At 50.8% G+C, this 57,671-nt stretch carries 48 protein-coding genes (1 of these 48 cut by a window edge); 15 read left to right on the forward strand and 33 right to left on the reverse strand.

All coding sequences use genetic code 11. The annotated features are described in order from the left end of the window. Position 1: 1 nt before the first annotated feature. On the reverse strand, positions 2-1,546 hold the full coding sequence (locus tag SYN9616_RS15175; RefSeq protein ID WP_037991276.1) for a DUF3370 family protein: 1,545 nt from the start codon (positions 1,544-1,546) through the stop codon (positions 2-4). A gap of 145 nt (positions 1,547-1,691) precedes the next feature. On the opposite strand from SYN9616_RS15175, the gene SYN9616_RS0104300 reads away from it, so the two are divergent. After that, positions 1,692-1,877, forward strand: a complete 186-nt coding sequence (locus SYN9616_RS0104300) for a hypothetical protein (protein WP_028952020.1) — start codon at positions 1,692-1,694, stop codon at positions 1,875-1,877. On the opposite strand, the gene SYN9616_RS0104305 is transcribed toward SYN9616_RS0104300, so the two are convergent. From SYN9616_RS0104305 to SYN9616_RS0104320, 3 genes are all read right to left on the reverse strand, one after another. Then, complete coding sequence (locus tag SYN9616_RS0104305) at positions 1,862-2,494, reverse strand: sigma-70 family RNA polymerase sigma factor (RefSeq protein ID WP_037990665.1); 633 nt, start codon at positions 2,492-2,494, stop codon at positions 1,862-1,864. The genes SYN9616_RS0104300 and SYN9616_RS0104305 overlap by 16 nt on opposite strands. 78 nt (positions 2,495-2,572) lie before the next feature. Continuing rightward, complete coding sequence (locus SYN9616_RS0104315) at positions 2,573-3,436, reverse strand: ATP adenylyltransferase (protein WP_028952022.1); 864 nt, start codon at positions 3,434-3,436, stop codon at positions 2,573-2,575. Next, positions 3,426-4,376: a SpoIID/LytB domain-containing protein gene (locus SYN9616_RS0104320; protein WP_028952023.1), complete on the reverse strand. Its 951-nt coding sequence runs from the start codon at positions 4,374-4,376 to the stop codon at positions 3,426-3,428. The genes SYN9616_RS0104315 and SYN9616_RS0104320 overlap by 11 nt, the downstream gene beginning before the upstream one ends. A gap of 50 nt (positions 4,377-4,426) precedes the next feature. Between SYN9616_RS0104320 and SYN9616_RS0104325 the strand changes: the two genes are divergently transcribed. Beyond that, positions 4,427-5,185, forward strand: coding sequence for an SDR family NAD(P)-dependent oxidoreductase (locus SYN9616_RS0104325; protein ID WP_051411077.1), 759 nt, complete (start codon positions 4,427-4,429; stop codon positions 5,183-5,185). Here SYN9616_RS0104325 and SYN9616_RS0104330 read toward each other — a convergent pair. Continuing rightward, entirely contained in the window at positions 5,167-5,562 is a 396-nt protein-coding gene (locus tag SYN9616_RS0104330) for a DUF2237 family protein (protein WP_028952025.1), read from the reverse strand. The two genes, SYN9616_RS0104325 and SYN9616_RS0104330, sit on opposite strands and share 19 nt — an antisense overlap. Positions 5,563-5,673: 111 nt before the next feature. Here SYN9616_RS0104330 and SYN9616_RS0104335 point away from each other — a divergent pair, with 111 nt between their 5' ends. Beyond that, entirely contained in the window at positions 5,674-5,904 is a 231-nt protein-coding gene (locus SYN9616_RS0104335; RefSeq protein ID WP_028952026.1) for a hypothetical protein, read from the forward strand. Positions 5,905-5,960: 56 nt separating this feature from the next. Here SYN9616_RS0104335 and SYN9616_RS0104340 read toward each other — a convergent pair whose 3' ends face one another. From SYN9616_RS0104340 to SYN9616_RS0104350, 3 genes are read right to left on the reverse strand one after another with little or no spacing between them, the layout of a single operon-like run. Continuing rightward, complete coding sequence (locus SYN9616_RS0104340; protein WP_028952027.1) at positions 5,961-6,233, reverse strand: DUF4090 family protein; 273 nt, start codon at positions 6,231-6,233, stop codon at positions 5,961-5,963. A 30-nt stretch (positions 6,234-6,263) separates the two neighbouring features. Next, positions 6,264-9,851: a methionine synthase gene (gene metH / locus SYN9616_RS0104345; RefSeq protein WP_028952028.1), complete on the reverse strand. Its 3,588-nt coding sequence runs from the start codon at positions 9,849-9,851 to the stop codon at positions 6,264-6,266. 58 nt (positions 9,852-9,909) lie between these two features. Continuing rightward, complete coding sequence (locus SYN9616_RS0104350; RefSeq protein ID WP_028952029.1) at positions 9,910-10,821, reverse strand: branched-chain amino acid transaminase; 912 nt, start codon at positions 10,819-10,821, stop codon at positions 9,910-9,912. Positions 10,822-10,888: 67 nt separating this feature from the next. Here SYN9616_RS0104350 and cobN point away from each other — a divergent pair, with 67 nt between their 5' ends. Next, entirely contained in the window at positions 10,889-14,632 is a 3,744-nt protein-coding gene (gene cobN / locus SYN9616_RS0104355; RefSeq protein WP_028952030.1) for a cobaltochelatase subunit CobN, read from the forward strand. Here the strand turns inward: cobN and SYN9616_RS0104360 are convergent. Genes SYN9616_RS0104360 through SYN9616_RS0104390 form a run of 7 tightly spaced genes read right to left on the reverse strand, consistent with a single transcriptional unit; the run spans position 14,622 to position 20,764 of the window. Continuing rightward, positions 14,622-15,179: a hypothetical protein gene (locus SYN9616_RS0104360; RefSeq protein WP_028952031.1), complete on the reverse strand. Its 558-nt coding sequence runs from the start codon at positions 15,177-15,179 to the stop codon at positions 14,622-14,624. The genes cobN and SYN9616_RS0104360 overlap by 11 nt on opposite strands. Before the next feature lie 27 nt (positions 15,180-15,206). After that, positions 15,207-15,863 (reverse strand): PHP domain-containing protein, encoded by a 657-nt coding sequence (locus SYN9616_RS0104365; protein WP_028952032.1) that lies wholly within the window; start codon positions 15,861-15,863, stop codon positions 15,207-15,209. A 1-nt stretch (position 15,864) separates the two neighbouring features. Further along, the gene (gene hemJ, locus SYN9616_RS0104370) at positions 15,865-16,437 is read right to left on the reverse strand and encodes a protoporphyrinogen oxidase HemJ (RefSeq protein WP_028952033.1); all 573 of its coding nucleotides are present in this window, start codon (positions 16,435-16,437) and stop codon (positions 15,865-15,867) included. Between the two features lie 35 nt (positions 16,438-16,472). Further along, a complete protein-coding gene (locus tag SYN9616_RS0104375) occupies positions 16,473-17,960 on the reverse strand; it encodes a cryptochrome/photolyase family protein (protein WP_028952034.1) in 1,488 nt (495 codons plus the stop codon). A gap of 4 nt (positions 17,961-17,964) precedes the next feature. Continuing rightward, positions 17,965-18,228, reverse strand: coding sequence for a hypothetical protein (locus tag SYN9616_RS0104380; protein WP_051411078.1), 264 nt, complete (start codon positions 18,226-18,228; stop codon positions 17,965-17,967). Between the two features lie 60 nt (positions 18,229-18,288). Beyond that, a complete protein-coding gene (gene uvrC, locus SYN9616_RS0104385) occupies positions 18,289-20,241 on the reverse strand; it encodes an excinuclease ABC subunit UvrC (protein WP_037991280.1) in 1,953 nt (650 codons plus the stop codon). A 40-nt stretch (positions 20,242-20,281) separates the two neighbouring features. Beyond that, a complete protein-coding gene (locus SYN9616_RS0104390) occupies positions 20,282-20,764 on the reverse strand; it encodes a flavin reductase family protein (protein ID WP_028952037.1) in 483 nt (160 codons plus the stop codon). A 73-nt stretch (positions 20,765-20,837) separates the two neighbouring features. On the opposite strand from SYN9616_RS0104390, the gene coaD reads away from it, so the two are divergent. Both coaD and SYN9616_RS0104400 read left to right on the forward strand, forming a co-directional pair. Then, positions 20,838-21,326 carry a pantetheine-phosphate adenylyltransferase gene (gene coaD / locus SYN9616_RS0104395; RefSeq protein ID WP_028952038.1) on the forward strand — a complete coding sequence of 163 codons (489 nt, stop codon included), beginning with the start codon at positions 20,838-20,840 and terminating at the stop codon, positions 21,324-21,326. Between the two features lie 5 nt (positions 21,327-21,331). Continuing rightward, complete coding sequence (locus tag SYN9616_RS0104400; protein ID WP_028952039.1) at positions 21,332-22,261, forward strand: hypothetical protein; 930 nt, start codon at positions 21,332-21,334, stop codon at positions 22,259-22,261. Here the strand turns inward: SYN9616_RS0104400 and dacB are convergent. The 6 genes from dacB to SYN9616_RS15180 all read right to left on the reverse strand — a co-directional run bounded on the left by dacB (position 22,206) and on the right by SYN9616_RS15180 (position 39,790). Further along, the gene (dacB, locus tag SYN9616_RS0104405; protein WP_028952040.1) at positions 22,206-23,513 is read right to left on the reverse strand and encodes a D-alanyl-D-alanine carboxypeptidase/D-alanyl-D-alanine-endopeptidase; all 1,308 of its coding nucleotides are present in this window, start codon (positions 23,511-23,513) and stop codon (positions 22,206-22,208) included. The genes SYN9616_RS0104400 and dacB overlap by 56 nt on opposite strands. Further along, positions 23,510-24,019 (reverse strand): DUF4330 domain-containing protein, encoded by a 510-nt coding sequence (locus tag SYN9616_RS0104410; RefSeq protein ID WP_028952041.1) that lies wholly within the window; start codon positions 24,017-24,019, stop codon positions 23,510-23,512. Before SYN9616_RS0104410 ends, dacB begins: the two co-directional genes overlap by 4 nt. Before the next feature lie 60 nt (positions 24,020-24,079). Continuing rightward, the gene (locus SYN9616_RS0104415) at positions 24,080-24,796 is read right to left on the reverse strand and encodes a DUF1995 family protein (protein ID WP_028952042.1); all 717 of its coding nucleotides are present in this window, start codon (positions 24,794-24,796) and stop codon (positions 24,080-24,082) included. 10 nt (positions 24,797-24,806) lie between these two features. Further along, on the reverse strand, positions 24,807-25,988 hold the full coding sequence (locus SYN9616_RS0104420; RefSeq protein ID WP_028952043.1) for a cysteine desulfurase family protein: 1,182 nt from the start codon (positions 25,986-25,988) through the stop codon (positions 24,807-24,809). After that, positions 25,975-27,075: a diaminopimelate epimerase gene (dapF, locus tag SYN9616_RS0104425; RefSeq protein ID WP_028952044.1), complete on the reverse strand. Its 1,101-nt coding sequence runs from the start codon at positions 27,073-27,075 to the stop codon at positions 25,975-25,977. Before dapF ends, SYN9616_RS0104420 begins: the two co-directional genes overlap by 14 nt. Before the next feature lie 1,096 nt (positions 27,076-28,171). Then, the gene (locus tag SYN9616_RS15180) at positions 28,172-39,790 is read right to left on the reverse strand and encodes a PA14 domain-containing protein (protein WP_037990670.1); all 11,619 of its coding nucleotides are present in this window, start codon (positions 39,788-39,790) and stop codon (positions 28,172-28,174) included. Positions 39,791-40,386: 596 nt separating this feature from the next. On the opposite strand from SYN9616_RS15180, the gene leuS reads away from it, so the two are divergent. Then, a complete protein-coding gene (gene leuS, locus SYN9616_RS0104435; protein ID WP_028952045.1) occupies positions 40,387-42,960 on the forward strand; it encodes a leucine--tRNA ligase in 2,574 nt (857 codons plus the stop codon). Here leuS and SYN9616_RS0104440 read toward each other — a convergent pair. Next, positions 42,957-43,340 carry a hypothetical protein gene (locus SYN9616_RS0104440; RefSeq protein WP_028952046.1) on the reverse strand — a complete coding sequence of 128 codons (384 nt, stop codon included), beginning with the start codon at positions 43,338-43,340 and terminating at the stop codon, positions 42,957-42,959. The two genes, leuS and SYN9616_RS0104440, sit on opposite strands and share 4 nt — an antisense overlap. Positions 43,341-43,402: 62 nt before the next feature. Further along, a complete protein-coding gene (locus tag SYN9616_RS0104445; RefSeq protein WP_028952047.1) occupies positions 43,403-45,001 on the reverse strand; it encodes a glucose-6-phosphate isomerase in 1,599 nt (532 codons plus the stop codon). 113 nt (positions 45,002-45,114) lie between these two features. Between SYN9616_RS0104445 and SYN9616_RS0104450 the strand changes: the two genes are divergently transcribed. Continuing rightward, the gene (locus tag SYN9616_RS0104450) at positions 45,115-45,915 is read left to right on the forward strand and encodes a helicase DnaB (RefSeq protein ID WP_232200008.1); all 801 of its coding nucleotides are present in this window, start codon (positions 45,115-45,117) and stop codon (positions 45,913-45,915) included. 366 nt (positions 45,916-46,281) lie between these two features. Here SYN9616_RS0104450 and SYN9616_RS0104455 read toward each other — a convergent pair whose 3' ends face one another. From SYN9616_RS0104455 to SYN9616_RS0104465, 4 genes are all read right to left on the reverse strand, one after another. After that, a complete protein-coding gene (locus SYN9616_RS0104455) occupies positions 46,282-46,593 on the reverse strand; it encodes a hypothetical protein (protein WP_028952049.1) in 312 nt (103 codons plus the stop codon). A gap of 61 nt (positions 46,594-46,654) precedes the next feature. After that, positions 46,655-46,957, reverse strand: a complete 303-nt coding sequence (locus tag SYN9616_RS0104460) for a hypothetical protein (RefSeq protein ID WP_028952050.1) — start codon at positions 46,955-46,957, stop codon at positions 46,655-46,657. A gap of 358 nt (positions 46,958-47,315) precedes the next feature. Next, positions 47,316-47,633 (reverse strand): hypothetical protein, encoded by a 318-nt coding sequence (locus SYN9616_RS17070; RefSeq protein WP_156918663.1) that lies wholly within the window; start codon positions 47,631-47,633, stop codon positions 47,316-47,318. 68 nt (positions 47,634-47,701) lie between these two features. Then, positions 47,702-48,130, reverse strand: a complete 429-nt coding sequence (locus SYN9616_RS0104465) for a hypothetical protein (protein WP_156918664.1) — start codon at positions 48,128-48,130, stop codon at positions 47,702-47,704. Positions 48,131-49,538: 1,408 nt separating this feature from the next. On the opposite strand from SYN9616_RS0104465, the gene SYN9616_RS0104475 reads away from it, so the two are divergent. Then, positions 49,539-49,829 (forward strand): tetratricopeptide repeat protein, encoded by a 291-nt coding sequence (locus SYN9616_RS0104475; RefSeq protein WP_028952052.1) that lies wholly within the window; start codon positions 49,539-49,541, stop codon positions 49,827-49,829. 30 nt (positions 49,830-49,859) lie between these two features. Continuing rightward, entirely contained in the window at positions 49,860-50,012 is a 153-nt protein-coding gene (locus SYN9616_RS18200) for a hypothetical protein (RefSeq protein WP_369791936.1), read from the forward strand. Between the two features lie 147 nt (positions 50,013-50,159). Here the strand turns inward: SYN9616_RS18200 and SYN9616_RS17080 are convergent, their stop codons facing one another. Then, positions 50,160-50,501 carry a hypothetical protein gene (locus tag SYN9616_RS17080; protein ID WP_156918665.1) on the reverse strand — a complete coding sequence of 114 codons (342 nt, stop codon included), beginning with the start codon at positions 50,499-50,501 and terminating at the stop codon, positions 50,160-50,162. 159 nt (positions 50,502-50,660) lie between these two features. Between SYN9616_RS17080 and SYN9616_RS15190 the strand changes: the two genes are divergently transcribed. After that, positions 50,661-51,260 carry a tetratricopeptide repeat protein gene (locus SYN9616_RS15190; protein WP_051410943.1) on the forward strand — a complete coding sequence of 200 codons (600 nt, stop codon included), beginning with the start codon at positions 50,661-50,663 and terminating at the stop codon, positions 51,258-51,260. A 198-nt stretch (positions 51,261-51,458) separates the two neighbouring features. On the opposite strand, the gene SYN9616_RS0104485 is transcribed toward SYN9616_RS15190, so the two are convergent. Then, on the reverse strand, positions 51,459-52,280 hold the full coding sequence (locus tag SYN9616_RS0104485; protein WP_156918666.1) for a hypothetical protein: 822 nt from the start codon (positions 52,278-52,280) through the stop codon (positions 51,459-51,461). Between the two features lie 96 nt (positions 52,281-52,376). On the opposite strand from SYN9616_RS0104485, the gene SYN9616_RS0104495 reads away from it, so the two are divergent. From SYN9616_RS0104495 to SYN9616_RS0104505, 3 genes are all read left to right on the forward strand, one after another. Beyond that, on the forward strand, positions 52,377-53,117 hold the full coding sequence (locus SYN9616_RS0104495) for a hypothetical protein (protein WP_028952054.1): 741 nt from the start codon (positions 52,377-52,379) through the stop codon (positions 53,115-53,117). A gap of 465 nt (positions 53,118-53,582) precedes the next feature. Then, positions 53,583-53,909: a hypothetical protein gene (locus SYN9616_RS17085; RefSeq protein ID WP_156918667.1), complete on the forward strand. Its 327-nt coding sequence runs from the start codon at positions 53,583-53,585 to the stop codon at positions 53,907-53,909. Positions 53,910-54,116: 207 nt separating this feature from the next. Continuing rightward, the gene (locus tag SYN9616_RS0104505; RefSeq protein ID WP_028952055.1) at positions 54,117-54,362 is read left to right on the forward strand and encodes a hypothetical protein; all 246 of its coding nucleotides are present in this window, start codon (positions 54,117-54,119) and stop codon (positions 54,360-54,362) included. 419 nt (positions 54,363-54,781) lie between these two features. Here SYN9616_RS0104505 and SYN9616_RS17090 read toward each other — a convergent pair whose 3' ends face one another. From SYN9616_RS17090 to SYN9616_RS17095, 3 genes are all read right to left on the reverse strand, one after another. Beyond that, entirely contained in the window at positions 54,782-55,126 is a 345-nt protein-coding gene (locus SYN9616_RS17090) for a hypothetical protein (RefSeq protein WP_156918668.1), read from the reverse strand. Positions 55,127-55,571: 445 nt separating this feature from the next. Further along, positions 55,572-55,991 (reverse strand): hypothetical protein, encoded by a 420-nt coding sequence (locus SYN9616_RS0104510; RefSeq protein WP_156918669.1) that lies wholly within the window; start codon positions 55,989-55,991, stop codon positions 55,572-55,574. A 152-nt stretch (positions 55,992-56,143) separates the two neighbouring features. Beyond that, on the reverse strand, positions 56,144-56,494 hold the full coding sequence (locus SYN9616_RS17095) for a hypothetical protein (protein WP_232200015.1): 351 nt from the start codon (positions 56,492-56,494) through the stop codon (positions 56,144-56,146). Positions 56,495-56,623: 129 nt separating this feature from the next. On the opposite strand from SYN9616_RS17095, the gene SYN9616_RS0104520 reads away from it, so the two are divergent. Beyond that, positions 56,624-56,896 (forward strand): hypothetical protein, encoded by a 273-nt coding sequence (locus SYN9616_RS0104520; protein ID WP_232200018.1) that lies wholly within the window; start codon positions 56,624-56,626, stop codon positions 56,894-56,896. 716 nt (positions 56,897-57,612) lie between these two features. Here the strand turns inward: SYN9616_RS0104520 and SYN9616_RS0104525 are convergent. Then, positions 57,613-57,671: the 3' end of a hypothetical protein gene (locus SYN9616_RS0104525; protein WP_232200022.1), read on the reverse strand. It continues 706 nt past the right edge of the window; only the last 59 of its 765 coding nucleotides appear in the window; its start codon lies beyond the right edge, outside the window; the stop codon is at positions 57,613-57,615.

Consider the following 57,671-nt stretch of genomic DNA (forward strand, 5'->3'; position numbering starts at 1 on the left):
CTTATCGAAGTTGCATCTCACGCAACCACTCCTGCTGGGTCTGGATCGCTTCCTGATAACGAGGAGACGTGACAGGAGACGGGGTAGGACTTGTTAGAGGAGCCATCTGCATGGATGGAACAATCTTCGGCAAAGCCGGTTGATTGATCGGGAGTGCCTGAGTCACCGGCGGTGGAGCATTCGGTGAGATGGTCCGTCCCTTTTTACTGTCCAAACGTTTGCGGGCCTCCTGGAGTTGATTCTCTTGGCGCCGGAGCATCGCCAGCTGCTGCACAGGCACGACACTCAGCAAGTGCCCTGGCGTGGCATCAGCTGGATACACAAGGCTCAATTTGACGGGATTGGTCTGGCCTGGAATGAGATTCAGATCGGCAAGAGTCAGGCTTTCTCCGGAACGAAGGCCAACATGCACCTCCCGGTAGCCCTCAACCGTTTCAATCCTGATCGAGCCACGGAAAGCTGTGAACTGTTTTTTCCCGGAGACAACGGGATGACTCATCACCAATTGATGCGCACCGGACCCGCTGAGATTGAGGGTGACGTCGTAACGAACGCCATAGGTGCCGATATTGTTGAGAGCCGAATCCGCCATGCGGGTTGAAAGAGGATTCACCTGCACATCTCGTGTGCCGAAATTGTGCCGGGAGGTGCTGGTGAGTGGCACGTGCAGGGGACCCTGTCGCAGGTCGTGCTGAATGTTGGCGTTGTAGGTGTCGCCCAGAGCCACACCGGCCACACGCGAAAACACGCGACCGAGCTGAATGTCTCGAATGCGATTGAGGTAGATCCTGCCGGGAGCCAGTCTTCCGGAATTCAACACTGAGATCAGCCGACCTGGATCGTTGGTTTCCTCAGCCGCGACCACCGCCATCGTGAAGGGACCGTCGCTGCGGCCATGAAGCAGGCCGTTGGCGATTCCGCGAGCTGGCAGCACCGTGCTCACTACGATGGCCTTCCCGCCGGGGGGGATGGTGATCGAAGGCTTCAGTTTTCGATCAAGTTCCTTTCGGAGCATCTGGACGGCCGTGGCATCTCCCGGGCCGGTGTTCCAGGGACGTTTTCCTAGGGGTTTCACCCCCATCAGGTTGTTGGGCAGATATGGGGCTTCAAAGCTGTTTTTGACGGATCCCTTGTCGAAACGGAGGGTGACGGGTTGTCTTCCAGGGTTACTGGCAATCAGAGCCAGAGTGAGCAGACCACGATCACGCCGCCCACCCATCTTTCTCTTGTCATCCGGGTAGTACTTGTGGTGCATGTGAACACCAAACTCACCGTTGAAGGTGTAAGCCGGATTTCGTAGTGGCCGATTGGTTTCTGCGGCAAGGGCAGAGCCACTGGCTGTGTTCACCAGAATTCCGGGCCCCGTAACGATCTCCGGTTGATTGGAGTGGAGTACGGGCACATTGTTGAACGTGCCATTGAGACCGCGCGCTCGTTGCCCTGCCATCAGCGCCACGTAGGCAGAGGCCATCGACGGGAGCCCAATCTCAAGGGTCGCAATGGAGACAATGCTCACGACCAGAATTGGGACTCGTCTGAGCATCATGAGGGGCTGTTGGACCGTTGCCAGGCGACCGGAGCGTGGTGCTTTGGCGAGGCCACAACCTAATCCGAGGATCGTTCTGCGCCAAGCACAAATCCGCCGATGACCCTCGGATTCCGCCAGGATTAAAAGATAATCTGCGCCCAACATGCTCCCTCCCTTCTGCTGTAACAGCACCTCCGATTACGACTCACAGCTGCGCCATCACCAGCAACGAAAAATGGCAATGCTCAGCTTCTGGCGTGATGGTCTTGAGAGGCAGCTGTCGGCCATCAATGCGGCGATCGGCACCCTGGAGCAACAGATCGAACGTGATTCTCAGAGCATGGGCTGAAGCTCGTCAGCCGTTCTCGCGAGTTTGGTCAGTCCACGTTTGACACGTCGTTGGACGGTCATGGCTGAAACGCTGAATTTGCGTCCGGCCTGCCTCAGGCTTTTGCCTTCAAGGATCACCGCCTTGATTGCGACGCTTTCTTCTTTGGGCAGTTTGGTCAACGCCAGCATCAGCTCACGTTGATTCCCCCTCTGCTCAATGGCCTGGATGTCCTGGGTTTCACCAACCCAGTGATCCTCCTCCAGTGATGACCATCTCCCTTTGCTTTGGTAAAGCATCAGGATCTGACGATCCTTGGGTGACAGGTCATTGCTGTTGCAACGCGTCAATCGTTGTCCCTTCTCCTCAACTCCTCGAGGCAATCGGATGATGCCGCTGCAGTCCCGCAGATAGTGGAGGATTGCCCCTCGGATGTGGGGACGTGCGAAAGCGTTGAAAGGGGTCGAACGCTGTGCGCTGAATTGACGCGATGCCCGAATCAGGCCGAGTCTCCCGACTTGGGTGAGGTCATCAACATCTTCCCTGGTGCGGCTGGCGTAATGACGCGCAATGGGCGTTACAAGCTGCAGGTGCTGTTCAACAATCCTGTTGCGATGGTTGGTTCGTCGTTGTGTCATGGAGCTGATCAGTCGATTCCTTGGAGATCGTTCTGTTCCAAGCGATGCACAGATCGGTCAGGCGCTGCATCTGTGAGATCACGGAACCAATGGCACAACATCCCTGAGAAGTGACTCAGGACCGACGCGCTTCAGCCAGCTTCGGTCTGATGCGTCCGTACTCAGGAGATAGCCGGCAAACCCGAGAGCATTGACGCTGAACCCTTTCACGCCTTCGCAGCGCCGTCGAATCAAGGCAAGCCATCGTCGGCTCAGCAACAGGTTGTAAGGCTGGCCTGGCTTTTCAGAATTGGCAGGTGACCCCATTCCGGCGCGTTCACAGAGTTGCTCGTAGTGCTGGCACAGCTTTCTGGCCTCGGGTAATCGTCCGGGCAATGGCTGAATGAAGCAGTGGTGACGCAGCGGTGCGTCTCGATCGTTCAATGAACGCGGTGCTGAGGTCGTACCCCCTGCTTCAAACCAGGCCTCACGAGGACAGAGCTGTTCATGCTCATGACGCGGAAGCAACTGCAGATGGCGGTGAGGCTGACTAGCACCGGCCGCGGGCCCGCTGTTGAAGAACCACAATCCGGTTGTGTCGTTGTCGACATGAGTCACAGATTGCCAGTCCTCCAGGGTGAGCCAGCCTGCCTGGGGTGCCCAGTCCCGAGTGATCAGCAACATGTGACCGATCTGCACGGGATATTTGTTCAGGATCAGGACATGCCTGTCGCGCACCAGTGACACCTGAAGTTCATTGTTCCAAGGCCGGAATGGATTCGGTTTCGGTCCCGATGCACGCAGGTGCCGGGGTGGCAAGCCTGTGAGATGTCGAAGCTCGTAGGCGATGCCGGACTCTCCAGAGATGCGCTCGAGCTCGGTCGACAGTGGCACAAGCGCCGAGCTCGAAAGGGCTGCCTTACTGCGCTGCAGAGCCTTGGTCCAGTACGTCTCAGCCGCCATCGTGCTGCAGCCGTGCCAGTGATGCCCCCCGGTAGTAGTTGCCGAGGATTTCATTGAACTGAAGACCGTTCTGTGCCAGTTGCTGTGCGCCCTGTTGGCTCATGCTGGCCCCCAGATGACCGTGCGCTTCAGCACTGATGGAACTGGTCGCCGCATAGAGGCTCTCAACAATTCCACCCTTGTAGATGAGGACGATTCCACGGGTGCTTGCAGTGGCATCCCGGCTTCGCTGGCTTCTCGATCGATCGCCGCCATAGACCTGCCATCGGGTTGTGTCTCCAAGATGAAAATCCCTTGATGCGGGCCTTGCCAGATGGGCCAGGGCGTAGGAGCGAGCAGCCACAGCCTGGGCTTTGAGAGCTTCCAGATTCCAGCCACTCGGCATTTCAGCACCAACCACAGACGCCACGTACTGCTCGAGATCGAGTTCGTTCACAGCCATCCAACCCTGATCACGGAGCAAGAAGTCGATGTTGTGCCGATAAGGCACCTGATTGATCAGGATCGTGCCTCCTTTGCAACGGACAAACCCACGGCGTTCTCCCTGCAACATTGCGAGAAGAGCCTGATCTTTGATCCTTGGTCCAGTGTTGTTCACACGGCAGACCATTCCAGGGCTGGTCTGGAGACTGTTGATCGGCAAGCGACTCATCAATGCCACACGGATCGGCAGGTTGACCGATTCCCCTTGGGGAGGAACGTCAGGCACCATGAGGGCCGATACACGGGCATCTGCCGATGGTGGCGGTGTCTTGCCTCTCGTCGGGGTCGCTTCTGCCTGGGGCTCTTCCAGGAGCTCCAGTAACGACTTGGTCGCTTGTTCAGCTGCAGGCTGAGTGTCCTGGGATGAATCGGAGATCATCTGGCTCGATCCAAGACTGATCGCCGCCACCATCAGGATCGGAACCACAACTACAGCCGCACGAACAAGCGAGGCCACCCACGAATCCGTTCAGAACACACGGAATCATGGCCGACGTCAACGGGACGATGGTGAAGATCTGTTCACATGTCGTGTCTTCAGCAGAAACCTCCGATCAATCCTGGGTGGGCACAGCCTTAGTCGTTGGCGCCGGTGGTATCGGCGCTGCCGTCGCTGAGGAGCTCAGCCAACGTTTTTCAGAACTGACCGTGCTCACCTGTGGGCGTCAGGGCCCCCCCGATCAAGCCCTTCAGGTGGATCTGGAAGACGATGCGTCTCTTGATCAATTCATGAGTGAGCTGCAGGGCCGTGGGGCTCCTCTGCGCCTTTTGTTCAACTGCAGCGGTCGACTGCATGGACCCGAGCTTCAGCCGGAAAAACGACTGAAGCAGGTGAATCGCAGGCAGCTGGAGCAACAGTTCGCGATTAATGCCATTGCTCCGGTTTTGCTGGCGAAAGCTGTGGAACCTCTGCTGAAGCGCGATCAACCCTTCCATTTCGCCAGTCTCAGTGCACGGGTCGGAAGCATTGGGGACAACAGAAGCGGTGGCTGGTATGGCTATCGAGCGGCCAAAGCCGCCCAGAACCAACTGCTCCGCTGCCTCAGTCTGGAATGGGCCCGTCGCTGGCCTCAGGCCACCGTCACGCTGCTGCATCCGGGAACCACGGATACGGAACTCTCCAAGCCGTTTCAATCGTTCGTACCTGCCGAAAAGCTGTTTTCACCAAAGCGCGCAGCCGGACATCTGGTCGATGTTCTGGTTCAGCAGACCCCTGACAGAACTGGACGATTCCTGGCCTGGGATGGTCAGGAGATCGCCTGGTGAGCATGTTCCTTGAGCTGCTCAAGGGACACCACATCCAGAGCTGTGTCTTCCGTGGATTCCAGACAAACCTTCGGAGCCATTCCATCTTCGTAGGCCTGTTTCCAGCGAGGAGCACAGACGCACCAGTGGTCTCCGGGCTTCAGGCCAGGGAACTGAAAGGCCGGCACAGGTGTGGAGAGATCATTCCCCTGAGCCTTGCTGTACCGAAGAAAGGATTCCGTCATCACGCAGCAAATGCTGTGCTGCCCTTGATCTGAAGGGTCGGTTTCGCAGAAACCGTTTCGGTACCAGCCCGTCATTGGCTGGCAACCACAGACTTTCAGAGGTGCCCCGAGCACATTTCGGGAATTGGATCTAGCCGGAGTGCTGGCAGTCATCCTGAGGCTTTCGATGTGAGGAGTCTGACGAAGGACTGGCACATTTTGACGACAGATGGTTGACGGACCCCTAGGGGAGCGCGTTAAAGGTCAGACAGTCATGTCCCCTCGATGGATTGGGAGTTCACCGAAGACGCTGCCTTTCTCGCACTCTGCGACGCCTTCCGCGAAAGCGGTGAAAGTTCGGCCATCGAATTTCTGGCAAATGGCGAAGGAGCTTTTCATTTCCAGGATCTGGCCCAGAACGCGGCTGGTGAGGGGCTTGACCTAAGTGAGTCGAATGCCCTCGACGCGTTTCAGCAGGACGTGATCGACACAATGGAAAAGCTCTGCAAGGACTGAGCTGACCTCAAGGATTGCTGCTTTTTAGGCAGCACTTTTCAGATCGCAGCGTCAGCTCAACTGAAGAAGAAGGCGATCTCCTTGTCTTTGAGACCATCCCAGCCGGCCTCGATCAAGCGTGTGTTCAGGGATTCTTGATCAAAGTGTTTGGCACCGGTCTTCACCACTCGGTTGCGCATCGACTTGAGGACCCCACTGCGCGCCCGTTTGCTCTCAAGGTCCATCACCTCCTGATAAAGCGCGAGCATGGATTCAGGAATCGGGGTGCCATCGAGGTCGACACCCGCCTGGATCGCGGCGTCAACGCCATCAGGTCCAGCAATCGCCATGGTTGATCTTCAAATCAGAGGCGGCTCAGATTACGCACTGAAGTAACGAGCCTTGCTGTGGATCGCCACCAGAGCCGTGGTGCTTTGTTCGGGTTCCAGTTGATCGCTGGCATCCATGCTCAGCCCGATGCGGTTGGCTTCGAGCCAGTCGAGCTGTTGGCGCGAATCGGACACGTTGGGACAAGCCGGGTAACCGAAGGAATAGCGACTGCCCCGGTATCGCTGGGCGAGCACATCACGCAAGGGCATGGTTTCGGGATCAGGGAAGCCGAGTTCATTGCGGATACGCGCATGCACCCATTCAGCAAGGGCCTCAGCCATCTGCACGGCCAACCCGTGGAAATACAGATAATCGCTGTAGTGATCGCCTTTAAACAGCTTCTGAGCGAATTCACTGGCCTTTTCACCCATGGTGACCGCCTGCATGGGCAGCACGTCGCTGGGGCGACCATCACCATCAAGGTCTCTGAAGAAATCAGCAATGCAGTAGCGATTGCCTGAGCGTTGACGAGGCAGGTCGAAGCGTCCGAGTTCGTTCTCGCGGTTGGAATCGAAAACCCGTAAGCAATTTCCGTCTCGCCCGACGGGGAAGTAGCCGTAGGCCACACGCGGGGTCAGCAGTTGTTCATTCAGGCAGCGTTCAATCCACTGCTGCAACACAGGCTCAGCTTTTTCGGCCAGCATCGCGTCATAGTCCTCCCTGGACTGCTGCTTGGTTTTGCGGATCTGCCACTGGCCGGCAAACAGGGCATTGCGATCCAGAAAATTGAAAACCTGATCAAGGGCGATGTCCTGCTCCGTGAGGATCGCTGCGCCATCAAAGGGTGGATGGACGGCGGGTTCTGCTGGAACAGCCTCTGAACGATCCGTCGTCACCGCTGCTGCTGTCACGTCCGACGCCGCGGATGTGTCGTTGTCCTTAACGACAGCAGGAGTTGCGCTCTCGTCACTGTCGTCGAGACCAACACCATGAGGTGTGCCGTTGAGAAAGCCTCGACTGTTGCTCCAGGTGTCCTGGACCTTGGCATCCATCAGGGCATCCATGAAGCGCAGATCGGCAAAGGCATCACGGCCGTAGACAACCTTGCCGTTGTAGACATCACGACAATCCTTCTGCACAAAACGAGGGGTGAGTGCAGCACCGCCGAGAATCACAGGAACATCGATTCCAGCCTCATTGAAAGCACTCAGGTTGTCTTTCATGAAGGCAGTCGATTTCACCAGCAGTCCGCTCATTGCAATGCAATCCGCCTGATGCTCGTGCTGGGCTTCGATAATCGCCTCACAGCTCTGTTTGATGCCGAGGTTGACAACCTCGTAGCCGTTGTTGGTGAGGATGATGTCGACGAGATTCTTGCCGATGTCATGAACATCTCCCTTCACGGTGGCGATCAAGAACTTTCCTTTGCTGCTGCTTTCCCCTTCTGTTTTCTCCATGTGAGGTTCGAGGTAAGCCACGGCTGACTTCATCGTTTCGGCGCTCTGAAGCACGAAAGGCAGCTGCATTTGTCCACTGCCGAACAATTCGCCAACCACTTTCATGCCATCGAGCAGATAGATGTTGACGATCTCCAGAGGCTTGTATGTCCTGAGGCCCTCCTCCAGTGCCGGTTCAAGACCGATACGTTCTCCATCAATGATGTGCTGCTTGAGTCGTTCCTCAACAGGCAGATCAGCCAAGGAAGGTCCGGACGCTCTGGCTTCCTTGGTGCTGACACCCTCGAAGAGTTTTGTCAGTTCGGTCAGCGGGTCATAGGTGCAGATGCCGTTGTCGAATGTGCGCTTGTCGTTGATCAGATCCCGACAGATCTTTTGATGCTCCTCGTTGATCTTGATCAGGGGCAGGATTTTTGCAGGACTGACGATGGCTGCGTCCATGCCGGCTTGGCAGCAGTCGTGCAGAAAAACGGAATTGAGATTGATGCGGGCCGCTGGAGACAACCCAAAACTCACATTGCTCACGCCAAGCACAACGTGAACACCTGGGAGGTTGTCCCGGATCAGTCGGATGGAATCGACCGTTGCCTTGCCGTTGAGACGATCTTCCTCGATGCCGGTGGAGATTGGTAACGCGAGCGGGTCGTAGAAGATTTCGTGCGCTGGCAGACCGAATTCGAGGGCGTCTCGATAAGCACGCTGAGCGATGCTGAATTTCTTTTCAGCAGTACGAGCCATTCCGTCTTCGTCAATGGTGCCAACGACAACGGCTGCTCCATAGCGGCGCGCCAGCTCAAGAACATTGAAGAAGCGCTCGTCACCGTCCTCGTAATTGGTGGAATTCAGGATGCATTTTCCACCTGCAACCTTGAGGCCCGCCTCCATCTTTTGCCACTCGGTGGAGTCGAGCATTAGGGGCAGGTTGACGTTCGTGACAAGCCGACTCACCAGCTCGTGCATATCCCGTTCACCATCACGGCCGACATAGTCGACATTGACGTCGAGAACATGGGCGTTCTCCTTCACCTGCCCACGGGCGACGGAGACGAGTCCGTCCCAGTCCTCCTCAGCAAGCAGTTCACGAACCTTACGGCTGCCACTGGCGTTGAGGCGTTCACCGATGATCAGAAAAGAGTTGTCCTGGTAATAGGGCGTGATGCCATAGATCGACGACGCAGCGGGTTCGATCTTGCTGAGTGTGCGCTCGGCGGGCTTCAGCTGGGTTGAGATCTCAGAAAGAGCTCCGATGTGTGCCGGCGTGGTGCCGCAACAACCGCCGATGACCTGTACGCCGAGATCCTCGACGAAATGCATCAGCTGCATCTTCAGTTCCGTCGGCGTCAGACGGTAATGGGCAACACCGCCAATATTCTCCGGCAACCCGGCATTGGGAATGCAACTCACCGTGAATGGCGAATGTTCGGAGAGATAGCGGATGTGCTCCTTCATCTGTTCCGGGCCTGTCGCACAATTCAGGCCGAGAATGTCAATCGGAAACGGTTCCAGAATCGAGACCACCGCTGCGATATCGGATCCAACCAACATGGTTCCGGTCGTCTCCATGGTCACGGAAACCATCAGTGGACGCCGTTGTCCCGTGCGGTCGAAGGCCTGCTCAATCCCCTGTAGAGCCGCCTTGATCTGGAGGACGTCTTGACACGTTTCGACGATGAACAGGTCAACGTCTCCGGCGATGAGACCTTCCGCCTGCTCACGAAATGACCCACACATCGAATCAAAGTCGATGTGTCCGAGCGTGGGCAGTTTCGTGGTGGGTCCCATTGAGCCAGCCACGAAACGAGGCTTCTCCTCGGTGCTGAAGCGGTCTGCCATTTCACGGGCGAGTTCTGCAGCCTTTTTGTTCAGGGCGAAGGCTTCGTTCTCCAGTCCGTATTCAGCGAGAACGATTGAAGCGGCACCGAAGGTATCGGTTTCGATCACATCGCATCCAGCTTCAAGAAATTGCTGATGAACGGCTTGAACGGCATCGGGCCTGGTCATCACCAGGTTTTCGTTGCAGCCCTCCAGATCTGCCCCACCGAAATCCTCAGACGTGAGTTCCATCTGCTGGAGGCTGGTGCCCGTGGCTCCATCAAAGACAAGAACCGGTCGTTCCGGACTGTGCAAGCGACGGAGGAAGCGTGATGTCACAGCAGCTTTGGTTGTCGTGCTGGCTGCCATGACCCTGTTCTCGATCCACCGATCCTAAGAAAAGTGTTGGCAGTTCTCTTACTCAGGGTCAGACACTGATGCGCGTGACCCAGTGCTCAAAGTCAGGGTCTCTGCCTTCCGTGATGGCCACAAGACGCCGCTTCAGCTCATCCATCACCGGTCTGTGGGTGTTCAAGGTGGTGGACTCGATCTGACGGATCGGTGTGATCTTGGCCGCAGTTCCTGTGAGGAAGACTTCATCGGCAATGAACAGCTCTGTCTTGTCCACAGGGCGTTCAATCACACGCAGGCCCATGGTTATCGCCAGCTCGATCACGCTGGCGCGGGTGATGCCCTCAAGAATGTCCTGGTCAACGCCGGGGGTCACCAGGGCACCGTCGCGGACGAGGAAAAGATTCATTCCGCTGGCTTCACTCACCTTGCCGCGACTGTTGAGCAGCAGTGCTTCATCAAAGCCACTCTTCACCGCTTCCGTTTTGGCCAGGGAACTCGTGATGTAGGCGCCGCTGATCTTGCCTCTCAGGGGCAGGGAACGATCCTCCTGACGTGTCCAGCTGCTGATGCGACAACTCACACCCTCTGGCGACAGGTAGTCACCGAGAGGCAAGCCGTAGATGAGGAAATCGGTTTCAATCTCATGGAGGCGCGGGGCAATCCCGAGATCACTGGTGTAAACGAACGGCCGCAGGTAGATCGGCTGTTCGGGTTTGTTGGCCTGCAGCATCGCCGTCAGAGCGGCAAGGATCTCCTCCTCGCGGAGCTCGGTCAGCAGGAGGCGAGCGCTCTGGCTGAGTCGTCGGGCATGCCGGTCTGCTCGAAACAGCAGCATCGTGTTGGCGCTAGCAGGGTCTGGAATGGCCCGCATTCCACCGAACGCTCCGGTCCCGTAGTGGAGGGCGTGGGTGGCAATGGAAATCCTTGCCTCCTCAAAGGGCACGCACGTCCCCTGGAACCAGGCATAGGGCAGGAACTGATGCATCGCAGACGAAGCCCGATCGATGAATCTTCTCACCCGTTCATGACCAGCCAGGCATGACAATGGCGGGATGCATCGCCTGGCCAGTTGTCCGGGGCTCGACCCTCCAGAGGACGTGGTGCTGGTGGAGCAGCCGCCGGCCGATGTTCTGCTGCTCAGCAGCGCAGGGACAGACCTCAGCACGCTGGCCGCCTGTCTTGAAGATTCAGGACTGCACAGCTGGCGGGAGAGGATCCGTGCTCTCGATCTAAGTCAGCTGCAGCATCCCGCTCAGGTGGATCACTACCTGCGCAGCACGGCAGCCAAAGCCAGGCTCGTGGTGGTTCGTCTGCTCGGAGGTCGAGGGCACTGGAGCTATGGGCTTGAGCAATTCCAGCTCTGGCAACAGACCGCTCAAGATCGCCAACTCGTGATCCTCTCCGGCACCCAGGATCAACAGAGTGCGTTGCATCCTCTGAGTTCGATCGGAACCGCGCTGGCTGATCGTTTGGCCTCGCTGCTGCGTGAGGGCGGCACCCGGAACATGACCGAGCTCCTCAGTGTTCTCGATCGTGTTCTGGAGGGTTTGGAACCCGAACCGGAATCCGTCAGCATCCAGCCGCTTCCCGATCCATTGCCTTGGGACTGGGAACAGGACAACGGAGCCAGGGTCGGCGTTGTTCTCTACCGCTCCCTTCTGCAGGCCGACGATCTGGCGCTGGCCAGGCAACTCATCCTGACTCTTCGTCTAGCCGGTCTCTGCCCGCGGCTGCTCTGGGTGAGCAGCCTCAGGGATGCGGCTGTACAGGCCGGTGTTGTCGACCTTTTCTCGTCAGAAGCGGTGGAACTCGTGATCACGGGAACCGCTTTTGCCTCCGTGCGTTCGGAGGAGGCTGGATTGGGCAGTCCGATCTGGGATCAACTGGACTGTCCAGTGCTGCAGCTGCTCACAGGATCCCGCTCCAAGGAGGCCTGGAAAGCCAGCAGCCGAGGGCTGGATCCCCTTGACCTCTCCCTGCAGGTGGTGATGCCAGAGCTGGATGGTCGGGTGACCACAAGGCCCTGTGGCTTTCGGCAGCTGTCCATGGATGAGGGAAAACTTGCAACCGCGTTGCCGACCCTGATTCCCGATTCGGTTGGCATTCAGTGGCTGGTTGAGCACGCCGCCCGATGGATCGAGCTGAGGCGGACTCCGGCGAAGGAACGCCAACTGGCTCTTGTTCTCGCCAACTATCCAGTGCGGGATGGTCGTCTGGCGAACGGGGTTGGGCTGGATACGCCCTGCAGCTGTGTCTCGATCCTGCGCTGGCTTGCAGAGGCTGGATACGACCTGGGCGACTGTCCTCTTCCAGAGGATGGAGATGCGCTGATGCGCTTTCTGCTCAGCGGACGCACCAACGCGCCTGAGAGCAAGGTGCGGCCACCGTTGGCTCATTTGCCGCAGGGGAACTACCTGGCCTGGTGGGACCAGCTTCCCGCAGCCGCCAGGCAGCCGATCGCCCAGCGCTGGGGGCATCCAACGCACGCCTGCGATCAAGAGGTAGTCGGGTTCCCCATTCATGGGGTGCGCTTTGGCCGGATCGTTGTGGTGATCCAACCCGACCGGGGCTATGACCCCGAGCAGATTGCTGATCTCCATTCACCTGACCTGCCACCTCCCCATCGCTATCTGGCGCAGTACCTCTGGCTGAAACAGATCCATCGCAGTCAGCTGATGGTGCATGTGGGAAAACACGGGAGTGCGGAATGGCTCCCGGGCAAAGCCGTTGGGCTCAGTGACGCCTGCGGGCCCAATCTGGCTCTTGGTGCGATCCCCCACCTCTACCCCTTCATCGTTAACGATCCAGGCGAGGGATCACAGGCCAAACGGCGCGGTCAGGCCGTGATCCTGGATCACCTCACACCACCGCTTGGTCGTGCCGGGCTGTACGGACCGCTCCAGACGCTTGAAAACCTCCTGGATGAACTTGTGGAGGCGCGTCAGCTTGGTTCGGAGCGCGTTGATCTACTGCAGAGGTCGATTGTGAAGAGCCTGGAAGCCATGGACTGGCCTGGGATTGCCGATCTATCTGGGAACGATCAGGAGACTGACGACCTTGAAAGCCGTCTGGATGCGGTTGAGACCTACCTCTGCGAGCTCAAGGAGTCCCAGATCCGTATCGGACTGCATCGACTGGGTGAACGACCAGCCGCATCGATCGAGCGTGAGCTGCTGATGGCCATCGCACGATCTCCATCGGGAGGTCTTCCAGGATTGACGCAGGCGATGGCGATCGAACTCGGGCTGGAATTCGATCCCTGGCAACAGGAGGATGGCGTGCTGTTGACAGCCTCTGATCAACAGCGACTGGCCGTGCTCGGCTGTCCAGGGGCACAGCGTGTTGGCGATGGAACCGCCTGGTTGGAGACCCAGGGATTGCTGCTTCTCGACATCCTGATCGATGCCACTGCTGAGGCGGAGGGTCTGCAACCACTGTTGCTGCAATGGATCGAGCAACGATCAGGAGACACTGTTCTGTCGAAGGTTCGCGACGGCCTCTGGCCCCGCCTTGTTCAATGCGCTGCCTCTGAACGGGAAGGATTCCTCAGGGGGGCCTGCGGAAGTCGCATTGCGGCCGGACCATCCGGCGCTCCCAGCCGCGGTCGGCCGGATGTGCTTCCAACAGGCCGCAATTTCTACTCCGTCGATCTTCGAGGCCTGCCGACGGAAGCGGCCTGGGACCTCGGGAGGCGTTCGGCGGAGCGTTTGCTGGATCTGCATCTGCTCGAACAGGGGGAACCGCTGCACCATCTCGCCATCTCGGTCTGGGGCACCGCCACCATGCGAAACGGAGGGGAAGACATCGCTCAGGTGTTGGCCTTGATGGGTGTTCGCCCTGTCTGGGATGGGCCCACACGCCGAATGGTGGATCTGGAGGTGATCCCCTCATCGCTGCTGGGGCGATCAAGGGTCGACGTTGTGCTGAGAATCTCGGGCCTGTTTCGAGATGCCTTTCCGCATCTGGTGGGCTGGGTGGATCAGGCAACCCAGCGAATTGCGTCGCTGACTGAGGACGACTGCATTAACCCCCTGGCAGCCCTGACGAGGACTGAGGGGCCCCAGAGCAGGATCTTTGGGTCGGCACCAGGAGCCTATGGAGCGGGGTTGCAGGCGTTGATCGATCACGGAAGCTGGGAGAGCCGATCCGACCTTGCCGAGGCTTATCTGCAGTGGAGCAGTTGGCGGTACGACGGCAGTGATGTGGTTGTGGCTGATCGTGGCGGGCTTGAGCAGGCCCTTCACCGGGTCCAGGTGGTGCTTCACAACCAGGACAACCGCGAACATGACCTGCTCGATTCGGACGATTACTACCAGTTCCACGGCGGCCTATCAGCAGCCGTTGAGCAAAGTTCAGGTCTGCGCCCCCAGCTCTGGTTTGGTGACCATTCGCGCGCCGAACGCCCTCGGATTCACCGTCTCGAGAAAGAGCTGGACAAGGTCATGCGCAGCCGTCTGCTCAATCCACGCTGGATCAATGGCATGAAGCAGCACGGTTACAAGGGGGCCTTTGAGATGGGGGCGAGCCTGGATTATCTGTTTGCCTACGACGCCGCGACCGACCGTGTTCCCGACTGGTGTTACGGAGCACTTTGCGATCAGTGGCTCGCCGATGAAGACACACTGGCGTTTCTCAACCGACGCAATCCCTGGATTCTCAGGGACATGGCCGAACGCCTCCTGGAGGCCTCCAATCGAGGACTCTGGGAACAGCCCCGCGCTGATCAACTTGATCAGCTGCGCGATCTGGTGATCAGCAGTGAAGCCCGGATTGAGCGGGGAGAGTTCACTTGTTGAGATCGCGCACCATCTGACGGAACGGATCGATCGAACCAGGCTTCTCTGACGGGGCGACGCTGGACGCCGTCTCCTCAACCTCCTTGGGTTTGAGTTCCTCTTTTCGACCCACCGGGGCGGCATTGGAGGGAATCTGAGCGTTAACTCCGGTTACGGCGGTCCCCCGAAGCCTCTGTTTCATTTCCTTGGTGCTCACCTGCTCGGCGAATGTCTTCTTCACCGGCTTGGGAATCCCAGTCGCCAGTGTTGTGGTCTCCTCCTTAATTTGTGTGCCACCGAGTCCGTCGGTTCTCTTTGTGAGCTGCTCGGTTTCTGCAGCAACCTCGATCACACGTTCTTTGTTTCCCGGTGAATCAACCGTGCCAGGGAAGGTTCTGCGAATCGTTTTCGATTCCCTCATGTAATCGACATTGCCGAGGGATGAGGAGGAATCGGCGTCCAGGTAGTAAGCCTCCGGTTGCTCTTTCTTCGGAGCGCGGGGCTCGATCGGTTTGGCCTCATCTGACCCCTTCGTGACGTTGCTCAGCAGACGATCAAAGAAGCCCATGCCGACCGAACCTGAAATGTGATGAATTTAGCGGCCACTCAGGTCGATTCCATGGCTGTCGGTGCCACACGTACGCAAAAGGCCAAGATTCGACAGCTGGCGATCGATCGCTTCACATACGAAAGGGCTGGGCTGCCAGCTGGGCTGCATGTCGTAGTCGTACCAGGCTTCGCCACCGTCGATTCCAATGCTGGCTGCGGCGTCGATCAGTTCGGCGTGGCCCAGTCGGTATCGGGCAGGGTGGGCCAAGACGGCGAGCCCTCCGGCGGCATGAATGGCCTTGACCACGGCCTCGGCTCGAAGCGGTTCACCGACGACCGCATCACCGCGGTTGTAGGGCTGAAGCGAGGGGTGATCGAGCTCGAAGCCAAGGGCGAGCACATGCACCAGGCACCCCCGCAGCAAACAGCTGATTTCCATGCCGCTCCAGAGTGTTGGCACGGGCTCCCCAGCATCGCGGCGCTGCTGGAGCCAGGTTTGCATCGGTGGATGGGCCCGACTGCTGTGGTGGTCCGTGACGGCGAGATGCTGCAAGCCGAGACGCGTGGCCTGTTCAATCAGAGCCTCGGGTTCCAGGCTTCCGTCACTGCAAACGGTGTGACAGTGAAAATTCAGTTGTCCAGGACAGCTGTCAGGGCCGACCTGGTCGAGAACCGCACGCAGTGGGTGGTCAGCTAAGGGCATCTCAGGCTCCAGCGGCGGCTTCCTTACGGAGACGTCTCCAGCGTGCATAAAACTGAATCGAGGCAGCCATGAAGATCACGAGAGCAACCAGGAACCAGGTTGCGGCGCTGGTTGGAAACTGATTCTTGAACACCACCAACATCACCACGAGCACCAGCATCAGGGTGGGCAGTTCATTGAGGGCACGCAGCTGTCGGCCACTCCAGTTGCATGTTCCCGACTGCAATTGCCCCATCAGTCGGTAGCAAAGCCAGTGGTACCCAAGCAGAGCCAACACCACCGCCAATTTGGCGTGCATCCAGCTCTGGTGGAGCCAACCCGGCTGACACACCAGGAGGCCGACAGCCATGCTCACTGCTACCACCATGCCCGGAGTGGTGATGATGTTGGCCAAACGTTTCTCCATCAGGCCGTACTGCTCCTGAAAAGGACCCTGCAAGGCAGGGTCCAGCTCAGCGGTCTCCACGTGATAAATGAAGAGCCGCACCAGATAGAACAAGCCAGCGAACCACACCACCACTCCAACGATGTGAAGCGTCTTGAACCAGAGGTAAGCCTCAGGGGGCAAGGTCATGGTGCAAAGCCTGATACAGCGACCCTACGAAGCGTTCAACCCAACGCGTCAAGAAACTGCTGGGCGCGTCGTTGATGGCCGAGGAGTGTGTCTGGGGACATGCGATCCAGATTTCTGGCCATCATCGCCAGGCGGTACTGACCACGAAAAAACGTTTCATGCCGTTTGATGAAACTCCAGAACAGGCCATCCCAGATCTCACACCAATCACCCTTGCGGTAATCAGACATTTTGCGGACGTAATTGGAGCCCGATAAGTAAGGCTTTGTGGTGAAGATGCCGCCATCGGCGAACTGACTCATTCCGTAAACGTTGGGCACCATCACCCAGTCGTAGGCGTCAACAAACAGCTCCATGAACCAGGTGTAAACCCGCGTCGGGTGGAACCCGCAGAGCAGCATCATGTTTCCAACCAGCATCAGCCGTTCGATGTGATGGCAGTACCCCGTATCGAGAGCGTGCTGGATAGCGTCATCGATCGGAGGCAGACCAGTGGTTGCGGTGTAGAAGGCCTGTGGAATCGGTCTGTTGTCGAAATTCCAGAAATTTCCCTGCCGCATCTCCACGCCATGGCGTCTGTACATCGCTGCCATGAATTCACGCCATCCAACGATCTGTCGTACGAATCCCTCCAGTGAATTGAGGGGAACATCACCGGCATCGGCGCGTTCCAAGGTGCGCTTGAGGATGTGCTGTGGCGTCAGCAGTCCGCAGTTCAGCATGGGTGTGAGCACGCCATGCCACATCACTCGGTGCTGGCTGCTGATGGCATCTTCGTAGGCGCCGAACTGGATCAGACGCTGGTCAAGAAATTGATCCAGCCATGCTTCGGCAGCTTCGTGGGTCACTGGATAGGCAAAGGCATCGCTGGATCCAATGCCGGGAAGTGATTCGGAGTTCAGTTGTTGACGCTGGGCCTGAAGCGTCGCTGGAACAGCCTGTGCGGGTTCAGGCGGAACAAGGATCCCCTTCGGCAGCTTCTTCCTGTTATCGGCATCGAAGCTCCAATGCCCCCCGAGCGGTCCGCCATCGGGCTCAAGCAACAGGTCGAGGCGCCGCCGCTGCATCTCATAAAAACGCGCCATGAATGGCTTTTTGCCCGTGCCGAAGTGGTCATCGATCACCGACTGGGGGGTCAGCAACATCGGGGTGGGGGCGATGACCGCAGTGCCACCAAGCGCCTCGAGGACGGCGTGGAGGCGCCGTTCCAGCACGTGATCCACCGGATCGGCGAGGAAAAAGCGGCGATATCCCTGTTGCAGCAACAACTGCAGGTGGGCGGTGGTGTCTCGGGCCTTGTGATGCTCCTGGAGAGAAACGTCGAAACCCTGTGATCGCAGGCTCTCCGCGTAGGCCTGCATCGACGCTCTGTGCAGCAGAAGCTTCTGGCGATGAACCAGTTGTGGCCACTCAGGGTCGGTCCCGAAAAACAGAGGGTCCTCGATCAGGGCCACGGAGCGCCCCAACTGGATGGAGGGATGATCCGCGAACAGCTGGTGCGGATAAACGAGGGTGATCTCCATGCGATCAGGCGTTTTCTCCGGCCAAACGACAGGCCCGCTGCCCCAGAGCAGTGGCGTAACCCCGATCAACCAGTCCTGCACGAGGACTGAGAACTCCCGCCCTGCAATCCATCACAACTTTTTCTCGATGTCCCTGTTGATCGTTGAGACGCAACACGAGTTGCCAATGGTTCTTGGCACTACGGGTGATGCCGTCGGCACAGACAGGACCGGTACAAAGGCCAGGTGAAGCTTGTACTGGTGGGGTCAGCCAGACCATGCACAGCATCACGATGGCCAGTAAGAGGCGGAACACCGTGAATCAATCGATGCCACCACTTTGGTCAGATCACAGAGGATCTGTGGACGGAGCGTCCGGGCTGTTGTCAGGCATGTCTTCAGGACTGTCGTCCTGAGGATGAAAAAAGGCATGGATCTGGTCCGCCAGGGAGGGCCCCACCCCTGGTGCCTCGGACAGTTGCTCAGCAGTGGCCAGCTGAATGGCATCGATGGAATGGAAATGGGCCAGAAGTTCCTTGACCCGTTTTGGCCCAAGCCCCGGAATGTCCGACAGCCGGGACCGCTTCATCCGCTGCCCCCGCTGTTGGCGATGGAACGTCACCGCAAAGCGGTGCGCCTCATCCCTGAGACGACGCAGTAGCGCTACACCGAGCTGATCTGGCTCACTCTCGAGAGGCTTGCTTTCACCGGGTAGAAAAACCTCTTCGCGTTGCTTGGCGAGGGAGCAGACGTTGAGATCCTCATGCAGATCAAGCTCACGCAGTGCCTCCATCACGGCGGAGAGCTGTCCTTTGCCGCCGTCGATCATCACCACATCGGGCCAATCGTTGAGGCCGTCGGTCTGAAGGGCACTGCCCCCTTTGTGGCGCAGAGCACCCACATCAATCCCCTCAGCCTTTGCACGGGACCAGCGACGGAAACGGCGGCGCATGATTTCCGCCATCGCCATGAAGTCGTCGCTGTGGCCGGCGACGATGCTGCTGCTCCGGATCTTGTATTTGCGGTAGTGCTGCTTGGCTGGCAATCCATCAACGAACACCACCTGGGAGGCAACTGCATCGCTGCCCTGGATATGGCTGATGTCGTACCCCTCGATGCGACGCGGCGGGGTCGGCAACTCCAGCAGTTGCGCCAGATCTTCGGTTGCCATGGCCTGCTGCTCCTGGCCTTGCTTGGCACGCAGCAGCTCGAACTCAGCATTTCTCTGAAGCAGTTCGATCAGATCTGCTTTCTGACGCTGTTTGGGGCAGTGAATCTGCACCCGCCGCTCGCGCTGTTCCGTCAGCCATTCTTCCAACAGATCCTGCTGAGGCAGCGGATGTTGAACCAGTAGCTCGGGGGGAATCTCCACCGCATCCACCTGGCTGTAGTGCTCCTCGATCACCCGCTGAAGGATCAGACCTGGATCCAGGCCCTCGGCATCGGCCATGTATCCCAGACGACCCACCAGCTTCCCGGCCCGCATCTGGAACAGCTGAACGGCCGCAAGGCGTTCGTCGCAGGCCAGAGCAACAACATCCCGGCTCACGGATGAATCGGGAAGACTCATTTTCTGATCCGCGGTCAGCTGATCAAGCCCCTGAAGCTGGTCACGCACCCGGGCGGCCGCCTCGAAATCCAGGCGCTCGGCGTATCGCTCCATCTGTTCAGAAAGCAGCCGCTGCAGTTCATCACTGCGGCCTTGAAACACCATCGCCACCTTGCGGAGCGTGCGGTGGTAGTCCTCGGAGCTGATCTTCTGCTGGCACACCCCTGGACAGCGCCCGATGCTGTAGTTGAGGCAGGTCCGATCCGGGTACATCGGACGGGGGCGCTGACGCAGGGGAAACACCCGTTTCACAAGAAACAGCGTGCGGCGCAACAGACCGACGTCCACATAGGGTCCGTAGAAACGATCCAGGGGACTGCGGAAGCGCCGGCGACGCGTGATGAAAATGCGCGGATAGGCCTCGCTCCAGGTGATGCAGAGGTAGGGGTACTTCTTGTCGTCCTTGAGCAGAACGTTGAAGTGAGGCTGATGGTTCTTGATCAGATTTGATTCAAGAGCCAGAGCCTCGGCTTCGCTGTCGGTGACGATGAATTCGATCTCACACACCTGCCTGGTCATCAGGCGGATGCGGGGGGAGAGATCGTGCCGGCTACGGAAATAGCTGCGAACGCGACTGCGGAGACTCTTCGACTTGCCGACGTAGAGGATCCGATCCTCTCCATCACGCATGAGATAGCAACCTGGCTCAGCGGGAATCTCCTTCAATCGCTGTTCGAGACGATCCGGCTGCATCAGCAGCGCCGTCGTCGATCCAGGGGAGGCCAATGCTCGTTCAGCCGCCGTAGTTCCAGCCGGTGCTGGCCAAGTTCAGAGCCTCACCATCGGCCAGCAAACGGGCGGATTTCACTTCAGCAACAAACACGGTGTGGTCGCCATGCTTCACCTTTCCGATCACGCTGCATTCAACGCCGCCGATGGCATCGTCCAGCAGGGGAAGTCCAAGTTCACCTTCCTGAAACGGAGCAGCTTCGAAACGGCCTCCCATGGCCTTCTGAGGCTTGAAGAACACCGCGGCAAGATCCTTCTGATCAGCCCGAAGAACATTGAGTGAGAAACAGCCAGTGCGTTCGATGATTCCGTGGCTGGTGCTGTCTGCCCGCACGCCCATCACAACCATGGGTGGCTCAAAGGACCCCTGGGTGACCCAGGAGGCGGTGAACCCGTTCACCTCATCGCCTTCGCGAACACCACAGATGAACAAACCATGCGGGATCTTGCGCAGCAGGGTTTTCTTGGCGTCCAGATCCAGGCTCATCTCATAGAACTTCAACTGAATGAAATCTAGGCAGAGCCTCACTGCATAGGATTTCGCCACTGCTGCATCGGCCATGCGGGCGCTTTATCCCGGAAGCTTCGATCCACTCACGAACGGACACATGGATCTGATCGAGAGGGCGTCATCCCTCTTCGGCGAAGTAGTTGTGGCTGTTCTGGGCAACCCCAGCAAGCGCCCGGCATTCAGCATTGATGATCGTCTCAGCCAGATCCGCAAGGCCACTGCCCATCTCAACGGGATTGAGGTGATCAGTTTCGATGGCCTGACCGTTCACTGCGCAGAAACCCATCGCGCCGATCTGATCCTGCGAGGACTGCGGGCGATGAGCGATTTCGAATATGAGCTGCAGATCGCTCACACCAATCGTTCACTGGCGGATCGTCTCGAGACCGTCTTTCTGGCAACGACGGCCAGACACAGTTTTTTAAGCAGTTCGGTTGTCAAGGAAGTCGCCCGTTTTGGTGGGCCGGTCGATCACATGGTCCCCTCGGAGGTTGCGAAGGACCTCAACAGGCTCTTCAATTCGGCTTTATCGCCCTAGCAGCCATGAGCGAAGCTCGGCTCACCGTGCTCGATCAACTGGATCAGCTGGAAGAGATTGTCCTGGAGGGCAGCCGAGTTCCCTTTACGGGCGGGCGTTTGGTGAATGAATGCGAGGCCGTCGATGTTCTGGACGCAGTCCGCGAGGTTCTGCCGAAGGAACTGGAGAGGGCAGAACAACTGCTCTTGAAGCGCGATGAATTCATCAGTACGGCCCGTCAGCAGGCTGAGGAGATTGTTCAGCAGGCGCAGCGCCAACGGGAGCAACTCGTCAACAACGCGGCGATCCGCCAGGAAGCGGAGCGTCAGGTGAACGAACTGCGTGAACAGACTCGGCAGCAATGCGAAAAGCTGCTGCAGACCACGCGCCAGCAGAACGCCTCCTTGGAACAGGAGATTCAGGCCAAGATTGTCCAGCAGGAGCAGCAGTTTGCTGCGCGTCGGTCCCAGCTCGAGCAGGAAGCACTGCAGCGTCGTCAACAACTCGAACAGGAGTCTGTTGAACTCAAGCGACAGCACATGGAGCAGCACGAAGCCAACCGTCAGCAGGGGCTTCAGGAGATGGAAACCATTCGCAGAGAGGGTCTGCGACTCCAGAAAGAGGCAAGAGATGAGGCTGAGCGGCTACATAACGATGCACTCCAGTTCCGTCAGCAAACCCAGCAGCAGTGCGAAGCCCTGATTCAACGCAGCCGTCAGGAAGCGGCATCGGTGCAGGACGGAGCCAACCGCTACGCAGAACAAACTCTCGGCGAACTTGAGGTGCGCCTGAAGGAGATGGCTCAGGTGGTCATGGCTGGACGCCAGGAACTTGTGAAAATCCAGACCATCCGTCCCGCGAACGAGTCACAGAAGGAGCCCGATGGAAAAACCGTGCCGATCAGCCGGGGACGGCGGGCTGCGACACGCTTGCGCTCAATGAAAGGCACCGGCTGAGACTCTGGGTCGCTCTGAGCACCCGTCCCATGACGCTGTTTGGAGCTGACCCTCCATTGCTGATCATGCTCACGTAACGAGGCCCTGTCGCGGTATCCAGAATTCCTGAAATCGAGCGAACGCCACTGAGGGTTCCCGTCTTGCCCCAGAAGCGCCCCTGGAGAGGCGTGCCTCGATAGAGATATCTCAGCGTGCCCCGCTGCCCAGCAATCGCCATTGATGCCTGGTAGTAGGAGGCGAGCGGGTGTCGCCCCATGCGCAACAACAGTGCCGCAATGGTGCGGCTGGTGACCCGGTTGGCGCGGGAGAGTCCACTGCCATCACGAATCCGCATCCCTTGAATCGGTAGACCCTGCTGCTGCATCCACTGGGTATTGGCCATCGATGCGCGGCCCACATCCCAATCATCAGCGGCTTCGCGCATCAGCACTTCAGCGGTGAAGTTGTGGCTTTCGGTGTTCGCCAAACTCAGCAGAGCATGCATTGGGGCTGAGTCCTCGCTGTGCAGGACCACGGGGTCCTGATCTTCCCGTGACATCGCTTGCTGCCGCTGCTCCGGATTCACCATCACCATCTGAAGGGAGCCACCCTGCTGACGCACGCTGGTATCGAGCACGCGTTGCAACCTGGCGGCAGGGTTCTGCACAGCCATGTGCAGAGCGTTACTGGTGAGAGCCAGCCGGGTGATCGGAGCGCCATAGGCATAACTACGATCTGCTGGATGCCAATCGCTTGGCCACCAGCGCTGAGGTGGCTCCTCGCGCACCATCAAGCGGATCGGACCAGAACCAGGTTGTTCTCCGCGAGAGCCTCCCTGGCCGAGGACGACCATGGCGAATTTCTGCATCTCAGCGATGCTGAGATCGGGGTCCCCCTCCCCGACGATCTCGAGGGATCCATCGGAATGACGCAGAAGCTGGGTCTTGAGACGGAAATCAGGACCGAGCCGATCAAGGGCAAAGGCTGTGCTGATCAGCTTCTGATTCGACGCCGGAATGCGGGGTGTTGACCCGTTCACATCCGCAAGAAGCTGCCCGCGGGCATCGACCACGCTGATGCTCCAGGCTGATGCCTGTCCACCAACGGCAGAACGGATGGCCGTTTGAAGCTCAGGACAGGTCCGACCCAGCTGAAGAGCGGGCAGACCCTGTTGCTGCAACGGAGGAGGCGGACTGAGCAGTGGTTGTGCAGCAACCAACGTCGGCGATGAGAGCCCCAAGCCAAAGGCAAACAGAACGTTGAGCCGCTTCATGACTGGGCAACTCCGCTCACAACACCATTGACGCGATACATGTTGCCTTCAAGTTCAACGGGTACGCCGATTTTGAGTTTGGTCCCACCAATCACCACGCCGGACTCTCCCTTTTCAGCGTCTGCTTCCAGGTCAAAGCGGGCATAAAGAAGGGCGGCAGCACTGGGATTGTCGGCCTGAATCACGCTGCCGTCGGGCATCACCGACACAAGTTTGGGGCTGATGTTCTGCGCGCTGAGAACGCGAACGCTGCCGGCGGGTTGATTACGGATCACAAAACTGAGCCGGCCCTCGTCTCGGATTGATTGCAGGAAACCCTCTGGATCTGCCATCGGCAGGTTGCGGACATCAACACTGATCTGAACCGGTTGAATCGATCCCGTTGCGCGAGCGACGGCGTTGGTGAGTTTTGGCGACCAAACAACACCGGCCAATGCCGTTAAGGCGATCAAACCAGCAACAGCATCGACAGGGGTGGGATGTTGCAGCCAGGACGGGCGCCTCATGGGTCACAACCGGGGACACGAACCATACGGATTGTTTGATCTGTGATCAAGAAGCCATCACTAGTTGCGCAGTCCATCCAGAAAGCGATCAACGGTGTCGAGCTGTTGCTTGAGTCCATCCGATGACTCCCCCGCAAGCGAGGCAGCAAGGGTTTCAGGGTCTGGTCGAGTCTCCTGAATACTCACCTGTCGGTAGCCATCCGAATCGGATCGGTAGATGTGCCAGTCACCAGGGAAACAACGCATCAAGGCGCCGCCCTCCAGCGGTTGCAGCCAAAACGCCTGTTGCCACGAGGCGACGAAGCCACGACGACGTTCGCGGGCCACGCTGCCGATTCCCACGGCGGCGTCCTCAAGCCTGCCGTTGAGCATGACGATCGAACCGCTGTGGGATTCGCAGACGTCCAGGAATTCCTCGTAGTCGGCTGGTTGAGGCATCACAGCAAGGAGCAGGTCAACCGGCGCTGCGTCGTCCGTGCGAGCCATCCACTGACGGAAATCAAGAATGCTCTCCGCCAGATCTGGCCCGTCACGCCTAGCCAGAGCAGCAGCTCCCGCATCAGGCCAGATCATCGTGAGGCAGCGTCCCCCGGCGATCAAGGACCGTGCCAAGCGGAACGCCACGGGCAGCAGACGCAGATTCTCAAACCGCAGCGATGCGCCCCAGCGCTTGCTGAGCCCCGAGCAAAGGGCTTCCTCAACCGCCTCCTGAAGCAGCGTTTCAGCGGTTGCCAGATCAGCTGGCAAGGGCTGCAAAGGAACCGAAGGGTTGGTCATGGAATGCGTTTCAAGCGGAGGAATCGACAGATGCCATCGCTTCTGCGAAACGCTCCTGAATCAATGCCAAATGATCATCTCCGATCCATCCACCCAACGTGAGGCGCAAACCTGATTGGCGACGGGAGGGATCAACCCCCATGGCCGTCAGCACAGAACTATCTGAACTCTGTCCGGAACTGCAGGCGCTGCCACTGCTCACGGCAATGCCACGGCGGGAGAGCTCACGCACCATGTGCCGTCCCGACAGAGGTTGACCCTCTCTGTTGGTGAGCAGGAGAGCAATGTGGTTCGGAAGACGATCGTCAGGGCAAGGACCGCACAACTCCACTCCAGGGAGTTGCAGCAAAGCGGAAAGCAAACGATCCCTCTGCAAACGAAGGCGCGAAGTTGCTCCTGGCGGTGCCGTGGTCTTGCTGGCATCGAAGGATGGCAACGGTTGCAATGCAGCCGCCAGACCAGCCAACAGAGCTACGGGTTCTGTGCCACTGCGAAAACCTTGCTCCTGTCCTCCTCCACCCTGCAGAGGGCGGAGCTCCACATGCTCCTGTTTCAACAGCAGACCAACACCACGCGGGCCCTGCAGCTTGTGAGCAGAGAGGCTCAGCAGATCGATCGGCAGTTGATGCCAGCTGATCCTGCCTTGGGGCAACAGTTGTGTTGCATCGGTGTGAAACAGGATTCCACGATTTCTGCAGGCCTCCCCGATCTCAACGACAGGCTGAATCGCACCCACTTCGCTCTGCCCCCAGATCACAGAGACCATCCGGGTGGGAGGTTCCAACAAACGCTCAAGCTGATCCAAGCGAATCACCCCTTCGTGATTCACAGGCCAGAGCTCCACAGACCATCCAAGAGATGTCAACTGTGCAGCGGCCGCTGTCACCGCCGGATGTTCCACAGCAGACATCACAAACCGGCCAGGTGAACGGTTGGAACAACAGCCCAGCAGTGCCAGGTGAACCGATTCCGTGGCCCCGGATGTACAGATCAGATCTGCGGTGCCGGCACCGAGATGCTGGGCAATGGATACTCGGGAACGTTCCAAGGTTTCTGCAGCCACAAGGCCGCTGCGATGCAGGCTGCTCGGATTCCCCCACGCCGATAGCTGAACCTGCTGAATCGCCTCAACCACTGATGGAAGCGGTGGGGTGGTTGCCGCTGCATCGAGGTAAATCTCAGCGGGTATCACGTTCAAAGCGGGCCCGCGTTCGCTGCTCGAGGGATTCGCTCGCGAGGTTCAGCATTGAATCCAGTGATGTGTTCTTGAGAAATTTCATCACCTTCTGCTGTGCTTCATCTTGCTCACAATCATCCTGCTGGGCACTGTCGCTGACGGAATCATCGATGTCCGGTGAGGTTTGTGGCTCTGCCTGGACCGAGTCGACAGAGACATTGGAGCTGATGGCGCCATTGCCTGGCATCAGATCAGGGCTCAGAACACCATCGAACACTGCTTCGGCAGGACCGGTCATCAACACAGGACCCTGTAAATCAGGCCAACTGATTTGAAGCGGACCACCTGGGAGCATCACCTCAGCGCTGTCGTCGCAAAGGCCAAGCAGGGATGCGGCGACCAGCGTGGCGCAGGCGCCGGTACCGCAAGCCAAAGTTGGGCCAGCACCCCGTTCCCAAACACGAATCTCTAATGAGCGAGAAGAGTGGATCTGGAGGAAGTGGACATTGGTTTTCGCTGGAAACAACGGATGTTGTTCAAGCTCATGCCCCCAGCGATCAAATGGGATGGACTGAAGATCCTGCACTGGCACAACCACATGGGGATTACCCATGCCAACGGCAGCAATCTCAAGTTCGTCGTCTCCGACGACAGCAGCCCCCTGAGGACATCCACGGGGCCCCATCTCCAACGTTGTTGGAATGTCACCCGGCTGAAGGAAGGGGGGGCCCATATCCACACAGAGTTGACCGTCGCTCTGCAGCTGGGGTCTGATCACGCCAGCCAGGGTCTCAATAGACCAGATGGTTCCAGGCGGATTGCCATCACTATCTGCGAGGTAACGAGCCAGGCAACGAATGCCGTTGCCACACATCTCGGCTTCAGATCCATCAGCATTCAGGATTCGCATGCGTAAATCCACTTCCCCTTCAGCTGGCAACGCCAGGATGAGTCCATCCGCCCCTACGCCAAAACGACGGTCACAGATCAAACGCACCCAATCCGAATCGGGCTGCGTAATCGATGACGGGAGCTGGCCTGACCGACCCTCCACGATCAGGAAGTCATTGCCAAGTCCCTGATATTTGCTGAAGTGCAGCATGGTCGCTTTAAAGGTCCCTAGATCCTATGGAGACAACGCCACTTGATCCAAGCCTCCCAGGAATACGACTACTCCAGTGCTGGATACGCGATAAGTGCCCTCTGAGCATTGATGTTGTTGGACAAGAACGTATCGAGGGACGACTAGTTTGGCAGGATCCAGAATTTCTTGCGATTGAAGCCAACTCCGTTCAAAAAATTATTTTAATCAATAGAAAGCATGTTGTACTTATTCGTTCATTGGCATAGAAACAAGCAAATCGAAATACCTGCATCTACTAAAACATCATTTTGTCTCTAGACGTCGACAAGTGCGCAAAACATAGTTATAAGGCAAGAATCAGAACGAGAAACGACTGGAGGAAGTGAGGATAGAATAAAAAATTACAACACCAAATGGTATCGTCGCTGACGATCATGCAAGAAAATAAGTATTTAGAACAAAATATTTGTCAAGAAAAAAACGGGATTCGACTAAAAAAAACCGGTGATCATCTATTGTCAATTCACTCTTATTGTTGAAATCAATGGCTGCATTAAAATTTCCATCATAAGCAGGGATCGGCAGGGCAAAGATAAATAATAAATTTATAATCCAAGATTAAACTAAATATAGAAATTAATTTCCAAAGCACTCAAATTTAAAATGCTGGAGGCGGTCAGCCGATAGCCATGAAACAGCAGGGTGACTACTAAATTCAAATTATGAAGATAAATATTTCAAATGAATTACTTTGAATGTGAACACTTACTAAATGTATAAGAACCACGATCGGATCGCGATGTTACCGAAAATTAAAAAGTCCAAAGGAGAATTTGTATCATACTAAATCCAATTAAACTGGTTCATCAGTCATATGCCTAGATCAAAGCAATTAAAAACCAAAAGACAATATGATATTTCCTTCAAAAACCAATGCTGCATATTTCCAACACAAGACCTAAAAACAATATGAATTAATATGCATATACGCTAGACAGAAAGAGAAAACTAATGAAATAAATAATTTCTACGGCAAATACAAAAGAATGGAGCCCAAACGCTTTGGAAAAAATTATAATAGCAAGAAGATTTACAAGAATATAAAATTTTAGGATTATGCCATGCTGTTGTTCAAAATGTCTAAAAGTTCTTTGTCATTTTTATTGTATATAGAAGTGCCTACGTTATTAAATTGAAGCGAGTCACGATCATTAAAGCTCAACAAGATTGTGTGCCGAGAAGAGGTGTCTAGAGTAGGCCTAGAGATTTCAGCATCAGACACATTATATTTAGTTTCCAACTTATCGCTTATGAAATCTAATGATTGATTATTGCCAAAGGAGAAACCAATCAAAACATCATGACCACCAGTATAAACGTAAGTATCGGCCCCCGATGCTCCCTGCAAAGTATCGTCCGACTGGCCTCCATCCAACCGATCATCGCCTGGGCCGCCATTAAGTGAATCCGAGCCTTCATTTCCAGTCAAAGTATCGTCGCCATTACCGCCTCTTAATAGATCAGATTTTGGTCCGCCGATTAAATAATCTGAGCCATTTTCACCCCATAAATTATCATTTCTGTGACCACCAAGAAGTAGGTCATTACCATCATCACCGTAGATACGACTCTTACTATCAAATCTAGACAGGAAATCATCATTACTAGTCCCGACAAAATCTCTAGGCTCACGCAGAGCAAATACAGGATTTCTGTTGATCAAATCACTCTTGAATCGCTCGTCAATAAGAGAGATATTCGAGGAGAGAAGATTTAAGTCGTCAAAATATTGGCGCTTGATCGGCAAAATCTCAGAGACAAAATCAAGCGCAGAATCACTATCTGATTGTTCAAGGCGCCGATCCAGCTTCCGCCACAAGCTCTGAGACAGTTCTGCGGCTTGTTCAACAAGTGAGGCGACAAACTTGGTGGTTTTGTCAGTTTCTTCAAAATTATTGTTCAGGTTTTCCACACCCAAGAGCTCTCTAGCGATGTACTCATGATCCTTTGAAAGTGGATCTCTCCCATTCGAAAGATCATTGAAGATATGAGTTGAGATGGCAGAGATTCTTTCAAAACGAGATTGAAGATCATTACTAAAGTGATCAGGCAAACCGTGTTGCAGTAGATTTTCAACTGCTGAATAGAGAAAATTTAATTTAATATGTGCCAAGTAGTCATATGCCGCTGACCGAACAACCTTATTGCTAAGTGACTTCTCAGTGGCAAGAAATTGCGTCGACTCAATTGCAGTGTAATCAAAATTTTTGATATTAAAATTTCTACGAATAAATTCGTCAACAGCTTCAGAGCTCTCAAATCCCTTCTTCTTTGCCTTAATGTTAATACTACCTTGTTGTGAGTTCAACTCGTCAAAATAGCTTATCATTAGCGATCGAAATGTCGTCAATGGCGTCAATGGTGTGCCAACGGGCGCAGTAAATGGGATTGATTGCAATCGGTTGGTGGCTGTATCAACACCTGCAAAGGCAATCAGCTGACCATTCTTGATGTCCTCCTCAGTAAAGAAGTTCATATCAACCTCCATAGAGAAAGAGCCATCGAGAGTTGTGTTGGTTGTAGGCTCCCCAGAGTCCGGCGAATAATTTGTGTTGGTGTCAAAGAATACGGTTGCATTTCTATAGGGGTCGTTACCAACAGCTGAAGACGAGGAGCGATCCACCGTGGAAAACTCAGCAAGTGTGAGACGCGCCAACTCAGCGCTCCACAGGTCATGCCACTCATTGATAAAGCCAAGATCTATGCCGATCTGAATAGCCGCTTGAAGGAAGAAATGAATACCTCCACCAAATGCAATCGCCTCAGTTGGATTACGGAACATTTTTTCCATTTCATATCCTCTGATCCGTCCGTCGCTCTTTCCTTGAAGTTCACCAACATCTACAAAATCGAATCCAACATCAGCAAACACTCCACCTTCTACATTCCCCCTGATAACTCCTAAATTTCCTTCTAAGCCAACACCAATACGTCCTTCTATAGCAAGTTCACGCATATCTCGGCCAAAAGGATTGGCTAGCCAACGTCCTGCCGCAGCGTTGTAGGACCAACGGTCAGCAATGTAAAAACCATCCATTATCATTTCTAGATTATCTGAACGTGATCCCGCATCTCTCCAGCGCGTAAAGCCCGAACTATCCATTCCGAAGCCAAAACGTGAATAAAGTCCTAATGAACCACTTAAACGTGGACGTACAGCTCCCAGTGGTTTAGAGATATCAATACCAGCCTCGGCTTGCAAAGTTGGAAGAGTATACGTCATAAGATCTACATCAGAGCCACCTAAAATAATATCTATAAGCGCTTGTTTATCTTGAAATAGAGGGAAATAGAAGCCTGCAGAATTTGCACCTTCAAGTACGCGCATCATCCTTTGCCCTAAATTAGATATAGGATTTGATGAGCGGGCAAGAGGACCAGAAGACAAAGATGATTGTTCTGATGATGATTGAGTGCTTAAAAGCCTAGACTCGGTGGAATTATCTTCACTGAAGAATGACGGATTACCCGCAAACGCTGCAAGTTGATTGAAATCCACGCCGGGGCGTACACCTTTGAGATCGTTGGCAATGGATTGGGAATCGCAAAGACTCCTGATACCAGCGATATTAGCCGAAGTATTTCGAACATTTTGGACGGGAGTCGAACTTGTCTGTACTGGGCTAACTGCCGAACCAAGAACATATTCCTCAAGAAGCTGTAATTTAAAGGAAGACCTTTGGAAATCATTGACTTCAATTTCATTAGAAATTTTGCCGGGTAGGTCATCGCGTATAGAGTGAATCGTTAGTGAATTATTATCCGAATCCTTGGTCTGCAAAGTCTCGACGGTTCGGCGAACATCACGAAGAATATGATCTAAATATTCATATTTATTTTCTCTAAGCAGGATATCCAGATCATCCTCGTCCGAGAGCTGAAGTCGAGCCCGTATTTCATTGTATATTACCTGTGTAGAAGTCTGCCCAGGAGTATTGGGCGCCTGCATAAGATCACTCAAATATAAATACAAGTCGTCGTAATCCTTGAACATTCGTGTTACAACCTGCGGCTGAGAACCAACAAACTCTCCGACACTAAAGCTATTTAATTCGCTTCTATTAAATTCATCTAATAGAATTTTAGCAATGCTACTCCAAGTATAGTGTTTTCTTAGCGGCAACATCTCGGCGCCTTTCAGAGAAAAACGACTATTAATCAATTGTTGATTACTATCAAGTTGATTACTATCAAATTGATCAAGATGTGATTGATCAAACTCTGAAAAACCTTTTATTTCAATCTGCCTAACAAATTCCTGTTCATTCTTCGTCAAAACACCCGCAAAAGAGCCATTGGGAACTTGCAAGGACCTAAACCGATTTAAGTTGCGAAAGTATTTATTTTCAAGTCCTCCTTCATTGGCAGGCTTTCTTCTTAGAATTAAATCAACTTCTGCCTGGTTAGATATGTTTTGCCTTAAAGTATTAGCATTATCTTCTAAAAGAATAGAGAAATCAAATGCCTGATTAATTCTGTCTAGTCCCTCATTTTGTCGAGAAACATCGCTCATCTGTCGAACAAGATTTGAAAACTGATTTAGTTTGGAACCTAGAACATTCAAAGCTTGAACAGCAAGGCATAGACCTCGTCCTTTAGCACCACCTACCTTTGCCGCTACGCGCGCAGAATTCATGACAATATCCATAATAGTAACATTGCCGTCACTATCTGTATCCATCGCTTGTGCAATAGATCGATCAAAAGCTCGGAAGAAAGCTATATCTCCATACAGAACATCAAGAACTGGATAAATATCCTTAATAGCATCGTCAATATTACGAACTGTCGGATTCATCGCATTGGTGAGAAAATCACCAAGCTTCATATTGACTCCAAATAAAACGGGAGAATTTGAATTATTGTTGGAGTTGTTGTTTGAGGAATTATTGCCTGAAGAGTTGGAGTTCGTTCGTCTAGGTGGAATCCCACCACCACTACTACTATTCGTCAGGTCGATATCAAAATCATCATTCTCAAATCCTCCGTTATTAATAGTACCGCTTCTGTAAGTTTCTCTAGCGGTAGAGCTAGCTGTATTGATCAGGTTATTAAACGTTTGACGGGTAGAGGCATTCTCAATGTCCAAACTTTGTGGTCCGGGTTCGAGTGAACTCGAAACTTGATCCACAGGTCCCAAACCACCTGTTCCCCGAACCAAACTCTGCGGACCCGTATCGGGTGAACTCGGCTCTTGAGCAACTTCAGGTTCTCCAGAGTTGATCGTGCTTGGTAGATCTTGCTCTTTCGTGTTGCCAGAACTAAAACTATTCCTGGCACCTTGTATCGCGTCTGGAAACTTATGGGCCAGTCCAAAGTCAAAGCTTGGCCACCAGGAGCCTCCAGCTAACGCGTTAGTTGCAAGCTCGTCAGCTGTTTGAATTCCCAGTGACGTCACTACAGATAAGGCTGAATCCAGAGTGACCCCCATTGAGAAGGAATCCCTGAAACCTCTTTGAGTGATTTGAGTAAGATCTAAGCGATTTGTTCCAGCAGCCTGCTCTTTGGGCCTTGCGAAAGCAGATAATTCCAACTTTGTCGAAATCCCTTCAGCATCACCATCTGCTAATTTCTTAACACAATGTTCTGTTGTACAAGGGACATTATTAAATCTCACTGTTGCACCGTTTAATGATGCAAGGAAACTTCCAGTAGGTTCAGAAGAAATATTAAATTTTATTCCTGAATTCTCAGTATTAATCCAACCTTGCGAACCAATATTCTGTAAACTCTGAAGCGCATTCATAATTGCGCCAGGAACCATATAGTCAGGACCACTAGGATTTGAATAGTGCTTAATTATCTGATCAATTTGTCTTGATTTGGCATTTTTAAATTTACGAATAGCCTTAGAAGTTGGAATATCGGGATCCGATGAACTTGACACTTGATTCACTGACCCCAAACCAGGCGAAGTGGATCCAGTTGTTTGTGAGACTGATCCCCCGCTAGAAGGAGCATTGCCGTTACCACTTAGATCTGCAATTGGAAAATTTAGATCAAGTGCAATTTCTAAATTTAAGAACGTATCTATACCAAGATCAGATTTTGATGCAAACGTCATACCTCCTTCTGAGCCACCACCTTCATTGTGTCTAAAGTCAAGTGGTAAGGCAGCTATTTGTTGCTTTGCGTTCCACGTTACATTTGCATTTAAGACAACTTGGCCACTAGAAGTAGTTGTCATCTTGGATGTAACTTTAAAGTCTGGCTCCATATCCCAGCCGATTGTCGGTCGATTCACGATCGTCAACTGGTGTTCACTAGGCCATGAATTAATGGCTTCAACAACCGAGACTTCCGTATTCGAGGTAATTAACGATGATTGAGTGTCCGTATTTCTACTAACTTGAATTGTCTTTTTTTCGCCATCACGAACTCGACGAATCAGGCTAGTTAATCGAATACGGTCGGTTCTATTAAGAGGCACAGTAAACTTATAATTTGAGTAGACAATATTGTTATCCTCTCGAAACGATACAGGTTGGATTCTTCTATCCGTTTCCAAAGTAATACTATCATTTTTAGGATCATTGGGGTTGCTAAATTGAAGTCCTTTAGGGTTCATTAGAAGACGACTACCATTCCCACCAAGATTCAGGCCTTCAACTGTAAGGCTATCGACGTGTTCATTGACAATAATTTTAAATGGATAATTTATTATATTTCCTTCTGAACGATATTTTCCAGATGGCATCTTACTTTCGCCTGCATTAAGTGATTCAGGAAGATTGTCACCATGTGCATTTTCAAAAGCATCTGATACCGTTAGCAATGTTGAGTTAGGGCTTCCCTCATATGCAGACCGAAAGTCATTCATTATATTAAATGTTTCGTTTAGATCATCGCTATCAAGTTTTCCAAATAAGGGATAATCGATCGATGTTACGAGACCTTCAATACCGGCCAATGAAGCATCAATATTATCAATAAAGTTGTCGGGAAGTTGTGCATCAATGACAATTACATCTAAGACAGGGTCCCCAATAACATCATCATCGTATGCTTGACCATCGCCATCAATTGACAGCTCAAGCTGTGCCTTATGCCGGCCAGTATTACTGATGACCCCCTCAGAGACAATTAAATCCTCAAAAGTACCGTCATCAACAGCTTGGCGAAGCACGAGATAATTACTTACAGCATCGTCATCTTCGTCTTTAAAAATTGATTGCTGTGTATCTGCATAAATATATTCATCCGTTTTAATATGATGATCCTCTACAAAAGTATCTAACTTCGCAGGAATGGTGAACACCTGCGGAATAAACCAGTTTTCCGGATTAAAAGTTAAGCGTGGGCGTTTATTGGGAGGCAGATCAGGATCAAGATTATCGGCAAGCTGCGCACGATCATCAAACAAGGGATTTCTTTTTTCTTTTAAATCAATAGATACATCCCCTCTTGGTTGACTCGTAAGCATCACGAACATCTGCGCCCCTCTTTCTCCTTCCGCAACAACTAATTGATCCCCAGGAAAGATCAAAAGTACTCCTGCTTTGTCATTATCAACAAATTGCATTGATGCTTGTCTATTATCTTCATCTGTAACTTGGTAAGTAGGCTTAGGATTTGGCAGATTTAACTTTGCCTTTTTGGATGACGTCTGAGGATCATCGATGATACTAATATTAATTTTATTGTAGTTTGCCTGAACATCAAAATCATCAATTGCAACAACAATTTCATCACTATACAATTGTCCTGGCGGTATTCGAACAGATCCTCTTCTCGTTGGGTGTTGAATAATTGATGACAATCGATCATCACCTTTTATCACTTCTCCATTCTCGTCTCCATATGGAATATTTTTGTCAACATGCTTAATTTTAATCTCATAATGTACTTCAATTCCCTTTGAATTTGCAGATACATCAGGATTACTGTCGAGCTCTACTCTAAATCGTCCAGGTTCTGCGTGCTCTGTCCCATCTGTTAAAACTGAAAGAGAAGCTACTGGTAGATCATCATCAATTATTTCTACGTTAATTGAGTTGTCATCTAATTTGGCGTACTGTCGGTCATTGGAATTTACTGAGACATTTATAGGTTGTACTACATCACCATTAAAAGTTCGATCATCATATGGATTGATATGAACATATTGTTCCTGATCCCAATCCTCAGGTGTAAACGTAAGCTGAAACAATTCAGGAATAATTTGACTGGCTAATTTAAAGCGAGGCTTTGTATTATATATTGAATTAAAGCCATTAACGGCAGTGAGCTTAGAATTATTCAAACTACTTTTTATCTTGCCCAAATGGGATTCTCCAACAATCATTTCCACAGGTATATTGGCAATAGTCTCACCACGCTCAATAAGAATTTCTTCGCTGATCGGTTCTCCATCACTATCAAATTCAGGAGGGCGTGTAACATCTAGATTCTCAGGCTTGATAAGAATTTGCTTCTTATTTGAAAACCGCACAAGATGTCCCTTGTTATCGTAAAAACTTAAAACTGAGTGCGCAGGGATAATCGTTGTCTTTTGTTTTTTGCTTTCACTATCTTCCCTCCATTCATCTAATCGTGATGCTCTAAGCGATATCTGTGTTGAGCTTTGATCTGTACCGTGATTGATATTAGCAAGAGATAAAAGTAAATTTGTCTCCTCGGGAGGAGTAAAATTGATAGTCACATCCTGTTTGGGTTTTGTGCCTAACTTAACTGCATAATAGGCATCATTTTCATCCTCAATTATTTGCCCATTGTTACTCGAACGAATATCAACTGATGGCTTATCATTATCTTTAATCTTTAGTTTGATCGGCTGGTTCGATGGAACAATATAATGATTATCTCCTGATAATCTTTCAAGTTGCCTGAGTTCCTTTCGAACAGCTTTTATAGGTGGCGTTTTGCCTCCCACGCCATCGCGCGTCCAACGATCCGGTGAACACCCTTCCTCAGGGCAGAACGTTTCAAGCTCTTCCCCTCCTACTCCAAGCAGATTTGTCTCGTTATATTTCCTGTCTAAACTTTGAGATGTAAATGATATGAGAGAGGTATTAATCTGATTGATTTTTCTGAGATCATCAACTGGCGTAATACTAAATTTTTGAGGTTTATAATAGTTGTCCTGATTAAAGTTGAATTCAACCCTTCCAATTTCATTGCTAAGTTTAAAAGCATCATCTGAACTGACATGGACAAAATCAGTATCGAGTTCACCTATTAATTTAACAAAATTTGTTGGCTCTGTTCGCAATCGAACGTAAAAATCCGTTGATTGATCAAATTCATCCTCGAAAAGATCAACAGAAGACTCAAGCGGTTGAAATTGACTATCAAGAATTTCATATCCGGATTGTTCATCATCGCTAATTTTAATCTTTAGCGGGCTAGAGATTGGCAATTTTGTTGAAAGAGTACTAATGCCCTGATTAATTATTCTTTGGTCAAGTTCATAGTTTGCAATTAGCCTTACCTTCCCTTTGTTAAATGTTTCAGATCGGCCTAATGCCCCAAGATCAAGATCATCCGCCAAGTCGAAAAAGAGTTGCTCATCTGTTTTATCTGAGTCAATAATTGGTATTCGTGTTAATTTATCCAATTTATAATCGGAATATTCAATTGATGAGTTAGCAGTGAGGTTAGCTATATATGTTCTGGCATCTTTATCAACTTTTTGACCCTTAAAATTCTCAAGTATCTCTATATTCTCAATTTTTATGTCGATTGAATAATCAGGTGCTTGATAAGCTGATTTGGCTGATCTAGGAATTCCATCCTTATTAGTCTTAACTTTGTGTGCATTTTCAATAATCTTGATATCATATTTAAAATCCCCTTGATTGATATTGTCGTCATATGATTCTACATAAAACTCTTCGCTTCTGTTGCCTTCTTTAATGACTACACTATTTGCTTCTTCCCTGCTTTTATATAACTGTGAAATCTCAATAGGCTCAAATGATTGGATATTTGATGGGGATTGTCTATCACTACCCCAACCAATTTCAAAGCCAGCATTTACTTTTGAATTTCGCCCTGTCGTTTCATAAATGATTTGGATTGGAATTAACGTACCTGCATCAAAATAATATGGATCACTTTTAAAATGTCCCTTTATGCTGTGGTTAGTGTTAGCAATTAATTGATTATTTACACGCAGCTTAAAACTGCCGTTTGCTACGTCGTATGCAAATATATAATACCCACTTTCAGGGATCTCAATAAAACCTTGGCCCTCGACGGCCCAATCGTCCTCTTTTTTTGTTGAAAGCGAATCAATACCCCAGTTTAAATTTGATTCTGCTTTTCGTGTATTGCCTTGGTTATATGTCGATAAAAGAATACCATTAAGTTGACTCTCTGAGCGAATTCTTGGAAGTCTTGCGGGATGTAAATTTTTATCCTTGTCAACTTCGTCAGTTTTGATCACAATTCGATAGTCTCGTTCCGCCGCTCGTTGAAATGGCAAATGAACCTCAAATTTTTCAAATTTTGTTGAACCTTCTTTCTGTTTTATTAGAGCTTCATTATTAGCTGAAGCAGCAACACGGACATCGACCAGCGGACCTTCCGCACGCTCTTTCCATTCCAATACGTCTTCTTCAGGAGTAAAGACGCTATTTATTCTGATCGATTTTGTTTCGTTAAACTTTTTATCACTGGACGATGAGATAAGAGGTATATTCCAATTTCCTTCGTAATAGCGATCATTATCAATCAGCTCTTGGCCTACATAAATTGATTGTTGTTTATCCCAATTCTTAGGTGTAAAAGTAAATTCTACTAAATTAGAAGATTCCGGTCCTTTCAAATCGACTGATTCCTTTCCAGTACTATTATCTAGTAATAAATAAGCACGTTTGGAGTGTAATCGGTTTGGAATAGTAACTTTTACATCACTGGTTGGCTTGCTTTTTAGCGCAATTTTTATCTCTTTTCTACCATCGGTTGCTTTGATAGCATCCATTGGGATAACATTATCGCTCGGATAAGATGTTTCTTCGAACCCTGCAGTTGCTGTTAATGACGAAGACAGAAGATTAGTTCCCGTTTGTTGCCTATCAATAATTTCAGCTTGTTGATCTGTTCCATAAACAACTGAGGGATTGTCAATTGTTACGGGTATTAGATGATCCCTAACATTGCGTTCTTTTGTATAGTGAAGAATTTTTGCATCATTCTTTAGGGTAATTTTAAATGGCTGACCGTCTTTCTCAAGATTTAAAACATAGCCTTTCTTAAGTTCAAATGTTTGATCACTTGGCTCGCCATAGTCAGAATCATAGTCATATTTATCATGATTATGAACACCAAAAAACGAGAAAGAAGCCAATAAGGAATTTTTATCCGTTCCGCTTTGAGGCTGAAGCTCTTCGACGAGAATAACTTCTGATTTGTCTATAACTGAACTTACACTGATGCCTGAAACATCATTGTCAACATATTCATCAGATGATTTACCAGCGTTTATCTTGTATTTTTTATTAGGCTGTAATGTAGCCTCAATCGTTGTATTTTCTTGTCTTTGATTATCAAAATTAATTGGTGGGTAAATGGTTGCGTATGATTGGCCTTCCTTGATAAATGCTTTATATATTTTAGTGCGTGTACGCTTCTGTTCTTGATCGACTATCGATGTCTTGTATTTGAAATACGCGGTTGTGTCTTCCGTCACTGCCGAATCGCTTGAAATCCTCACTTTGGGAGTGTTAACTCCTTCAGTACCACCAATTACTTCAATAGAAAGAAGTGGTTTTTCCGGCTTCGCATCGAACGTAGCGTCTTCACGGACAACAACTGTTTGCGTGTGGCCCGATAATTTAACGAATCCATCTTCGCTTACGGAAATCTTTTGTTTGAGCAGTTTATTGTTATAATTTCTATCAAGGGAACGTGTCTTTAAAAAAAGATCAATCGGCTTATTGAATTTAGAATCAGTTTCAATGATCAACCTGACTGGATTGTCCCAGTTTTCTTTTGAAATCTTAAATCCATCCTGGTTGATATCAATTAATTGTGCTCTATCATCTTCCTGCACTAATAGCTTGATTGATTGTCTACTGAGACTGCCGGATGTGGGCAGTATCTTCACATTGTTAGACGGTTTGCTTGTTAAATGCAGGTCTAGGAAAACCTGTTTGCTGGTTGTCGTAATATGTAGCGGTCGTGGGTTTGGTGCACCAGCAGGTGTTAAAAAGATTCCAGGGGAAAATGTATTATCGTCTTTTATCTCAAGTTTTACTTCTTCTGTAGAATGACTATAAAATTGAAATTCTTGGCTATCGTCCTTTTCTTCATTGTCGACAATGATTTTATCAGGAACAAGGCGAATTGTAATTTCTTCATTTTTTTCACTAATAGCGTCTTTAAGAGCTGATATGTAGAGTCGACCCTTACCATCTTGTAGGGGAACTACAATTATTGGTAATTTATCAAATCTTGTCGTTGTTATAAGAGCTTGTGGGGCCGTAAAATCCTCGCCTAATGTCGCACTTACAGTATTTTTATCTTCATTATCTTTAAGTATTTCGTATCTGACGATTAGTGACGAAAGTGCCCGATTGTTCGGCCTCTCAGCTGTTAGCTCAGATTGATCTGAAGAATTATCCGCATTTAGAGCACTATTAATGTCGACGTCTACCCAACCAGATTTTCCCTCCTCAATGACCTTGCCAATCTGAAAAATTTCACTATTGAATTTAATTTTTTTTGTCATTGATGATTCTGTAATAACGTATTATTGGCAACCGAATAGCAGAACCGGCGTATCAGCTGCTACATATTTGTCATGGTTTCTGTTTTGGCCTCTTTTTTAAAAGAATAGAGTTCAATTCTGTTTTTATCCGTTAATTTCTTCTATTAAACCATCAGATTATAATTATTAAACTACTCGCTTACTATAGCCAATTAGGCATTATTTTTTATTCTTTTAATCAATGGCACCAGTATGACTCCAGTTTTTTTTAACATTGATTTATTGATCAATCACATCATGATTGGAATTGCCTTAATTATTCCATTAGTTGAGATGTGATTGTTTATTTATCAGATGATTCTTGATTGCGCGTAATTGAATAATTACAACGTCAGTTGACATTACCCAGATTATAGAATACATTTTATTCGCAAATTATATCTACAAAAATACTTCGATACCTGTGGTAGTTTTGTCAGAAAATTTAGTTTCCTCGAACAGAATCTGATAGACGTTTTATGTCTCTCTTGCACTTTTTCTGCCCGGCTTGTAGAAATGAATTTGGGCTTTACGGAGGTGCTGTGTCACGATCACAATCCGCTGTCTCTTAGCCGCACGTGAACAGTCGCTATGACCCCTCCTCACTGGAGAAGCGCTGGCAGAGGCTCTGGAATGAGAAGCAGATCGACCAAACACCCGATGGGAACACCGATCAAGCCTTTTATGCGCTCTCCATGTTCCCGTACCCATCGGGAAGCCTGCACATGGGCCATGTTCGCAACTATGTGATCACCGATGTGATCGCCCGTGTGCGTCGGATGCAGGGTTTTGCCGTGCTGCACCCCATGGGATGGGATGCCTTCGGATTACCAGCAGAAAATGCTGCGATCGAACGCAATGTGGATCCCGGCGACTGGACGGATCAGAACATCGCCCAGATGCGGGCTCAACTCGATCGCCTAGGCCTCTCGATTGATTGGGATCGTGAGCAGGCGACCTGCCACAGCGACTACTACCGCTGGACCCAGTGGCTGTTCCTTGAATTGCTTGAAGGAGGGCTGGCCTATCGCAAAAACGCCACTGTCAACTGGGATCCAATTGATCAAACCGTTCTGGCTAATGAACAGGTCGACGCTGATGGCAAGTCATGGCGATCTGGAGCCCTGGTGGAGCAACGCCAACTGAATCAATGGTTCCTGCGCATCACCGATTACGCCGAGGCTCTTCTCAAGGATCTCGATCAGCTCGACGGCTGGCCTGAACGGGTTCGCACCATGCAGGCGAACTGGATCGGACGTTCAGAAGGTGCCGAAATCAACTTTGCGGTTCGCGGGCACGACAGCGCCTCAATCACGGTGTTCACCACCAGACCAGACACCCTGGCTGGAGCAAGTTATGTGGTTTTGGCGCCAGAGCATCCACTTGTCGATGCTCTGCTGGATCCTGCACAGGAGGCTGCTGTTCGGACATTTCAAAAGGATGTCGCACGCCTGAGCAGCCTGGAACGCACCAGCGACGACAGACCTAAGCATGGCGTTCCGATTGGTGCCTCAGTCACCAATCCACTCAACGGTGATGAACTTCCCGTTTGGATTGCCGACTATGTGCTGGCTGAGTACGGAACCGGTGCCGTCATGGGTGTCCCAGCCCATGACCAACGCGACATCGCTTTTGCCGCAAGCAATGGACTGCCGATCCAGCAGGTGATTGAGGCTGATGGTGCCGCGGATGCAATTGCATCTGGTCAGGCTTGGACAGACCCAGGCCAGTTGATCAATTCAGGCCGATTTGATGGGCTTGCATCCAAGGAAGCCAAACAAGCGATCACTCAGCACGGCAGCGAATCAGGTTGGGCGCAGGCCAAGGTGACCTATCGATTGCGCGACTGGTTGATCTCACGCCAGCGCTACTGGGGCTGTCCAATTCCGATTGTGCATTGTCCTGATTGCGGAGCGGTTGCTGTGCCCCGCGATGAACTGCCAGTGGAATTGCCTCGCGGAATCGATCTCTCTGGAAAGGGTGGTTCGCCTTTGTCGCAACAAGAGGACTGGGTGAACGTGCCTTGTCCTTCATGTGGAAAACCAGCGAAACGTGAAACGGACACGATGGACACCTTTATGTGTTCGTCCTGGTATTTCCTGCGTTTTGCCGATCCACACAACACAGACCATCCATTCAGTAAAGAGGCCATCAATCGTTGGCTCCCTGTTCGGCAGTACGTCGGAGGAATTGAGCACGCGATTCTCCACCTTCTTTATTCACGCTTTTTCACCAAAGCACTGAAAGATCGCGGTTTAATCGATGTCGCTGAACCGTTCGATCGCCTGCTCACACAGGGCATGGTGCAAGGAACAACATACCGAAATCCAGTTAGCGGAAAATACATTGCTCCCTCAGACGTTTCTGATCCAGAAAAGCCCACAGACCCATCGAGTGGTGAACCATTGGATGTGTTGTTCGAAAAAATGTCGAAGTCCAAATACAACGGAGTGGATCCTGCATCTGTGATCGATCGCTATGGGGCTGATACAGCTCGAATGTTCATCCTTTTCAAAGCGCCTCCTGAAAAAGATCTTGAATGGGATGATGCCGATGTGGAAGGCCAGTTTCGCTTCCTGCAACGGCTGTGGCGTCTTGTTGAGGCGGGTGCGACACGCATCGACTCGATGGAACCGATGCAACGGCCGGCTGAACTGAGTGACGCTGACAGCGACGTGCGTCGTGCCTTGCATCTCGCCATCGAAGCCGTCAGCGAGGATCTCAGCGAAGACATACAGCTGAACACAGCGATCTCTGAGCTGATGAAGCTCTCCAATGCCATCAGCTCCACGGGGATCGATGCCCTCAGTGCGCCTGTGTTGCAGGAAGCTCTTTCGGGCCTGGTTCGCCTGCTCGCCCCCTTTGCACCCCATCTTGCGGAGGAGTTCTGGAGCCGTCTTGGGGGAAGCGGCAGTGTTCATTGCCAAAGCTGGCCGGCCCTGGATTCAACGGCTCTGGTGCAAGACAGGGTTGAATTGGTGATCCAGGTGAAGGGCAAGGTACGGGGCAAACTGCAGGTTCCCGCCTCCGCCGATAAGCAGGAGCTGGAACGGCTGGCCCTGGCCAGCGACGTGGCCGAGAAATGGCTCGAGGGCGCCGCCCCACGCCGCGTGATTGTTGTACCTGGAAAGCTTGTGAATCTCGTACCTTAGAGATCTTTTAAACAGGCAATCCGATAAGCGGAATAGCCCCAGGAGCCAACGGCGATCTCATCCCAGCTCGACCAATCATCATTAGCCTGCTTGAAGCGAAAGGTTCTCTTTTCACAGTGATATTGGAACTCGTTGTGAGATATCTCGCCTGCTTTCGTGCTCATGAAAAACATCGTTTTTACTCTTTTGCCTTTACGCTTGATCACTTTCGTATAATAAACTGTCCCGCCATCACCCGTACCGACATACTCATAGCCCGTGGGAGTCATCGACTGGGCTGACGCTGGAAGGATCACAGCCCCCGAAAAATTGCAGGCCAATGCGATAGCCATCCAGCGAAAAAATATTGAGCGAAATATTGACCAGAGAAAGATCGTCATTGCTTCAAACACTTTTCTACCGTTATGCCACCAATTACAACCGATGTCAGCGTATTTGGCCTTCAACCCTTACTGAATCGCATTGTGGCTGGGCTGGCCCAGTCCCCCTCCGCGATATAGCCGCGCTTGTTGCCTGTGAGATGGCGCATGATCCAGAACACAGACTCATCGGTGCCGTCCCCAAGTGCTTGGCAAATCTCAGACACTGATCGAGATGCACCATCTTTCAGAACAGCTTCGACACGGCTCTGAAGATTGAGAACAGCGGCTGCAGCCTTCTTGCCGGCCTCAACACCAGGCTGGTGATACGCGTTGATGTTCACCAACTCTCCGTAAAAACCAACGGCTCTCTCAAAAAGACCGATCAATGCACCAAGTCGATAGGCATCGAAGCGACGCATGGTGATGCTCATGGTTTGACGTCCGCCTTCGGTTAAAGCTGATCGGGTACCTTGCAAGAAACCATCCAGAAAATCACCAGGTCGCTCGTTCTTAATCACAGGGATGTCGTCAACATCCTGCAGACATTCGATGAAGGTGGCAAAAAAGTTGTCAACACCGTCCCTGAGCTGCTGCACATAAGCATGCTGATCGGTTGATCCTTTGTTCCCATACACAGCAATACCCTGATGAACCTCATTGCCGTCGCGATCCAAACGTTTTCCGAGTGATTCCATCACCAACTGCTGCAGGTAGCGGCTGAACACCTCCAGTTGGTCGCGGTAAGGAAGCACAACCATGTCGCGCTTGCCCTTCCCATCTCCTGCCACAAACCAGGATGCCGCCATCAACGCTGCCGGGTTACGGCGAAGATCAGGGACACGCGTGGCTTCGTCCATCTGGGCTGCCCCGGCGAGAAACTCACGAATGTTGCAACCGATCAGAGCCCCTGGAAGGAGTCCCACAGCGCTGGTGATGCTTGTGCGCCCCCCCACCCAATCGAACATGTCGAAACGCTTCAGCCAGCTCTCCTCCTTGGCTTGCTGATCGAGTTTGCTGTTCAGCATCGTGATGGCGACAGCCTGGCCGGCCCAGGAACCACCCTGAGCTTCAACTCGATGGCGTACCTGTTCCATCCCGAGGTGAGGCTCCGGAGTGCCTCCGGACTTACTCACCGTCACAACCAGCGTAGTCTTGAGCTTGTCTCCAAGCTCTGTGAGCACGGCGCTCATGCCGTTGGGATCCACATTGTCGAAGAAGTGGAATGGAAGCCCTTGGCCATGGGTTTGCAGAGCCTTGATCATCAACAGCGGGCCAAGACCACTGCCCCCGATGCCGATCCAGAGCACATCCGTGAAGGCTTCGCCGTTGGGTGCCTTAACGACTCCACCGATCACGTCCTTACCGAACTGTTCAATCAGATCGATTTCGCGGGCGATGTGCGTTCGCACTTCATCACTGGGCGCCATCTGGGGATTACGCAACCAGTAATGACCAACCTGCCGCTGCTCATCAGCGTTGGCGATGGATCCGGACTCGAGATCCTGCATTGCACCAAAAGCTTTCTCGAAGCTGGATTGCATCGAATCCAGATGAGATGTGTTGACGTGCATACGGCTGATGTCCAGCCAGATCCCGAGATCGTCGTGGTACCAGAGGAGATCGCAGAAGCGCTGCCATTGAACCTGAGCATCGCTGCCGTTGAAATCCGGGAAGCTCATCGTTGATCGAAGGGGCTCTCTCTACCGCCGAAACTATCCACGTTCGTAAGGGTTGCCCATTATCTGAGACACCCCGGCTACATTCCTGGCCAGCTTGTGTTTCAACTGTCCGGATGCTGCGTCAAAGCTGGAGGGCCATCGCCCTGACTGCAGCGACCATTGGCATGGTTCTTGGCGGTTGGAGCATGTGGGCGAAACGTGACATGACGCAAGCGTTCGCCATCGTCGAGCCGGGCAATACCGAGCTTGAACCACAGGTTGAGCCACCGTCGGATCCAACCGCCTTTTCGCAAGAGGAGCTGCACCTGCTTCAACGCCGTTTTGGTGTCCATGGCCCCCAACCAGCCCTGGCGCAACTCTTCACCAGCGGGGTTGATCAACTGCAGCCCCTTCGCGCACAAACCCTGAGCAGGTTGAGCGACTTAAAACCTGTGATCCTGCGCGAATGCGACCGACTGAGCATCAATCCGATGCTTGTAACGGCGATTTTGTTTGATGAGATCCAACACTCCAAACCAGGGGAAGACCTGCCATTCATTGCTCACTCGGGATTGGTCAAGACCCATGGTCCTGGCCAGCTTGGAATATCAGAACTCATTCATCAGAACCTTCTGCCAGCCAACCCCAGTCAGGAAGAAATTGCCTGGGCACGGGAACTTCTGCTCGACCCTGCCGCCAACGTCCGGCTGCTGGCTGGAAAAATGAATCGCTTGAAGCGAGAGCTTGGTTTACCAACAGGCTCCATTCTTGTGGCCAGCCAATCTTTTCTGGATGCCAAGGCGATCGCCACACTCGCTTATTTACACAACGGCAAACTTGATTATCCAGCGCGAGTCTTGCGCTACATGCAGGATCCTCATCTTCACCAAATCATTTACGGGACAAGGGTCTATCCCCAAGATCGCTTTATATGAAAGGATTCTCGGCATGTGGCAGGGACAAGCGTTCCCAACAGTTCCTGTCTAATTGACCGAAAAATGACCTTGCTTTTGAACCGCTGAATCCGTAGCGTCAGGTCATCTGCAACGCATTGGATGGGAGCACGCATCAGGAGAGATGACCGGTCTTGGGCACCAGGGCTGCGGCGTCAGATCAAAGCGAACCCACTACTTGGTAAAGGCTGGCTCGTCACCAAACTGCCGAGCGGTTACACGAAACTCGTCATCCCCCCCTGTGGGGTTAAGTGTCTTCAAATATAGATAAGTAGGCCTGCTCATTAAATAGTAATCAAATAATCATCCGTAACCAATATGACGCAATCAGGGAATAAAATAACGCCATTAGTAAATCTCTTTGCATTGGTCAGATTCTTTTATGTCCTTGTAAGCCTGTTCTACATAATATTTATCGGCATCAGTTCCGCCAGCAGGGTATTCAATGACAAGCTTAGCCTGTCCATCAAGTATACCTTTGGCATCTTCTTTTGTGATTAGGTTTCTGTTTGCCAGGGCACACAAAGCATCTCCCACTCCATAAATATAGCCGTAATTATAGCCCTTTGTTTCATCTGCATTAAACAGAAACACTTTGACGTCTGATCTGACTGGTACAGCAAACAGAAGCAATGAGGCAAGGACTAAAAGAGGTTTCATAGATAGATGAGAGATGCCTTGCTGGCTTGGGTACGTTAAGGGTAATCACACATTCGCTCAATTAGTCACGAAGCAATGGGCAGTCCTTGAAGGAATCCTGCTCCAGAAGAGCATCAGCTGCATTCGTCATAACTGTGCGCTCTTTATCATCTTCAGTGCTATTCATCCAACCCCATTGAAATGCATGCATGTCTTCAATTGAAACTGAGTTGGTAAAATATAAGCCGCACAACGTTTTGAAAGAGCCAGTCGTTAACGTGAAGATGTAATCGTAGCGATCTCGAACTTGAGCTTTGGCACTCGGGGGTAACGCGATGGAGACAACCGACAATGCACCTGCAATGGCAAGAGCTTTGGCTTTCATTGTTCGCTTTCTTAACCTCACAGGCTAGTAGGTGTTGCAGCAACCTGTAGTTAGGGCAGTTACACGTTCGCCGATTAGACACATCCTCAGGCAATTCTAACGAAGCACCTTCAATATTTCATTCTTCCTAATTAGCTCATTTCTGAAGACCTGCAGCCTGGCTACCGGATTGTTTATCCATTCAATCAATGCAGGACACCTGAATTCCTGCTGCGTGTTCCGAAGCCTAAAAAAGAGGCACAGAAAGGCACTTTTAAGACCCTAGGAGACGCGTAAAGGACTGCTATGGGTGAAAGGGTGGTAAGCAATGAATAACGTGTTTAACCACCTATAAATCCGTTATTGCTAGAACCTACAACTAAGGTTTAATTGAACATTCAGGGAAATTTTTTAATGTATCCTCTACTGCTTCATACGAAAGTGGTGTCCAACCATTCAACTTAACCACTTCACCCCAAGCCAAAACTAAATTCTCTTTTGTAAGTATGCCTTTTGCTTCTAATTCACAAAGCAAACTCACCCATGCTGCAGTACCAACATATTCAGCAGCTCCTGCGCAAATATTATCTATTTCTTCTGAAGCATTACAAGCTTCCTTTAACTCCTCAAATGTTTCAATAGCCTGAACTGGAGCAGCTGAGATGAGGAGTGAGCCGATGAGTGGAAGGAGTTTCATGGGCTTTAATATTGGGTAGATTCAAAGAACTGAAATATAGCGGCTCTTTTGTTTACGGCTCATGCCTGCTACATCTCTATGTCCTTGTAGATAGCAGCGTCTGGAAAGAGAGATTTGTGTGTGGCACAGAAGTCAGCTGCGAATTGATTCACTTGCTTAGCAAACTTACTAGAGTCTTTTAGAAGCTGCTCTTGGGTACTCTCAGGCACAATCCACCCACCGATAGATTCTGCAGCCTTGCAATCAATAATACTTAGAGAAGGCATACGCAGATCCCATCTTATCCCACTACCTGGATAGACAAAAGCAACTGCAAATTCAGACCCTTTTCCCAGATACTTGTAAGAGGCAAATTGTTTTTTATCATCCCAATTGAATGCACCTCGATGCCAAGTTTGAATTACATCTTGTTTCGATAATTGTGCATTCACAGGAACGGCAAGGGCTGAAAGAATGAGTGCACCGATGATTGGAGCTTTTCTAAGTAATGACCTCATAAAAAATGAAATAAATTTGTTAAGCCTATTATCGTAGTAGCAGGGACGCTGTAGACCCCTGTACCGGTTCTCCATTTGCCAGGTAACAGCGCCGCTGAGCCAGGAATAAATGCATTGCTTCTCTCTGCCAGCCGCCATTCCGTGGTCGCAGGGATTCATTTCCTGCGCTAGCTGGCAGCGAAAAGCAGTTCACTTAGAACAGCATCATCATTGGTGGCATACCGATCAGCTGAGACAGCTGTATGTCACTGAATTGTCTGTGCTTACACTTTAGATCGTCTGTCTAGCGTGGCCACATTCCTGGCCAATGTGATGTTTGATGAGGAAAGACGACGTTGATCTGAGTCTTCAACTGGTTGAACACTCGTTTCCTTGCTGCACTGCATCGGTCGCAGTATCAGACCTTGTATTAGCAATAAATAGCCAGCATATCGACTTCTGTTTGACAAGGTATTTATACGCCTAATTTTTACATATCTGTCGCACATCAGTGGCGATTAAACCGTTGAACCTTTGACCATGACTACGAATGAACAAAGCATCCTCAAGCTGTACAAATAGATAGAGGAAGCATAGACAAGAGAGGAAGTGAAACTAATCCTTAGACAAATCCAACAATTGAAACAACAGAACCAATGATCGAATCAATTGAAGTAATGCACGACGGCAACGTTCTCATTGTTGTCACTGATGAAGAGATGGCAAAGCGTTGTCTCAAGAAGAACCCACGCCCACGCGTAACCAAGTCCAGCGATGACTGCTATGGCCTGGTCTACAGAGGATCAGACATCAACCTTATGAACGCCATCAAGCGTGCATGAATTACTCAACTCACTGATATGTAGTGATTTGTGCTGTCTGCCTGCCACTGAGCATGGCGCGATGGATCCAATCCCCCAAACAGGGAAGTGCCAAGCGAGCAAGACCACCCAAACGGGGGATGTGATCTGAAGGCAGAACGGCGATGGTGAATGTATTCGGGGGATGACCCTCACACTCACTAACTTATTTAATAAACGTAAACTTAGCAATACTAATGTAGCGCTGCCTTGTGTAGGCAAATTCACACATAGCGTGTTATTTGGTTTGATCTGCTGCAGATACTTCCTGCTTGCTTGACTTTATCAGCTATTATTAATTATGGCTTTTTACCTCTTCTTCACTACCATCGCCTCTGTTGGAGTTGCTTATCTCCTGATTTCATGCACCTTTAAAGATAGAAATCAGCAATTTCCAACTCCACCAATAAATTTCAATAATACCCCTTAATATTAAGCTGTAACGCTCACCTGGCACAATTTTGCATTTAGCCCCCGTCAGCAATGGCGGGGTTTCTGCACTTGTTGATCAGATACAGACATGGATCGTCAATAAGGGCTAGAGATGTAGTAGCCATGCAGCCCTCAGGATGCCTCGTGTCACTACTGCCTTTGCTGCTGCTTTCGCTCTGTTCTTGCCAATAGGTCGCCCGTTGCTGGTAATGCTGACACCTGCCATTGGAATTGGCTCAGGGTTGCTGACGACGCATGCAGCCTATGCACAGAATGCTATAGATCTGTACAATTCAGGGATTGATAAATCAGAAAGTGGAAATTTAGAAGGGGCTATTGCTGATTGGACTAAGGCAATCGAGATTTATCCTCGATTTACCTATGCCTACTACAATCGTGCCATTGCCAAGCATGAATTACAGGATTAACAAGGAGCTATTGATGATTACACAAAAGCAATTAAACTCAATCCCGAACTTTATCAGCCTTACACAAACCGCGGCATTACTTTAGAACTAATAGGTAATCTGAAAGACGCCTGTAGAGACTGGAAAAAAGCGGTAGATCTAGGGGATACCAAACCGATTGAATGGGTAAGAAAGCACTGCTGACATCTGGCATCGCCTGATTTCAACGCTTCCAAAGCATTCCCCCGTCAGCAATAACGGATTTTTAGTGCCTAGCCCAAATCAACTCAGGGAAAACTTCTTCTCTTGAGCCTTCACCTAACCGGGCGAGTGATGTCGTGAGAACTTTGCTCAATTTCGGTGATGGAACATCATGTGACAAGCAGTAGCTATCTTTGATTGTTGTATAAAGTTTGGCTGTGATAAGTCCCAAGAAGACCTTGAACCATCATCACTAATGTCTCTCAATCTAAATTGTGAGCAATCCACTTCGGTTTTGTGTCCTTCATAGGTTGTTGTAAAAACAACATAGGGATAATTCGTTGATTTGACATGAAGATAAATGCATCCACCATCTGCATCACATGCTGTTCTGCACGAATCTATCTCACACTCATCTGCAAAAGCAGAAGTAGCAAAGATGAGAGAAGGGAGGGCAACCAAGAGTGGGATCAATATTTTCATTCCTTTCATCACCTCAACTATTTTGTTCACGAGTCTAATCTGGAATTCTAGTTCTGGTACTTGATTGAGCACCTGTCAGCCAATGGCGGGGTTTTCTGTATTTGCAGATCAGATACAGACAGGGATCGTCAACAAGAGCTAGAGATGGACTAGCTATGCGCTGCAAGGATGCCTCGCGTCACAACTGCCTTTGCTGCTGCCTTAGCCCTGTTCATGCCACTGGGACGCCCGCTGCTGATTGGACTGACACCTGCTGTTGGAATTGGTGCAGGGCTCCTTTCAACGCAGATTGCCTATGCGCAGAGTGCTGAGGATTGGTTCAATTCAGGTGTCGCAAAATCGGATCGTGGAGATTGGCAAGGAGCCATCGCTGATTACACAAAGGCAATCGAGTTTAATCCTCAGGATGCGGATGCCTACTTCAATCGAGCTGCTTCCAAGAATGATTTAGGTGATTATCAAGGAGCACTAATTGATTACGACAAGGCACTAGAGATTAATCCTCAGAATGCTAAAGCCTACAACAATCGCGGCATTGTCAAGGATAATTTAGAAGATTATCAAGGTGCAATTGCTGATTACACCAAGGCAATAGAGATCGATCCACAGCATGCTAATGCTTATGGGAATAGGGGATTCAGTAAAGGAGTCGGGTTTCAGGATTCCGACGGTGCTTGCAGTGATTTCAAAAAAGCAGCATCACTTGGACTTGAATACCGAATCAACTGGTTAAATAGTGATGAAGGTTCTTGGTGCCGCAATATGTAATAAGGCATATGAAATAAAAAGTATCTTTTCTCGCTATCGGGTTTTCTACTTTCCTCAAGCAGTGGAAACCACCTCAATACAGGAAGTATGTAAGGGAGAATGAATTGGCAAAGAAGAACTACCAACCCAAGTTCCCTGGTTAGGGATAGAAGGCATTCCCCCGTCAGCGAACGGCAGGACACTTTTAAGCTTCTAAATTTACTCAGGTTTGAACTTGATACCTTTGGGGAAAGGAACCCTGAGACATCGATAGGTTTCTTTCGGTTGGCTAATGTTCTTGTATATAATTGTTCTCGTGTTTAATTTGAGGCTAATAGTTTCTGTGTATTCAGATGTAATCATCATGTCGCCCGAACTATAGTTGTATTCAATTCCCTCTAAAATGATCTTTTTCCTATCCTTAGAGAGACGTGGTGTATGAACATAAATAGTTTGACCAAAATTAATGGGTCTGTAGGGAACCATTGCATTTTCCGTTTCATTCCATTCGTATCCGATACCGGTAGACCGATCAAAGATATAAACAAGGTCTTTGATAGCTTCGGCCGGGTTCATCATGTATTGAGCTTCTGCCTCCGAAAGGCTCTCACCTGCTTCGTCACTCCCTCTCCCAAGCTCACTTATGCATACAAAAACAAGCATGTCACTTGCTTTGGGAGTGGACGCTGCAGCAGATTGAGCATTTGACATGAAACCTGCTATCAGCAGAGCTGAAGTGAGTAGTCCAGGCGCTAGTCGAAGCATCAAGCTAGGTCTTGTCATTGATTTCAGTGTGACATCAAAACTAAGATTGAAACAGGAATTGTTAGGGGCTTCGGAGCATGCTTCTGTGTTGAGCTGAAAGAACCTTGGTAAATCAGCAGTGGAAGAGCTGCTTCTGGATTGGCTTGCCCCGTTTCTGACTGAAGACGAAAAGGACAGGCTGATTGCTTGGCACATGGGAGTTAGCCTGTAGTCAATCTGGTGGATTTGAAATCCTGAAATCGAACCAATCAACCCCCCCATGGTGAGGTTACCCAAATGTCAAAGCGTCGACGGTTAGAGCAGGTTTGCTTGTTAATGTAGACAATACCCGGACTTCCGCTTAAGAATGATGGTATTCTTGAAGCACAGAACATGTCCTTGCTTGGCCTGAAATCAAAAACGCCGTTGATCAGCTCTCAGAAAAAACTCAAACCATGGAGTCAAATAATGAGGATCATAGAAAGTTACGAGAATTGCGAGGAAAAACCAGCAACATTAAGCGATCAAAAGAAGGTTGCTACCGCGTTTAATTTCCAGGCTGCATGGCGAACAAAATTGCTTGCGGCCTCTGCAACTCTTATGTCGATCATCATCAGCCCTGCACCAGCTCAGGCTTGGCCTGAAAAAGGCTTGGTGACTCACAAGGAGGATGACAATGGAAAATATACTATTGTTGATTTTAAGCAGCAGAATTGCAAGATCAGTGGACCTTTAACTGATGGCCTTGATTTATACGCCTGTTTTGCCTATCTATCTGACGACGCAAGTGTGATCTCCCTTTCGTACCTTATTGATAGTGAAGACGTTGAAATCAAAAAGCGGATTCAATGCAAGCTTTCCGATAATCCCAATCAAGCACTCATTTTTCATCCACGATATAAGGACGATCAATCAAGGAAGTCTTTGATGACGACGGTTAAAAGTAGAAATGTCGAGAAAGACGAGAACGGCAGATATTATGGAAGTATAGTTATCGATGGATGGTGGCTGAGATCAAACAAATTTGTAAATATGGGATTAAAAGATGCTAAGGCTGACGATATTTGTGGCCTTTCTATTTATTTTAAGCCCTCCAAGAAATTCATTCGTGTCATCAACGATCTAAGTAAATGAACTCAGGAAGCAGTAGTATATCGTCTTAAAATAAGTGCAATGTACGAATATTTCAGAATACATTTCTGAGTGATCAATACCGTTAGGAATGGCGGAGTTTTTAGTGCCTGTGTTTCAACAGCACAATAGCGGGGAACACTTCAGGCAGTCACGTCTCAACCATGAACTTCGACACCCGTAAGACGTTTTGGTCGTGTGATGCCAGCCATAGCTATAGCTTGTGAAGCGCCTGTTTCGACCCGTGAGCCGTTACCCCATCTTTTATTGCGCGATACCCGATGTCGGCGCTGGGTTCCAGTCCGTCGTAGCCGAAGACCCATCAGCAGCAGAGCAGATCATTCAAAGCAAGTACCCAGGCGCTATCACGGCATCTCTTAGCGATAAGGTCACGGATTAGCAGGAGATCCGACGATTGTTCATGGACTGGTTGACCAAGATTTGAATCAATCCACAAACAAAGTCAACATGAAACTCCTTCCACTCATCGGTGCACTGCTTCTTTCAACAGCTCCAGTTCAGGCTTTTGAAACATATGAGGAGCTAGATAAAGCTTGCCTAGCTACAGAAGAAACTACTAATTTGTGCGAAGGTGTTGGTGATTATGTTTCTTCATCGATGGTGGCGTATCTGCTTTGTGATTCAGAAGAAAAAGGTATAATTACAACAGAGGAATTATTTTTATCTTGGGATAAAGTGAATAAGATAATGACTGAGAATAATGCGAGCCCTATGTGGAATGCAGGAGCAGAAAACATGCTAGAGAGCTTCCCTGAATGTTCACTTAAACCTTAGTTGTAGGTTCCAGCAAAAAGGCTCTACAACAAGCGATCAATACATGCCTGATAGTTTGTACCTAATGTGAACATTAGACCTGCTGCAGAGCATTGATCACCCAGCTTCCAGTGCCCACCCCATCGTTTTCTGCCAGGTGGCTGCCCACAGCTTGCACAGTTTCCTTAGGTGGCGACACTACTGACTGAAGCTCGCTGAGGCTGACTGATGGCTTACGGAGGTGCAGGTCCTGGAGCACAGGAGGGACTCTTAAAGGCTGTTTTGCCTACCTGCGAGCCAGGCCCAGATTTTGAAGCATGCCAGCGGGACCTTTACATCGGAACAGCCGGCATAGCGCTTGGGGTGATTGCTTTCATTGGTCTTGCCGGAGGTGTCTGCTGGCTTGCCTTCTCAGGTAAAGGGTCTCTGATGCTGATTGAGCTTGAGCAGAAAATTCAGCGGTTACGTCGTTAACCAGCTTCCAGTGCCCACTCATTTGCTTCTGCCAGGTCGGCGCCCAAAGCTTGCACAGCTCAAAGATCTTCAGACACAAAGCTTGACCACGTTTTGTTCGCAACGCATCGGGCCCGCTCAAAATATCTGACGGCTAGCTTGGCTTCTAATATGCAAGCAAACAACGTAGGATTGGAATACAGCTCTGCAGCATCAACTGTTTCATGAGGAGTCGACCCATCTTTATTGGTTGCTTCGTCTTCAGATTCGGCAGTGTCATCAACACGCTCAGAATCGCCTTCAGGTAACGAAAACCTCAATCCGCTACGATATGCCTCAGATTGCCAGTCAAGGTGGCTACTGCTTCTTCTAGGCATGGTTTAACGGTGAATAGTTAAACGTTAGGACTTCTCTTGAAAGCCAATTAATCACGACTTTATTCAGTTTGATTCTTTCCAGGCTTGTTCGACTCGCATCGCTTTTACAGGTAATTCATTGAACTGCAGGTGGTACGCAAGCACTAACGCAAGGGAAATGAACCAGTACCAAGAAGGGATTGCAGTAACGCTAAACAGTACAAAGAGAGCAACACCGGGCATCCAGAGAGGAGCATTGGCATGTCTAACTGCACCCATCAAAAACATAGTTACTGGCCACGTTAAGAACATTGCAAGCCAAAAAGGGTTTCCGCGTGTAATCGCTAAGGTGATTGGAGCAACAATTGATGCAAGTGTGGCCAATATTGATAATAGATTCGATGCTAGTTGAGTTAATTCAAGATTCATCTTTGCTGCCATTACTTTTTATAAGTCTTCCGTACTCGCATTTTCAGAGAAAGGCATTGTCAAAGTTAGTTGTTGCTTCCATAATGTTTCATTTCTGTTGAATTAAGCATCACCCATTAGTTCTAAGTAATCCCCTTGATTTGGCGAATAATTAGCTCCGATAGGGGATGCGCTTGCTTTGCATGACAGCCACTACCTACCCCTCTCAATCTCTCATCCCCTCGACCACCATCTGGCATGGCAATCCCTTGGTAGGGGACTGGTTGGCACAGGGTATGGGCTGGACTTGGACTGGACTAACAGATCCGTTGCGGCGCAGCGGGTCTGAGCTTGCGTACCTGTGACGGAAGCAGGTCTGGACCGGGTTTCCTGGCAGGATCGGCGGCGATTGAGGGAGTGCCAGGGGGGCGAATATCTGAGAGAAGTGAATCGTCCAAATATGCCCTTATTTGTTCTGCGTGCTTGGATCAATCCGCGTCAAGCGTGCCTGACCGTTAACAGCGGCAATTGCATTACTTAACTGTTTGTTCTCAAGCGCAAGAGCAAAGTTGTTCTCATACTTGCTCAATAGTTCTGCAGCATAATATGTCCGTTCAACATCGTAGGCTTCTTTCATTAGTTTGCGTGCCTGGTGGATATATTTATCAGCAGCAGAATCTTTGATATCCCAGATTTCGGACGATTTCTGCAGGATATCTTGACGGCTCATTCCGTTGACCAGCCACTTTGCAACTTTGTTAATTCTCCGCTTTCGCTCGTCACTCGTCACCTTGCCATTAAATTTCCTCACATATTCTGAAACTGCATGTTCATCCGTATTGTCATCGAGAATTGTATTTTCAGGCGGAATCTTCTTTGCCGTCATGTTCTTACCTATCTCTGTTTGCATGATAAGTAGTTGTTACAATCTCGTATTACAGCCTTAGCTATCTCATCATCTGCAGGTTTAGTTGAATGGCGCGCTCAAGATCGAATAAATCCAAAAAGGAACACGCCGAGACGATCGTGGCTTGTTATCTAGCGGGCACTGCCTGCTAATTCCGGCTCACGCTCAAAGGTACGGCGATGGTCGAACGAATCAAATCCATGCTCAGGAACTACAAAGCCCTTGACGTCAATGAGAGGGGTCAGATGCTCGCACTTCCTGACTTCTCTTGTTTTAAACTTTCCATGACACACAATCGTGTCGCCAAGGCGCAGATTTTCTTTCAGGATTTGACACCAGTTTGTGCCGTGGACATCGAGGCCAACATCGAAATGCTCACCGTGGCTAGAGCCGCGAACGGTCACCAAGATCGATAGACGATTCTCATAGGGATTGATATCACCTATTTGCGTGACCCTGCCGCTGCAGCTACCTGCGTACATCATTGAGTTGAACTGGGGTAAAGGACAGTTATCAGGAATGTTGTTGTCTGGCCGATTGATGTGATCGTCTTCTGAACTTAACGACTGTCAAGAACGATGCAAGAGGCTTGTGCCGCCCAGAATGAAGAGTTGACAGGCGATGCTGATAGGAGGTGGAATTACCCCCAAGCGATGTCACAGGAGCTTCTGAAGGTCGCTGAGCACTGCTTACCACTGGCGATGGTGTTGTTCGATGACTTGCTGGTTGTCCTGGAGTCAGACCTGCGTTCAGAGGTTGCGGATGGGAGCCCGCTGCAGCGAGTAACAAGACCGAAAAATCTTGAACCGAAATTTGAACTTGTTACCCTTTCCGGCGGATTGAGTCTGTTTGATCATATCATTGAAAAGTATTTGCATAACTGAAGAATCGAGCCTTTTCAAAGTGGCAACTGATAGGTTTTTGTTATCGATCATTTTGCGCTACATGCAAGACCCGGAACTTCATGCGTTGATTTACGGCAGCTTCCAATCAAACCCTGATATCACGGTTTAAACCGGTCTTTTAAGAGGAGGGGTCCATTAGGATTTATTACTTTTAAAACGAGGTTTAACCACAACATCACATCACATCTCAAATCTGACGTTACAGATTTCATTAGAATTCATTGCGCGCTAATGGTGACCGGGAATGACGCACTGCTCCATTCCTAAATCTTGTCAAGCATCGTCTAGACCAAAGCTAAACCATTTAATGCTGCAACCATCAATAAAGTAAGGGTGCCCAGTATTGCAATGGTGATAGGACGAGGATCGAGTCTTGGTAACGGTCGGCGCCGACAAGCCCTGCAGTTTCCGGGAATGCGTTGCATTAAACATGTCTGATCTTGTTGTTTTATAGGCAACAAAGAGGAATTCGCTCAATAGAGATTCCATCTTCACATCTGTTTGATGAAACACAACTGTTTTGCATGCCTACGATACGCAGGAAGCCAGGGACCAGAACACAGTCCGAAAGGCTTGACCTTCTAAAGTCAACGACTTCATTGCCAGTAGTACTTTCGCAAGCTTAAAAAGATGGCGTCGTGAGCTCTAGCTTGGCTTCTCAAATCAGGTCTATTAAAGGTGCTATTAATCGGATATCAGCACACAATCATCTCTTCAGCATACGGGTCAGAGAAATAGCCTTCGAAAATATTAT

Origin of the sequence: Synechococcus sp. CC9616, assembly GCF_000515235.1 — a bacterium.
In the GTDB taxonomy this organism is placed as follows: Bacteria; Cyanobacteriota; Cyanobacteriia; order PCC-6307; family Cyanobiaceae; genus Parasynechococcus.

Coding starts and splice junctions, on each gene's coding strand:
- SYN9616_RS0104495 (WP_028952054.1), top strand. CDS start 52,377: ATGTCCTTGCTTGGCCTGAAATCAAAAACGCCGTTGATCAGCTCTCAG.
- SYN9616_RS15190 (WP_051410943.1), top strand. CDS start 50,661: ATGCCTCGCGTCACAACTGCCTTTGCTGCTGCCTTAGCCCTGTTCATG.
- SYN9616_RS0104410 (WP_028952041.1), bottom strand. CDS start 24,019: ATGAGGCGCCCGTCCTGGCTGCAACATCCCACCCCTGTCGATGCTGTT.
- SYN9616_RS17080 (WP_156918665.1), bottom strand. CDS start 50,501: ATGAAAGGAATGAAAATATTGATCCCACTCTTGGTTGCCCTCCCTTCT.
- dacB (WP_028952040.1), bottom strand. CDS start 23,513: ATGAAGCGGCTCAACGTTCTGTTTGCCTTTGGCTTGGGGCTCTCATCG.
- SYN9616_RS0104460 (WP_028952050.1), bottom strand. CDS start 46,957: ATGAAAGCCAAAGCTCTTGCCATTGCAGGTGCATTGTCGGTTGTCTCC.
- SYN9616_RS0104300 (WP_028952020.1), top strand. CDS start 1,692: ATGCTCCCTCCCTTCTGCTGTAACAGCACCTCCGATTACGACTCACAG.
- cobN (WP_028952030.1), top strand. CDS start 10,889: ATGCATCGCCTGGCCAGTTGTCCGGGGCTCGACCCTCCAGAGGACGTG.
- SYN9616_RS0104350 (WP_028952029.1), bottom strand. CDS start 10,821: ATGCATCAGTTCCTGCCCTATGCCTGGTTCCAGGGGACGTGCGTGCCC.
- SYN9616_RS0104335 (WP_028952026.1), top strand. CDS start 5,674: ATGGATTGGGAGTTCACCGAAGACGCTGCCTTTCTCGCACTCTGCGAC.
- SYN9616_RS0104505 (WP_028952055.1), top strand. CDS start 54,117: ATGGCTTACGGAGGTGCAGGTCCTGGAGCACAGGAGGGACTCTTAAAG.
- SYN9616_RS0104340 (WP_028952027.1), bottom strand. CDS start 6,233: ATGGCGATTGCTGGACCTGATGGCGTTGACGCCGCGATCCAGGCGGGT.
- SYN9616_RS0104455 (WP_028952049.1), bottom strand. CDS start 46,593: ATGAAACCTCTTTTAGTCCTTGCCTCATTGCTTCTGTTTGCTGTACCA.
- coaD (WP_028952038.1), top strand. CDS start 20,838: ATGCGGGCGCTTTATCCCGGAAGCTTCGATCCACTCACGAACGGACAC.
- hemJ (WP_028952033.1), bottom strand. CDS start 16,437: ATGACCTTGCCCCCTGAGGCTTACCTCTGGTTCAAGACGCTTCACATC.
- SYN9616_RS0104305 (WP_037990665.1), bottom strand. CDS start 2,494: ATGACACAACGACGAACCAACCATCGCAACAGGATTGTTGAACAGCAC.
- SYN9616_RS0104365 (WP_028952032.1), bottom strand. CDS start 15,863: ATGCCCTTAGCTGACCACCCACTGCGTGCGGTTCTCGACCAGGTCGGC.
- SYN9616_RS0104475 (WP_028952052.1), top strand. CDS start 49,539: ATGCCTCGTGTCACTACTGCCTTTGCTGCTGCTTTCGCTCTGTTCTTG.
- uvrC (WP_037991280.1), bottom strand. CDS start 20,241: ATGCAGCCGGATCGTCTCGAACAGCGATTGAAGGAGATTCCCGCTGAG.
- SYN9616_RS17085 (WP_156918667.1), top strand. CDS start 53,583: ATGAAACTCCTTCCACTCATCGGTGCACTGCTTCTTTCAACAGCTCCA.
- SYN9616_RS17090 (WP_156918668.1), bottom strand. CDS start 55,126: ATGAATCTTGAATTAACTCAACTAGCATCGAATCTATTATCAATATTG.
- SYN9616_RS0104445 (WP_028952047.1), bottom strand. CDS start 45,001: ATGAGCTTCCCGGATTTCAACGGCAGCGATGCTCAGGTTCAATGGCAG.
- SYN9616_RS17095 (WP_232200015.1), bottom strand. CDS start 56,494: ATGTACGCAGGTAGCTGCAGCGGCAGGGTCACGCAAATAGGTGATATC.
- SYN9616_RS0104465 (WP_156918664.1), bottom strand. CDS start 48,130: ATGAGGTCATTACTTAGAAAAGCTCCAATCATCGGTGCACTCATTCTT.
- SYN9616_RS0104415 (WP_028952042.1), bottom strand. CDS start 24,796: ATGACCAACCCTTCGGTTCCTTTGCAGCCCTTGCCAGCTGATCTGGCA.
- metH (WP_028952028.1), bottom strand. CDS start 9,851: ATGGCAGCCAGCACGACAACCAAAGCTGCTGTGACATCACGCTTCCTC.
- SYN9616_RS17070 (WP_156918663.1), bottom strand. CDS start 47,633: ATGAAACTCCTTCCACTCATCGGCTCACTCCTCATCTCAGCTGCTCCA.
- SYN9616_RS0104510 (WP_156918669.1), bottom strand. CDS start 55,991: ATGACGGCAAAGAAGATTCCGCCTGAAAATACAATTCTCGATGACAAT.
- SYN9616_RS0104325 (WP_051411077.1), top strand. CDS start 4,427: ATGGTGAAGATCTGTTCACATGTCGTGTCTTCAGCAGAAACCTCCGAT.
- SYN9616_RS0104380 (WP_051411078.1), bottom strand. CDS start 18,228: ATGCTGTGCATGGTCTGGCTGACCCCACCAGTACAAGCTTCACCTGGC.
- SYN9616_RS0104315 (WP_028952022.1), bottom strand. CDS start 3,436: ATGGCGGCTGAGACGTACTGGACCAAGGCTCTGCAGCGCAGTAAGGCA.
- SYN9616_RS0104390 (WP_028952037.1), bottom strand. CDS start 20,764: ATGAGCCTGGATCTGGACGCCAAGAAAACCCTGCTGCGCAAGATCCCG.
- SYN9616_RS0104440 (WP_028952046.1), bottom strand. CDS start 43,340: ATGACGATCTTTCTCTGGTCAATATTTCGCTCAATATTTTTTCGCTGG.
- SYN9616_RS15175 (WP_037991276.1), bottom strand. CDS start 1,546: ATGATGCTCAGACGAGTCCCAATTCTGGTCGTGAGCATTGTCTCCATT.
- SYN9616_RS0104330 (WP_028952025.1), bottom strand. CDS start 5,562: ATGACTGCCAGCACTCCGGCTAGATCCAATTCCCGAAATGTGCTCGGG.
- SYN9616_RS0104450 (WP_232200008.1), top strand. CDS start 45,115: ATGCTGCGTCAAAGCTGGAGGGCCATCGCCCTGACTGCAGCGACCATT.
- SYN9616_RS0104400 (WP_028952039.1), top strand. CDS start 21,332: ATGAGCGAAGCTCGGCTCACCGTGCTCGATCAACTGGATCAGCTGGAA.
- SYN9616_RS0104360 (WP_028952031.1), bottom strand. CDS start 15,179: ATGGGCTTCTTTGATCGTCTGCTGAGCAACGTCACGAAGGGGTCAGAT.
- SYN9616_RS15180 (WP_037990670.1), bottom strand. CDS start 39,790: ATGACAAAAAAAATTAAATTCAATAGTGAAATTTTTCAGATTGGCAAG.
- dapF (WP_028952044.1), bottom strand. CDS start 27,075: ATGCTGCACTTCAGCAAATATCAGGGACTTGGCAATGACTTCCTGATC.
- SYN9616_RS0104375 (WP_028952034.1), bottom strand. CDS start 17,960: ATGGAGATCACCCTCGTTTATCCGCACCAGCTGTTCGCGGATCATCCC.